At 71.0% G+C, this 43,393-nt stretch carries 38 protein-coding genes and 1 pseudogene; 22 read left to right on the top strand and 17 right to left on the bottom strand.

Annotated elements, in window-relative coordinates:
- From FNH04_RS06180 to FNH04_RS06170, 3 genes are all read right to left on the bottom strand, one after another.
- The coding region (locus FNH04_RS06180) for a transposase (RefSeq protein ID WP_322722647.1) at positions 1 to 327 on the bottom strand (327 nt) is incomplete at its 3' end.
- A gap of 110 nt (positions 328 to 437) precedes the next feature.
- On the bottom strand, positions 438 to 1,646 hold the full coding sequence (locus tag FNH04_RS06175) for an adenylate/guanylate cyclase domain-containing protein (RefSeq protein WP_386576179.1): 1,209 nt from the start codon (positions 1,644 to 1,646) through the stop codon (positions 438 to 440).
- Between the two features lie 235 nt (positions 1,647 to 1,881).
- On the bottom strand, positions 1,882 to 2,787 hold the full coding sequence (locus FNH04_RS06170; RefSeq protein WP_152781097.1) for a biotin--[acetyl-CoA-carboxylase] ligase: 906 nt from the start codon (positions 2,785 to 2,787) through the stop codon (positions 1,882 to 1,884).
- A 158-nt stretch (positions 2,788 to 2,945) separates the two neighbouring features.
- Between FNH04_RS06170 and FNH04_RS06165 the strand changes: the two genes are divergently transcribed.
- The 4 genes from FNH04_RS06165 (at position 2,946) to FNH04_RS06150 (ending at position 5,766) form a co-directional block, all read left to right on the top strand.
- Entirely contained in the window at positions 2,946 to 4,553 is a 1,608-nt protein-coding gene (locus FNH04_RS06165) for an acyl-CoA carboxylase subunit beta (protein ID WP_152781095.1), read from the top strand.
- A 75-nt stretch (positions 4,554 to 4,628) separates the two neighbouring features.
- A complete protein-coding gene (locus FNH04_RS06160) occupies positions 4,629 to 4,835 on the top strand; it encodes an acyl-CoA carboxylase epsilon subunit (RefSeq protein WP_152781092.1) in 207 nt (68 codons plus the stop codon).
- 104 nt (positions 4,836 to 4,939) lie between these two features.
- Entirely contained in the window at positions 4,940 to 5,068 is a 129-nt protein-coding gene (gene mmpB / locus FNH04_RS48565) for a morphogenic membrane protein MmpB (RefSeq protein WP_152781090.1), read from the top strand.
- Positions 5,069 to 5,145: 77 nt separating this feature from the next.
- Positions 5,146 to 5,766 carry a Maf family protein gene (locus FNH04_RS06150; protein WP_152781088.1) on the top strand — a complete coding sequence of 207 codons (621 nt, stop codon included), beginning with the start codon at positions 5,146 to 5,148 and terminating at the stop codon, positions 5,764 to 5,766.
- A gap of 13 nt (positions 5,767 to 5,779) precedes the next feature.
- On the opposite strand, the gene FNH04_RS06145 is transcribed toward FNH04_RS06150, so the two are convergent.
- Positions 5,780 to 6,307: a hypothetical protein gene (locus tag FNH04_RS06145; RefSeq protein ID WP_322722646.1), complete on the bottom strand. Its 528-nt coding sequence runs from the start codon at positions 6,305 to 6,307 to the stop codon at positions 5,780 to 5,782.
- A 387-nt stretch (positions 6,308 to 6,694) separates the two neighbouring features.
- Here FNH04_RS06145 and FNH04_RS06140 point away from each other — a divergent pair, with 387 nt between their 5' ends.
- On the top strand, positions 6,695 to 8,470 hold the full coding sequence (locus FNH04_RS06140; protein WP_322722645.1) for an acetyl/propionyl/methylcrotonyl-CoA carboxylase subunit alpha: 1,776 nt from the start codon (positions 6,695 to 6,697) through the stop codon (positions 8,468 to 8,470).
- A 156-nt stretch (positions 8,471 to 8,626) separates the two neighbouring features.
- A complete protein-coding gene (locus FNH04_RS06135; protein ID WP_152781084.1) occupies positions 8,627 to 9,010 on the top strand; it encodes a VOC family protein in 384 nt (127 codons plus the stop codon).
- A 15-nt stretch (positions 9,011 to 9,025) separates the two neighbouring features.
- Here FNH04_RS06135 and msrA (FNH04_RS06130) read toward each other — a convergent pair whose 3' ends face one another.
- Positions 9,026 to 9,652, bottom strand: coding sequence for a peptide-methionine (S)-S-oxide reductase MsrA (msrA, locus tag FNH04_RS06130; protein WP_228031179.1), 627 nt, complete (start codon positions 9,650 to 9,652; stop codon positions 9,026 to 9,028).
- A 173-nt stretch (positions 9,653 to 9,825) separates the two neighbouring features.
- Between msrA (FNH04_RS06130) and FNH04_RS06125 the strand changes: the two genes are divergently transcribed.
- The 3 genes from FNH04_RS06125 (at position 9,826) to FNH04_RS06115 (ending at position 13,258) form a co-directional block, all read left to right on the top strand.
- Positions 9,826 to 10,650: an MBL fold metallo-hydrolase gene (locus FNH04_RS06125; protein WP_152781080.1), complete on the top strand. Its 825-nt coding sequence runs from the start codon at positions 9,826 to 9,828 to the stop codon at positions 10,648 to 10,650.
- 307 nt (positions 10,651 to 10,957) lie between these two features.
- Positions 10,958 to 11,392: a hypothetical protein gene (locus FNH04_RS06120; protein ID WP_152781078.1), complete on the top strand. Its 435-nt coding sequence runs from the start codon at positions 10,958 to 10,960 to the stop codon at positions 11,390 to 11,392.
- Between the two features lie 132 nt (positions 11,393 to 11,524).
- Positions 11,525 to 13,258 (top strand): S8 family serine peptidase, encoded by a 1,734-nt coding sequence (locus FNH04_RS06115; RefSeq protein ID WP_152781076.1) that lies wholly within the window; start codon positions 11,525 to 11,527, stop codon positions 13,256 to 13,258.
- A 161-nt stretch (positions 13,259 to 13,419) separates the two neighbouring features.
- Here the strand turns inward: FNH04_RS06115 and msrA (FNH04_RS06110) are convergent, their stop codons facing one another.
- The 4 genes from msrA (FNH04_RS06110) to FNH04_RS06095 all read right to left on the bottom strand — a co-directional run bounded on the left by msrA (FNH04_RS06110) (position 13,420) and on the right by FNH04_RS06095 (position 18,512).
- Positions 13,420 to 14,085 (bottom strand): peptide-methionine (S)-S-oxide reductase MsrA, encoded by a 666-nt coding sequence (gene msrA / locus FNH04_RS06110; RefSeq protein ID WP_152781074.1) that lies wholly within the window; start codon positions 14,083 to 14,085, stop codon positions 13,420 to 13,422.
- 131 nt (positions 14,086 to 14,216) lie between these two features.
- Positions 14,217 to 15,314 (bottom strand): hypothetical protein, encoded by a 1,098-nt coding sequence (locus tag FNH04_RS06105; protein ID WP_152781072.1) that lies wholly within the window; start codon positions 15,312 to 15,314, stop codon positions 14,217 to 14,219.
- Positions 15,311 to 16,945 (bottom strand): M48 family metallopeptidase, encoded by a 1,635-nt coding sequence (locus FNH04_RS06100; protein ID WP_152781070.1) that lies wholly within the window; start codon positions 16,943 to 16,945, stop codon positions 15,311 to 15,313. The genes FNH04_RS06105 and FNH04_RS06100 overlap by 4 nt, the downstream gene beginning before the upstream one ends.
- A 448-nt stretch (positions 16,946 to 17,393) precedes the next feature.
- Entirely contained in the window at positions 17,394 to 18,512 is a 1,119-nt protein-coding gene (locus FNH04_RS06095; RefSeq protein ID WP_152781068.1) for a hypothetical protein, read from the bottom strand.
- Between the two features lie 99 nt (positions 18,513 to 18,611).
- Between FNH04_RS06095 and FNH04_RS06090 the strand changes: the two genes are divergently transcribed.
- Positions 18,612 to 19,766, top strand: coding sequence for a cystathionine gamma-synthase (locus FNH04_RS06090; RefSeq protein WP_152781066.1), 1,155 nt, complete (start codon positions 18,612 to 18,614; stop codon positions 19,764 to 19,766).
- Between the two features lie 18 nt (positions 19,767 to 19,784).
- On the opposite strand, the gene FNH04_RS06085 is transcribed toward FNH04_RS06090, so the two are convergent.
- From FNH04_RS06085 to FNH04_RS06075, 3 genes are all read right to left on the bottom strand, one after another.
- Positions 19,785 to 20,033, bottom strand: coding sequence for a hypothetical protein (locus FNH04_RS06085; RefSeq protein WP_322722644.1), 249 nt, complete (start codon positions 20,031 to 20,033; stop codon positions 19,785 to 19,787).
- Positions 20,034 to 20,082: 49 nt separating this feature from the next.
- Positions 20,083 to 20,571 (bottom strand): sigma factor-like helix-turn-helix DNA-binding protein, encoded by a 489-nt coding sequence (locus FNH04_RS06080; RefSeq protein WP_322722643.1) that lies wholly within the window; start codon positions 20,569 to 20,571, stop codon positions 20,083 to 20,085.
- A 257-nt stretch (positions 20,572 to 20,828) separates the two neighbouring features.
- On the bottom strand, positions 20,829 to 21,332 hold the full coding sequence (locus FNH04_RS06075; RefSeq protein ID WP_152781101.1) for a MarR family winged helix-turn-helix transcriptional regulator: 504 nt from the start codon (positions 21,330 to 21,332) through the stop codon (positions 20,829 to 20,831).
- A gap of 161 nt (positions 21,333 to 21,493) precedes the next feature.
- On the opposite strand from FNH04_RS06075, the gene ilvA reads away from it, so the two are divergent.
- The 3 genes from ilvA to FNH04_RS06060 all read left to right on the top strand — a co-directional run bounded on the left by ilvA (position 21,494) and on the right by FNH04_RS06060 (position 24,860).
- Positions 21,494 to 22,723 carry a threonine ammonia-lyase gene (gene ilvA / locus FNH04_RS06070; RefSeq protein WP_152781064.1) on the top strand — a complete coding sequence of 410 codons (1,230 nt, stop codon included), beginning with the start codon at positions 21,494 to 21,496 and terminating at the stop codon, positions 22,721 to 22,723.
- A 284-nt stretch (positions 22,724 to 23,007) separates the two neighbouring features.
- The gene (locus tag FNH04_RS06065) at positions 23,008 to 24,018 is read left to right on the top strand and encodes an ATP-binding cassette domain-containing protein (RefSeq protein ID WP_152781062.1); all 1,011 of its coding nucleotides are present in this window, start codon (positions 23,008 to 23,010) and stop codon (positions 24,016 to 24,018) included.
- Positions 24,015 to 24,860, top strand: coding sequence for an ABC transporter permease (locus FNH04_RS06060; RefSeq protein ID WP_322722642.1), 846 nt, complete (start codon positions 24,015 to 24,017; stop codon positions 24,858 to 24,860). The genes FNH04_RS06065 and FNH04_RS06060 overlap by 4 nt, the downstream gene beginning before the upstream one ends.
- A gap of 92 nt (positions 24,861 to 24,952) precedes the next feature.
- Here FNH04_RS06060 and greA read toward each other — a convergent pair whose 3' ends face one another.
- Together greA and FNH04_RS06050 are read right to left on the bottom strand one after the other, a co-directional pair.
- Positions 24,953 to 25,450: a transcription elongation factor GreA gene (gene greA / locus FNH04_RS06055; RefSeq protein WP_322722641.1), complete on the bottom strand. Its 498-nt coding sequence runs from the start codon at positions 25,448 to 25,450 to the stop codon at positions 24,953 to 24,955.
- Between the two features lie 198 nt (positions 25,451 to 25,648).
- The gene (locus FNH04_RS06050; RefSeq protein ID WP_152781059.1) at positions 25,649 to 26,047 is read right to left on the bottom strand and encodes a DUF4307 domain-containing protein; all 399 of its coding nucleotides are present in this window, start codon (positions 26,045 to 26,047) and stop codon (positions 25,649 to 25,651) included.
- 203 nt (positions 26,048 to 26,250) lie between these two features.
- Here FNH04_RS06050 and mca point away from each other — a divergent pair, with 203 nt between their 5' ends.
- From mca to FNH04_RS48560, 3 genes are all read left to right on the top strand, one after another.
- Positions 26,251 to 27,111 (top strand): mycothiol conjugate amidase Mca, encoded by an 861-nt coding sequence (gene mca / locus FNH04_RS06045; RefSeq protein WP_194236573.1) that lies wholly within the window; start codon positions 26,251 to 26,253, stop codon positions 27,109 to 27,111.
- A 1-nt stretch (position 27,112) separates the two neighbouring features.
- On the top strand, positions 27,113 to 27,346 hold the full coding sequence (locus tag FNH04_RS06040) for a hypothetical protein (RefSeq protein WP_152781054.1): 234 nt from the start codon (positions 27,113 to 27,115) through the stop codon (positions 27,344 to 27,346).
- Positions 27,347 to 27,483: 137 nt separating this feature from the next.
- Complete coding sequence (locus FNH04_RS48560) at positions 27,484 to 27,615, top strand: hypothetical protein (protein ID WP_265580007.1); 132 nt, start codon at positions 27,484 to 27,486, stop codon at positions 27,613 to 27,615.
- Between the two features lie 96 nt (positions 27,616 to 27,711).
- On the opposite strand, the gene FNH04_RS06035 is transcribed toward FNH04_RS48560, so the two are convergent.
- Entirely contained in the window at positions 27,712 to 30,969 is a 3,258-nt protein-coding gene (locus FNH04_RS06035; RefSeq protein ID WP_152781052.1) for a tetratricopeptide repeat protein, read from the bottom strand.
- 157 nt (positions 30,970 to 31,126) lie between these two features.
- Between FNH04_RS06035 and FNH04_RS06030 the strand changes: the two genes are divergently transcribed.
- From FNH04_RS06030 to FNH04_RS06005, 6 genes and pseudogenes are all read left to right on the top strand, one after another.
- Entirely contained in the window at positions 31,127 to 32,452 is a 1,326-nt protein-coding gene (locus tag FNH04_RS06030) for a recombinase family protein (RefSeq protein WP_152781050.1), read from the top strand.
- Between the two features lie 46 nt (positions 32,453 to 32,498).
- Complete coding sequence (locus FNH04_RS06025; RefSeq protein WP_152781048.1) at positions 32,499 to 34,529, top strand: thioredoxin domain-containing protein; 2,031 nt, start codon at positions 32,499 to 32,501, stop codon at positions 34,527 to 34,529.
- A gap of 230 nt (positions 34,530 to 34,759) precedes the next feature.
- Positions 34,760 to 36,022 (top strand): glycosyltransferase, encoded by a 1,263-nt coding sequence (locus tag FNH04_RS06020; protein ID WP_152781046.1) that lies wholly within the window; start codon positions 34,760 to 34,762, stop codon positions 36,020 to 36,022.
- Positions 36,019 to 37,662, top strand: coding sequence for an ArnT family glycosyltransferase (locus FNH04_RS06015; protein ID WP_322722640.1), 1,644 nt, complete (start codon positions 36,019 to 36,021; stop codon positions 37,660 to 37,662). Before FNH04_RS06020 ends, FNH04_RS06015 begins: the two co-directional genes overlap by 4 nt.
- A gap of 230 nt (positions 37,663 to 37,892) precedes the next feature.
- Positions 37,893 to 39,059 (top strand): annotated as a pseudogene (locus tag FNH04_RS06010) (glycosyltransferase); the annotation flags it as partial.
- Positions 39,056 to 41,497, top strand: coding sequence for a galactose oxidase-like domain-containing protein (locus FNH04_RS06005; RefSeq protein ID WP_152781042.1), 2,442 nt, complete (start codon positions 39,056 to 39,058; stop codon positions 41,495 to 41,497). The pseudogene FNH04_RS06010 and the gene FNH04_RS06005, both read left to right, overlap by 4 nt.
- A gap of 160 nt (positions 41,498 to 41,657) precedes the next feature.
- Here the strand turns inward: FNH04_RS06005 and FNH04_RS06000 are convergent, their stop codons facing one another.
- Complete coding sequence (locus FNH04_RS06000) at positions 41,658 to 42,389, bottom strand: Mut7-C RNAse domain-containing protein (protein WP_322722639.1); 732 nt, start codon at positions 42,387 to 42,389, stop codon at positions 41,658 to 41,660.
- A gap of 4 nt (positions 42,390 to 42,393) precedes the next feature.
- Positions 42,394 to 43,098: a TetR/AcrR family transcriptional regulator gene (locus FNH04_RS05995; protein WP_152781040.1), complete on the bottom strand. Its 705-nt coding sequence runs from the start codon at positions 43,096 to 43,098 to the stop codon at positions 42,394 to 42,396.
- Positions 43,099 to 43,393: the final 295 nt, after the last annotated feature.

The raw sequence follows: 43,393 nt of genomic DNA, 5'->3' as shown, positions 1-43,393 counted from the left end.
CACCAGCTTGATCAGCGTGGTCGGGTGCGGCACCGGGGCGGCCAGCGGGATACGGCAGAACCGGCGCCAGCTCAACGAGTCCGCGACCTCGCGGCACAGGGTCTCGTAACCGAGCTGGTAGCGGTGCTTGAGATACAACAGCCGCAATAGCGTCTCCACCGGCACCGACGGCCGCCCCAGCCGCTCGGCGAACACCGCCCGCCACGGGGCGATGAAGCGCTCGTCGTCCAAGAAAGCATCGACCCGAGCCAGCTCGGCGGGTAACTGCCGCGCCTGCTCCGGCAACATCTCCCACCAGGCGTCCTGCACTCCCGCGACGCGCAACACCGCCCCACCCCCGGCCGCAACGACTCGCCTCCACTGTCGCGGCCATGGCCCGGCCCTCACCAGCTCTGGCCAGAGGAGAGGCAGACCCGGACTTCTTCAGGGGCAAGTAGCTAGGGCAATCCCGACCGCCGCGTCAGCAGCCACGGCTCGACGACACCCAGGCCACGTACCGGCCGCTGCCACATCGGCTGGAGCGCGAAGCGGTAGGACGGCGGCTCCTCGCCCTCCTTCTCGGCGGCGGCCGCGGCCTCGGCGGCCTCCGCCTCCGAGGCGGGGGCGTCACCGGTGCGGACGACCTCCTCGGCGAACGCGGTGTCCACCAGCACCGCGTCCTTGGGGGCTATGGACGTCAGCCGGGAGGCCAGGTTCACGGTCGTACCGAAGACGTCGCCCATCCGCGTCGTCACCGTGCCGAAGGCGATCCCGACGCGCAGCTCGGGCATCGTCTCGTCGTTCGCCATGGTCTCGATCAGCCGGAGCGCGATCTCGGCGGCCGTGCCCGAGTCGTCCGCCGCGTACAGCACCTCGTCGCCCAGGGTCTTGATGAGCCGGCCGCCGTGCGCGGCCACCAGGTCGGCCGCCGTGGTCTCGAAGGCCTCGACGAGCTCGCCCAGCTCCTCCTCCTCCATACGCCGGGTCAGCCGTGTGAACCCGACCAGGTCGGCGAAGCCGACGGCCAGCCGCCGGTCGACCATCTCCTCGTCGTCGGCGGCCTGGACGACCCGGCCGGTCGCGGCGGCGAGCTGGCGCCGCCAGACGTAGACGAGGAACTCCTCCAGCTCAGGCAGCAGCAGCTCCACCAGGGGATAGGTGACCTCGGTGCGGGTCATGCCCGGCTCCGGCGGCTCGGTCAGGCCCTCCAGGAAGGAGTCGATCTGCCACTCGGCCAGCCGGGCCGTGGTCTGCCCTGTGGAACGGGCCACCTGCACCGCCATCGCCTCGCTGAGCAGCCCCGCCTCGACCAGACCGGCAAGCCGCCGCAGCGCGAGGACGTCGGCCTCGGTGAGCGCCTTGGCCTGGCCGATGTCCGCGAAGCCCATGGCCCGCCAGAACCGGGACGCCAGCTCCATGGACACACCCGCGCTGCGGGCCGCCTGGAACGGGGTGTAGCGGCGCTCGGCGCCGAGGATGAGCCCTTCGAGACGCAGTGCCAGCGGGTTCTCGGTGGGGGCGGGGTCCTGGCCGTCCACCCGCGTCCGCGCCTCGAACCGGTCGACCCGTGCGGCCGACGTGTCGCCCGCAGAACCGGCGGTACGGTTCGGGCCGCCGTCGGGAGCGGGGTGGGCACCCGTGCCGGAACCCGTGTCGTCGACGGTCACGCCTGCTGCCCTTCCGATCTGCCACGGTCATGTATCGACCGGCCTCAACTGTACGGCAGGTGTGCGCTGGCTCACTCCTTTGTCGTACGCCTCCGTCGTACGTCCTTTCTGTCGTACTTCGGTCGCCGGCGTTCCCATGCCGTCGGGTTCGGATCCGGGGATCACCCCCCGACTCGTACGACCTGATCGTCCCCACCGTTCACCGGCCCGCTCCGAGTACCCGTAGCCCCACGCGTCACTCGGGCCGCAGATGGACGATGTCGCCCGCCCCCACGGGCTCCTGTACGCCCTCCGCCGTGGCCAGCACCAGCCGCCCGTCGCTGTCCACCGCGACCGCCTCCCCGACGATCGAGCGGTCGCCGGGGAGTTCCGCGCGGACCCTGCGGCCCAGCGTCGCGCAGCCCGCCGCGTACGTCTCCTGGAGGCCGCTGAGGGCCGGGTCGCCGCCCGCCTCGCGCCATGTGCCGTACCACTGCTCCAGGGAGCGGAGGACGGCCCGCAGCAGCGGGTCGCGGTCCGTGTTCGTCGCACCCGCCAGGGACAGGGAGCCGGCCGTGGGGACGGGCAGCTCGTCCTCGCGGAGCGTGACGTTGACGCCGATGCCGACGACCACGCCGTCGGTGCCGGCGCGCTCGGCGAGGATGCCGCCCGCCTTGCGTTCCTCACCGCCCACCGTCACCAGCAGGTCGTTGGGCCATTTGAGTGCCGTGTTCACGCCGGCCGCGCGCGAGAGCCCGGTGGCCACGGCCACTCCCGTGAGCAGCGGCAGCCAGCCCCAGCGCTCCACGGGCACCTCGGCGGGCTTCAGGAGCACCGAGAAGAAGAGGCCGGAGCGCGCCGGGGCGGTCCAGACGCGGTCCAGCCGCCCGCGCCCCGCCTGCTGCTCCTCGGCGACGAGCACCGCGCCCTCGGCGGCCCTGCCCGCGTCGGCGAGGGCCGCGAGGTCGGAGTTGGTGGATCCGGTGCGCTGCACCACGTCCACCCCGGACCACAGCCCGCCCTCACGGACCAGGGCCCTGCGCAGGGCGGCCCCGTTGAGGGGAGGCCGGTCCAGATCGGACCACCGGCTGCCGCGGGGGCCGTCGCCCCGGCTGCCGCCCGGCTGGTCGTTCGCGTCTTCGGAGGGGTCTCTCGGCGTCATGAAACCCAGCGTAGGTGTGGTCAACGCCGCACTGCCGAACGGTAGGCACAGCACTACGCTACGGATGAGTAGCCGTCCCCCCTTTTGAGCGGGTCACCGAGCGTCACCGAGCATGTCCCCCTCACGTCCCCATTGAGCAGGCAGGGAGCCGTATCCCGATGTCCGAGCCGGAAGAGCGCCAGACGGTCGAAGAGATCGACATCCACACCACCGCGGGCAAGCTCGCGGATCTGAGGCGCCGCATCCATGAAGCGACGCACGCCGGCTCCGAGCGCGCGGTGGAGAAGCAGCACGCGAAGGGCAAGCTGACGGCCCGTGAGCGGATCGAACTGTTGCTCGACGAGGGCTCCTTCGTGGAGTTCGACGAGTTCGCCCAGCACCGGTCCACCGACTTCGGCCTGGAGAAGAACCGCCCATACGGGGACGGGGTCGTCACCGGGTACGGCGCGGTGGACGGCCGTCCGGTCGCCGTGTTCTCGCAGGACTTCACCGTCTTCGGCGGCGCCCTCGGCGAGGTCTTCGGCCAGAAGATCATGAAGGTGATGGACTTCGCCCTGAAGACGGGCTGTCCGGTCATCGGAATCAACGACTCCGGCGGCGCCCGCATCCAGGAGGGTGTCTCGGCCCTCGGCATGTACGGCGAGATCTTCCGCCGCAACACCCACGCCTCCGGGGTGATCCCGCAGATCAGCCTGGTCGTGGGCCCCTGCGCGGGCGGCGCGGTCTACTCCCCGGCGATCACCGACTTCACGGTCATGGTCGACCAGACCTCGCACATGTTCATCACAGGGCCGGACGTGATCAAGACCGTCACCGGCGAGGACGTCGGCTTCGAGGAACTGGGCGGCGCCCGCACCCACAACGCCACCTCGGGCGTGGCCCACCACATGGCGGGCGACGAGAAGGACGCCATCGAGTACGTCAAGCAGCTGCTGTCGTACCTGCCGTCCAACAACCTCAGCGAGCCCCCGGCGTTCCCGGAGGAGGCGGACCTCACCCTCACCGACGAGGACCGCGAGCTCGACGTCCTGGTCCCGGACAGCGCGAACCAGCCGTACGACATGCACACGGTGATCGAACACGTCCTGGACGACGCCGAGTTCTTCGAGACGCAGCCGCTGTTCGCACCGAACATCATCACCGGCTTCGGCCGCGTCGAGGGCCACCCGGTGGGCGTCGTCGCCAACCAGCCGATGCAGTTCGCCGGCTGCCTCGACATCGACGCGTCCGAGAAGGCGGCCCGCTTCGTCCGCACCTGCGACGCCTTCAACGTCCCGGTCATCACCTTCGTCGACGTACCCGGCTTCCTCCCCGGCGTCGACCAGGAGCACGACGGCATCATCCGCCGCGGCGCCAAGCTGATCTACGCGTACGCCGAGGCGACCGTCCCGCTGATCACGGTGATCACCCGCAAGGCGTTCGGCGGCGCGTACGACGTCATGGGCTCCAAGCACCTCGGCGCGGACCTCAACCTCGCCTGGCCGACCGCCCAGATCGCCGTCATGGGCGCCCAGGGCGCGGTCAACATCCTGCACCGGCGCACCATCGCCGCCGCCTCCGAGGAGGAGCGCGAGGAGGTCCGGGCGCGCCTGATCCAGGAGTACGAGGACGCGCTGCTCAACCCGTACACGGCGGCCGAGCGCGGCTACATCGACGCGGTGGTCATGCCGTCAGACACCCGCTCCCACATCGTGCGCGGCCTGCGTTCCCTGCGGACGAAGCGGGAGAGCCTGCCTCCGAAGAAGCACGGCAACATCCCCCTCTAGCCTCTGGACCTCTGGACCTCGTCTTCCAGACACGGACCTCGACCACCTCGACCCACCTCGACCTCTGGAGCCGTCATGACGATCAAGGTCGTACGGGGCAATCCGACCCCGGAGGAGCTGGCCGCCGCACTGGCGGTGGTCCGGGCGCGCGCCGCGGCGGCGGTCACCGAGCCGTCCGGCGCGCCCCGCCCCCGCGACTCCTGGGCCGACCCGTCGCGTATCGCCGCCCACCGTCTGCCCCAGCCGGGACCGACGGCGTGGGGCCGTACGTACTGGCCCTAGCAGACCCGTCCTGTGCGGTCCGGGAGGCCTAGTCATCCCGGACCGCGCAAGTTGAGTACGCGTACTCAGGCGCCAGGAGCCCCACGGGTCGCAGCATCGTTGACATGCTGTGGTCCGACCCCAAGAACGAGCCGCCCAAGGAACTGCGTGACACGCAGGACATGCTGCGGCGGCTTGGTGTTCTCATGGCACTGGCCATGGTGCTCGCGATGCTCGTCCTCGGCGTGAGGTGAGGAACTCCAAGAGCCCCGGCGTGAGGTGAGCAGGCGGCCCCGAACGGCGGCCAGGGCCGCGCCGATACCCTGGCCGCATGACTGATCAGCCGCGCCGCCGACTCGTGCTCGCTTCCCAGTCCCCCGCCCGCCTCGGGCTGCTCCGCCAGGCCGGGCTCGACCCCGAGGTGATCGTCAGCGGGGTCGACGAGGACGCCGTGACCGCCCCCACGCCCGCCGAGCTCGCGCTCGCCCTGGCCGAGGCGAAGGCCTCCGTCGTGGCGGCGAAGCCCGAGGTCAAGGGCGCCCTGGTGATCGGCTGCGACTCGGTGCTCGACCTGGACGGCGAGGCGCTCGGCAAGCCCGCTGACGCCGAGGAGGCCACGGCCCGCTGGAAGTCGATGCGCGGCCGGGCGGGCACGCTCCAGACCGGGCACTGCGTTTGGGACACCGCGAGCGGCCGCTACACCTCCGGTATCGCGTCCACCGTGGTCCGCTTCGGCGATCCGACCGACGAGGAGATCGCCGCGTACGTCGCCTCGGGTGAACCCCTTTACGTGGCCGGGGCGTTCACGCTCGACGGCCGCTCGGCACCGTTCATCGACGGGATCGACGGTGACCACGGCAACGTCATCGGGATCAGCCTTCCGCTGGTGCGGCGCCTGCTGTCCGAACTGGGCGTGGGCATCACGGAGTTGTGGGCGCCCAGGGAGAAGTGACCGGGCGACGCTCTCAGGAGGTGCTCGGCGCCGGAGGCGTGACCGGGGCCGGGCCGTCCTCGACCGGGGACCCGCCGTCGTCCTTGCCGCCCTCCGGGCCGCCGCCGGTGCCGTTGCCGTCGCCCCCGGACACCGCGTCAGCCGGCCCCACCTGGCGGTCGTACGTCATCAGGGTGAGCAGGACCAGCCCCAGGACGACCATCATGAACGCGAACGCGCCCCAGCCCACCAGGCCCACCACGAACGCGCCGAGCAGCCCGTGCACCACGGCCACGCTGATCAGCAGGATGCGCCAGACGCCCCTCGCGGGCCGGTCCCGCAGGGCGACCAGCAGCGCGGCGACGCCGCACAGGGCGAAGTAGAGGCCGAAGACCACGCCTCCGGCCTTCGACGAGACGGACATCGCGTGGGGGTCGAGTCCGGCCAGGGACATGTCCTGGCGGTCGACGACGATGCCGAGGAACCAGTTGAGCCAGGCGAGGCCCCCGCCCTCGGCGAAGAGCACGATCGCCGTGATCACCGCCACCGGTCTCCGGATCACCGATGCCACCCACTTTCGCTGCCGCTGTAGCCACTCCTGGTGCGCGGCACTCGTTACCCGTAGTACGACGCTGAAGACATCGCGAACGCTACTAACGGGTAAACCGGGGGACAAGAGGTCTCGCACGGGCAAAGATTCACTGGGTCGTTAGTAGGGATTCCACAAAGAAACCCGCCGGGCCGCAGCGTGGCCTCATAGAGACCTTGACCACATGTGAGGGCTAGGGTTTTCCGGTGGAGTCCTGCGTAGTGCCGTGCGACAAGGGATTTCGCTGCTCGAGCAAGCCTCCACTCACGCTCCGTGTGGGGAAGCTCACCATTGAGGACGGGTCGAATCGCCGTGTCGGCAGTCCCTAAACTCGGCTTGTTTCAAGGAGAGGGAGCCATCGTGCGCAAGGTGTTGATCGCCAACCGTGGCGAAATCGCTGTCCGCGTCGCCCGGGCCTGCCGGGACGCCGGGATCGCGAGCGTGGCCGTGTATGCCGACCCGGACCGGGACGCCCTGCACGTGCGTGCCGCGGACGAGGCGTTCGCCCTGGGCGGTGACACCCCGGCCACCAGTTACCTGGACATCGCCAAGGTGCTGCAGGCGGCCAAGGACTCCGGCGCGGACGCGATCCACCCCGGCTACGGGTTCCTCTCCGAGAACGCCGAGTTCGCGCAGGCGGTCCTGGACGCCGGGCTGATCTGGATCGGCCCGCCCCCGCAGGCGATCCGCGACCTGGGTGACAAGGTGGCGGCCCGTCATATCGCCCAGCGCGCCGGGGCCCCGCTGGTCGCCGGCACGCCCGACCCGGTCTCCGGTGCCGAGGAGGTCGTGGCGTTCGCCGAGGAGCACGGTCTGCCGATCGCCATCAAGGCGGCGTTCGGCGGCGGGGGGCGCGGCCTGAAGGTCGCCCGCACCCTGGAAGAGGTTCCCGAGCTGTACGAGTCCGCCGTGCGCGAGGCGGTGGCCGCGTTCGGCCGGGGCGAGTGCTTCGTGGAGCGCTACCTGGACAAGCCCCGGCACGTGGAGACCCAGTGCCTGGCCGACCGGTACGGCAACGTGGTCGTCGTCTCCACCCGTGACTGCTCCCTCCAGCGCCGCCACCAGAAGCTGGTCGAGGAGGCCCCGGCGCCCTTCCTCTCCGACGGGCAGGTCGCCGAGCTGTACAGCGCCTCCAAGGCGATCCTCAAGGAGGCCGGCTACGTCGGCGCCGGCACCGTGGAGTTCCTGGTCGGCCTCGACGGCACGATCTCCTTCCTGGAGGTCAACACCCGCCTCCAGGTGGAGCACCCGGTCACCGAGGAGGTCGCCGGTATCGACCTGGTGCGCGAGATGTTCCGTATCGCCGACGGCGAGGAGCTCGGGTACGACGACCCGCCGCTGCGCGGTCACTCCTTCGAGTTCCGTATCAACGGCGAGGACCCGGGCCGCAACTTCCTGCCGGCGCCCGGCACGGTCACGACGTTCGCCCCGCCGTCGGGTCCGGGCGTGCGCCTGGACGCGGGCGTCGAGTCCGGTTCGGTCATCGGCCCGGCCTGGGACTCCCTGCTCGCCAAGCTGATCGTCACCGGCGCCACCCGCGAGCAGGCGCTCCAGCGGGCCGCGCGCGCCCTGGCGGAGTTCCAGGTCGAGGGCATGGCGACCGCGATCCCCTTCCACCGCGCGGTGGTCAGGGACCCGGCGTTCGCGCCCGAACTGACCGGCTCCACCGACCCGTTCACGGTCCACACCCGCTGGATCGAGACCGAGTTCGTCAACGACATCGCACCCTTCGCCGTCCCCGCCGAGGCGGTCGAGGCCGAGGACGAGGCGGGCCGTGAGACGGTCGTCGTCGAGGTCGGCGGCAAGCGGCTCGAGGTCTCCCTGCCGGCTTCCCTGGGCATGTCGCTGGCCCGTACGGGACTCGCGGCGGGTGCCAAGCCCAAGCGGCGCGCGGCCAAGAAGTCCGGCCCCGTCGCCTCCGGCGACACCCTCGCCTCGCCGATGCAGGGCACCATCGTGAAGATCGCCGTCGAGGAGGGCCAGGAGGTCAAGGAGGGCGACCTGGTCGTCGTCCTGGAGGCGATGAAGATGGAGCAGCCCCTCAACGCCCACAAGGCCGGCACGATCAAGGGCCTGGCCGCCGAGGTCGGCGCGTCCGTCACCTCCGGCGCCGCGATCTGCGAGATCAAGGACTGAGCCGTACGGGACCGAGCCGTACGGAGGTCGTACGGCACCCCGGGGCGCCCGGTGGACCGGAGCAGTCGGTCCACCGGGCGCCCGGCTTTCTCCGGGAGGTCGTCCCAGCACGGGGACGGGCCTAGCGTGGGACATGTACGCGAAGGAGGCTTCGCCATGTCTGTCGAGCTGAACCACACGATCGTCGCCGCTCGGGACAAGGAGGCGTCGGCCCAGTTCCTCGCCGGCATCCTGGGCCTGGAAGTGAGTCCGCAGTACGGCCCGTTCATCCCCGTCGAGGTCCCCAACGGAGTGACCCTCGACTACATCGACACGACCGGGCCCGTCACACCCCAGCACTACGCCTTCCTGGTCTCGGAGGACGACTTCGACGAGATCTTCTCCCGCATCAGGGCGGCCGGACTGACGTACTGGGCGGACCCGTACCACCGCCGCGCGATGGAGATCAACACGAACGACGGTGGCCGCGGCACCTACTTCGACGACCCGAACGGCCACAACCTGGAGATCCTGACCCGGCCGTACGGCAGCGGAAGTTGACGGCTCGCCGGCCCTTCAGCCCGCCTTCGGACAGGAGACCCCCGTGCCACCGAGCCCGCAGTACCCGGCCGGATTCCTGGCCAGGTACTGCTGGTGCAGGGCGCTCGCCGGGTAGAACGGGTGCTCCTCGGCGGGGAGGATCTCCGTGGTGATCCCGCCGTACCCCGCCGCGGACAGAGCCCGCTGGTAGCGCGCCCTGCTCCCCTCGGCGGCCGCCCGCTGGGCGGGGGAGTGGGGGAAGAGCACCGACCGGACATGGGTGCCCACGTCGTTGCCCTGGCGGAAGCCCTGCGTGGGGTCGTGGGACTCCCAGAAGAGGGTGAGCAGATCGCCGTACGACACCCGGGCCGGATCGAACACCACGCGCACCGTTTCCGCGTGCCCCGTCAGTCCCGTACGCATCTCGTCGTCCACGGGATGGGGCGTGTAGCCCCCCTGGAAGCCGACCAGCGTCGTCCATACGCCGCCCGGCAGCTGCCAGTACCGCCGCTCGGCGCCCCAGAAGCAGCCGAGCGCGAAGTCCCCGACCTCGAAGCCCTCGGGATACGGCCCCCGCAGCGCGGTCCCGAGCACGGCATGCCGCTCGGGCACCACGTACGCGAGCGCGGCGCGCCCCGGCGGCGCCTCCTCGCGCGTGGGCATGCGCATCTCCCGATCCCGGCCGAACAGCACGACGTCCCCCTCGCTCCCGCAGGTGTCGCTCCCGTACGCGTCCGCCGCGCATTCTTTCCCGAATGCGTCACCCGTGCGAAGGGCTGAGGATGGAGTAGCAGGCCGCGGCACGATCGCCACCCCAGGGGGGCCAGAGGTGTGACATGCCCGTCCACAAGGTCCGCCCGGACACCAGCGTCCTGGCCGACAGCCTGGAGGTACCCGGGATCGGACATCTCCCGGTGAACGCCTACGTACTGTTCGCCCCCGAGCCCGTCGTCGTCGACACGGGCCTCGGGCTGCCCGACCGGAACTTCCTCGAGACGGTCGGCTCCGTACTGGATCCCGCCGATGTGCGATGGATCTGGCTCACGCACCCGGACCGCGACCACACGGGCGGGATCTTCGATCTGCTCGCGGCGGCGCCCGAGGCGCGTGTCGTGACGACGTTCCTGAGCGCCGGGATCATGTCCTGCGAACGGCCGCTGCCCCTCGACCGCGTGTATTTGCTCAACCCGGGCCAGGCCCTGGACGTCGGCGACCGTACGCTCACGGCGTTCAGGCCGCCGCTCTTCGACAACCCGGCCACGGTCGGCCTCCTCGACGACCGGTCGGGGGTGTGCTTCAGCTCCGACTGCTTCGGAGCGCCGCTGCCCACCGCCGACCTGGCGCAGGCCGAGGACGTCCGGGAGGTCGGCACGGAGGACCTGCGCGCCGCACAGCTCCTGTGGGCGACGGTCGACAGCCCCTGGGTGCAGAACGTGGACGTGGACAAGTACCTGGAGAGCTTCCGGCCGGTCCGGGACTGGGAGCCCGGCCTCGTCCTCTCCACCCATCTGCCCCCGGCCTCGGGGGTCACCGACTCGATGATCGACACCCTGGGCTCGGCCGCCGGCTCGCCCCCCTTCGTGGGCCCGGACCAGGCGGCCCTGCAGCAGATCCTGTCCTCCTTCGAACCCGACGACGAGACGCACGCGGTTCCGACGTGAGGTGAACTCACCCGGACGGCGGCACGGTTTTCAGCCGGGTGAAGCCCGGATCCCGGTCGGCCGGCCGACCGGCCGAAGGCCGCGCCGGCCTTGTGCGGCGGGCCCACGAGGGCCTGTGTCAGGCGCGTACGGGGCTGGTGGCGCTGGTGATCGGACCCCGGTCGCTCCCCATGGGCGGGCCCTCCGATTGCGGCCGGGTCGGCGCCGTCTTAGCTTCAGTTCGTCGGGAAATCCGACAAAGTCGACATAAACCTAATGTCGACTTCCATCAGGTGGCAACGAATCGAACGGAGCACCCATGTCGGTGATGACCGGTACGCAACCCATGCAGCAGACCGGCCTCGGCCAGCAGGCCGGCCCGCAGCAGATCGCCCAGGTGGTCCAGCAGGCGGTCCAGCAGGCCTGCCAGCAGGCGAGCCAGCAGGTTGCGCAGCGTGTGCAGCAGACGTTCCAGCAGATCCAGCAGATCCAGCAGCAGTTCCAGCAGCAGGGCCTCGCCCAGCAGGCGCACCCCTACCTGGCGCTGGCGCTGCACCGCTCGCTGCACGCGGGCATCCGGCAGGCCGTGGAGCAGTCCGTCCAGCAGGCCCTGCCGACCGCCATCGTGGCGCTGCTCCAGCAGAGCCAGCAGGGTCAGCAGCAGTGGGGCGGCCAGCAGTCCTTCGGCCAGCAGTACCAGCAGCCCTACCAGCAGTCGGGCTTCGGCTTCGGCCAGATGGGTCAGCCGTTCGGCATTGGCTGATCTGAGGGCGGCGTGAAGCGGTGTGCCCGGAGCGGTTCCCGGGCACACCGCGTCCCCGTGGAAACGCAGGCCGCCCCGTCTCCCGGTCAGAAGCACACATACGACGACGTAGGCGTGGTGAAGGTGGACGTAATGGTCAAGGAAAGGCCCGGAAACAACCGCGAGAGCGGGGCCGAGGGCGCGGGGGCGGGCCCCGGACCCGAGGGCAAGGAAGCGGCGCCACGCAAGAAGGGCGCGCAGTCGCCGCTCCAGGTGCAACCGCGCCGGGAGCGGTACATGGTGACACCGCTGCCACAGCATCTGCTTCCGCCAGGGGTGCCCGCGCTGAGCATGGACGCGGTGTGCGAGCGGCTGGACCGGATGCCCGAGGTCAAGGTGACCCGCAGGCTCCGGCCGTCCGAGAAGCTCGAATCGGCCGGGCTGCACCCCTCCTGCCCGGAGATCGCGGTCGTCGAGGCCGCCGAGACCCAGGTGCCGTCGATGCGCTCGCTGCACGTACACATCGAGCCGGACCTGCCGCTGTCGGGAACCGGACCCGCCGCCGCGCCGGCCGTGGGCCTCCTGCCGCTCCGCGATCCGGGGCTCGTCATGCCGCTGGAGCGGCCCCTTCGGATCTCGCTGCGCGTGTGCGGCCCGGACGGCGAGCCGCTGGCCGGGGCCGGGGTCTTCCTGATCGGAGCGTCATGGCCGGCCCAGGCCCTCACCGGGGAGGACGGGACGGTCACCGTCACGCTCGCCACGGAGACCGCGGAGTCCGTCCAGTCCCTCTACGTCCGGCCCGCGGGCGGCTATCTGGACCGCTGGATCCACCGCCCCGACCTCTCGGTGACCAGGGAGAACCTGGTCACGCTCACACCGCTGGGCAAGGTGTCCCCCGGACTGGAGGACCGCCAGCAGTACGGCTGGGGCCAGCAGGCCATGCGGCTCGACCGGCTGCCTCCCACGTTCCGTGCCTTCGGGGTCAGGGTCGCGGTCATCGGATCCGGTGTCGCCGCGGACCACCCCGACCTGAAGCAGCGGGTGCGCTCCGGGGTCGATCTCGTCCGAGGCACGGAAGAGGGCTGGGCCCAGGACCCGGTGGGCACCGGTACCCACGCGGCGGGCATCATCGCCGGGGCGGACACCGGCCGGGGCCTCATCGGTATCGCGGTCGACGCCGAGATCGAGGTCTGCCAGGTGCAGCCGGACGGCTGCTTCAGCGATCTGGTCGCCGCCCTGGACCACTGCATCGAACGCGAGATCGACATCGCCCACATCGGCGTGGCGGCCCCGTACTCCTCGGCCCTGGTCTCACGCAAACTGGCCGACGCCAACGCGGCGGGCATCGCCTGCGTCGCTCCCGCGGGCGACATGGCGGGACCGGTCGCCTTCCCGGGCTCGCTGCCCACCGTGTTCACCGTGGGCGCGCTGGGAGTCTTCGGCTCCTACCCGCCTGACACCTCCCAGGCCACCCACTCGGGCAAGCAGCTCACTCCTGAAGGCCTGTTCGCCGCGCCGTTCAGCTGCTACGGCCCCGCGGTCGACGCGGCCGCCCCCGGTGTGGCCGTCCTGTCGTGCTCCCCGCGCGGCGGATACGCGGCCCTCGACGGCACCGGCACGGCCTCGGCCCATGTGGCCGGTCTCGCCGCCCTCGTACTCGCCCACCACGAGGACTTCCACGGCCAGCTGCTGCCCCGCGGACCGGGCCGGGTGGAGCGGCTGTTCGAGATCATCGCCGCCAGCTGCCGTCCCCTGGCCGATCCGGGCACCCTGGAAGGGGCCCGCGTCGGACGCGGCCTCCCCGACGCCCTCGTCGCCCTCGGCCTGGCCCCCGGAATCCAGCTCGCTCCGGCCCTGTCCCCGTACGCGCCGTCCATGGTCGGTTAGCCCACGACCCGAGCACGACACCCCCCTTCACTGCAGGAACACCGAACGGCACCCGCCCTTGAGAGAGCGGGTGCCGTTCAGTTTGGCCGGGGCGGAGGGAGGGAGGTGCGTCCGGTGGTCGTACGTCGTACGTCGTACCAGGACCCCCGGGGGCGGGGGCGTCAGCCCTCGGCGGAGGCCACGCCGACCGGGCAGGCCACACCCGTGCCGCCGATACCGCAGTAACCTGCCGGGTTCTTGTCGAGGTACTGCTGGTGATACCCCTCGGCTGGGAAGAACTCGCGACCCTCGGCCGGGAGGATCTCCGTGGTGATCGTGCCGTGGCCGGAGGCCGTGAGGACCTTCTGGTAGGCCTCGCGGGAGGCCTCGGCCGCCGTGGCCTGGGCGGGGGTGTGGGTGTAGACGGCGGAGCGGTACTGCGTGCCGACGTCGTTGCCCTGGCGGAAGCCCTGGGTGGGGTCGTGGGACTCCCAGAAGACCTGGAGCAGGCGGTTGTACGAGATGACGGACGGGTCGTAGACCACGCGGACGACCTCCGTGTGGCCCGTCAGGCCCGAGCAGACCTCCTCGTACGTGGGGTTCTCGGTGTGGCCGCCCTGGTAGCCGACCAGGGTCGTGTGGACCCCGGCGGGAAGCTGCCAGAACTTGCGCTCGGCGCCCCAGAAGCAGCCCATGCCGAAGTCGGCGGTCTCCAGGCCCTCGGGGTAGGGGCCCAGCAGCGGGTTGCCGAGGACGGTGTGGCGGTCCGGGACCGTGAAGGCCCGTTCCGGGCGGCCGTTCAGCGCCTGCTCGGGTGTGGGCAGGACGGGCTTGCGGCCGAAGAGCATGGCGATCTCCTGACGACTTGGGACGGCTTTCGGTGTGCGGGCGGGGCCTCGGTGGGCGGGTCGGGCGGCACCACGCACAACGTTCCCGGTGCCGCCCGCATTCCGTCGGTACCCGACAGGCTCCCGCCGTCTCAGGCTGTCCCGGCGCTCGCCGCCTGTGCGCTCGCGTTCCTGATACGGCAGTAGTACGCGGCCATCGCCTCGCCGTCCCCCTCGTAGCGCCAGGGGAGCGCGTTCACGTACCCGTCGACCAGCTTGAACTGCTCGAGCGCCATCTCGTCCCGGTCCTGGAGCGACAGGTAGAACGCCAGCAGGTGCCGCAGCTCGGGCAGCCGCGGATGGGCCGGGTCGGCCGCGGCGGCGTCGGCGAGGCCGGCGTCCACCCGGGCCACCATCTCGGGGGTGATGTCGGCACTGGTGTCGTCCGACTTGTCGTGCTCGAAGTGGGCTATCAGGGGCAGCACGGTGAGCAGGCTGCCCAGCGGCGCTCTCGCCGCCGCACGCTCGGCGAACTCGGTCGCGAGGGCCTGCGAGCCCCGCCACTTCTCGCACCAGTACTGCAGGGCCGAGAAGTGCGCCTCGTAGTGGTGCGGGGAGCGTGCGGTGATCTCCGTCCACAGCTTGTCCATCTCGGAGTGCGGGTAGCCGAGTCCGAGCGCGACCCAGATCTCCGTGATGTACGGAGTGGGGTCGTCGGGGTTCAGCGCCGCCGCCCGTGCGATCTCCTCACGGGACGCCTGGAGCGTCCGGTGGAAGCCCGCGAACTGCTCACTCGTCGTGTAGTTGGCCCGCTTGGCGCCCCGCAGCTTCCAGGCGAGGATCACCGTGCTGCGCGCCCGGACCACGGCCGCGTCCGGGTCGTCGGCCAGGTCGGCCTCCCAGGCGAGCAGCCAGCCGTCCTCCTCGGCCGCCATCTCGGCCAGGAGGTACGCGGCCATGGACCGGCGCTCCCAGTCGCGGCCGATGTCCCGCAGCAGCGCGGCGGCGGCCTTCCAGTCACCGCCCCGCACGGCTGCGAACGCCGCCTCCCAGCCGGCGGGCAGCGGACCCGCGTGCTCCGCGTTCTGCCGTTCCGCGGGCAGCAGGCCGAGTTTCCCGGCGGTCTCCGCCGCATCGTCGGAGTCGTCGCTGGGCGAGAAGAGCTCCTTGACGAACACCCCGGCCAGATACAGGGCGAAGAGCACGAAGGGTGTGGCCAGGATGCCGAGGGTCCATAGCAGTACGGTCATGGCCGGGTGTCCGTTTCTCTTTCTCTGGGGGTGTGGGAGAGGAGGGCGCGCAGCGGCCCGGTGTCCGGGTGGTCGGCGACCGCCGCCTCGATCGCGGCGCCCAGGTCGGCCTCCTCGCCGTCGGGCGCGGGCGGCAGATGCACGGTGGCGGGCTGGGACCAGGAGAACTCCCAGCTCAGCAGGGAGCGGGCGCTGAGGTCGGCGAGCGCCATGCTGTTCAGCGACTCCCGCAGGGCGGGGCGGGCGAACTCGCGGAAGGCACGGCCCTTCGCCGCGGCTGCCTCGTCGGACAGCGGCAGCCGCCGGGCCAGCTGCCACAGCTGCCCGTCGTCGATCACCTGAAGCAGCGCGGGCAGCGTGGGCTGGTCCTTGGTGTAGAAGGCCAGTGCCCGGTGCAGCGGTGTGCTGAGCGAGCCGAGGCCCTCGGCCATCGCGCCGTCGAGCAGTTCCTGCCAGTCGCGGGTGCGCCGGAAGCGCCGTACCTCGTCCGTCAGGACCGCGTCCTCCAGGGCCGCCAGGGTGCGCTCCGGGTCGGCGAGGAGGGCGAGGGCCGCGCCCCTGGCCTCCTCCGCGCGCCCGTCGGCGGGCAGGGCCTCGACGTGCTGGACCCGGTCGGCGATGGGCGGGTGCGAGTCGTACGGCGAGGAGGGCTCCGTGGGCAGCTGGGTGCGCAGCTCGACCAGTTCGAGCTGGCGTGCGTTCAGCATCCGGCCGAAGCCGCCGAACACCTCGCCGCGGGGCGGAAGCAGCCCGGTCTCGGATCCGAGCGTCGCATAGCGCTCCATGTAGAACCCGAACGCCGCGTCCAGCGCCGGGATCTCGCGCAGCGCCGACGCGGTGGCGTCCCGTCCGGCGATCCGGGCGGCCGCGGCGTCGGCGGCGTACTCCTGACGGCGGGAGCCGGCGAGCGTGGCGCGGAAGTACAGCTTGGCGTAGCCGATGTAGATCCTCGCCATCGCGCGGTACGTGATGCCCGCGTGACCCGCCTCGGCTTCCTTCCCCTTCTTCCCCTTGGCCGCGGCCCTGGTGTTCCTCTTCTCCTGCCGAGCCCGTTCGCGTCCCGCGGTCCTGTCGGCCCGCTCCTCGAAGTGCGCGATGGTACGCAGCACCTGGGCGCGGCCGCGTACGGAGATGGCGGCGAGCCGGGTGTCGGAGTTCGCGTAGTGACCCAGCTCGTGGGCCAGGACCGCCCGCAGCTGGGCCTCGGTCAGGCCCTGCGCCAGGGGGATGCCCAGATAGAGGCTGCGGCGTCCGGGGAGCAGGCCGAGCAGCCGGGCGTCCTCACCGACGGCGGCGTTGACGTCGCCCGTGAGCACGATGCGCGAGGGCGCGCGGGTGCCGACCTGCTCGGCCAGCTCCCGCACGGTTCGCCAGAGCTCCGGTTCGTCGGCCTCCGTGACGGGCAGGCCCGCGATCTCCTCACCCTTCGGAGTGCGCAGCATGAACAGGCCGCGTACCAGCGGGATCGCCAGCAGTACGGAGACGAGGTACAGCTTGGCGGCGACCCCGGCCGGAGCGTGCAGATACAGCAGGTAGTCGCCGCCCGCGAGCGCCGCCAGCAGGAACACGCCGAGCAGATAGAAGCCGGCGAGCAGCACAAGAGCGCGCAGCGCACGCAGAGTCGCGCCCATCGGGCAGTGGCCCCCCACAGAGAAAACGGCACGAACACGCACGGGTACGGACGGTCGTGGACGTGCTCATGACCAAGAGATGAGGGCGGATTATCACCCAGGGCTCCGCTCGGTGGCAAGGCGTGACCGGCCTGTCCCGGCCACCCGCGCATGACCGGTCCGCCCTGGCCCTCCGGGCGCGACGGAGACGCCTTTCGCCGCCGGCACGTGGACCGGGCTGCCTGGGGCGCCCCGGCCACCCACGCCGTCACCGGGCTGCCCGGCCCGCCCTTCCGGCCACGACCGGCGCCGCCCCGGTTCTCCAGCCGTGATCGCGCCGCCCTGGTTCTCCAGCCACGACCGGCGCCGCCCTGGTTCTCCAGCCGTGATCGCGCTGCCTGCCCCCTGCGCACGACCCGGCCGCCCTGGACATACGACCCGGCCGCCGTGCCGCGGCGACGGCCTCGTCTCAGTGCAGCAGCGTCGCCGGGCTGCCGCCGTTCGCCTCGTAACCCGCCACCGCCAGCGCCCGGTATATCGCGTAGTCCGCGGCCGGGTCGGCGGTCAGGGTCCAGGGCAGCGCTCCCACATGGCCGTCGATGTGGACGAGCTGGGTCATCGCCTCCGCCCAGCGCTCACCACGGACCAGGAAGAACACCAGGAGATGGCGGACATGAGCCAGCATCGGGTCGTCCGGGCGGGCCGCGTGGACCGCGAAGAGCGCGCCGTGGACCGCCTTCGTCACGACCTCGCTCTGGTAGAAGCCGCTGACCAGGTTCACCTCGGGCAGGTGCTCGAAGACCGCGAAGAGAGGCATGGCCGCGAGGAGCGAACCCTGGGGCGCCCGGGCCGCGGCCGCCTCCGCGAACGCGTACGCCAGGTCACGCGAGCCGTGCCACTTCTCGCACCAGTAGTGCAACGCCGCCAGATGCGCGCCCATGTGCGTCGGCGCACGGTCCAGGATCTTCAGCCAGAGCTTCTCGAACTCCGGCTGGGGGTAGGCGAGTCCGCGCGCCACCGACAACTCGATGATGTACGGGATCGGATCGCCCGGGGCCAGCAGCGCCGCCTCGCCGCAGGCCGCCTTCGCCTCCTCCATGATGATCCGGAACTCGTCCGTGCCCGGCGTCGACGTCCGCCACGCCTGCTGCACCAGGAACTCGGCGTGCACCGCCGCGCCGCCCGCGTCCTTCGGCGCCTCGGCCCGCCACACCCGCAGCCACTGCCCGCCCGGCGACTCGCTGACCCCGCCGGGGCGCTGCTGCAGCTCCAGCGACGCGGCGCCCGCGAAGGCCTGCACCCGCTGCCAGCGCCGCTCGCTCTCCGGCTCGGTGCCGGCGAGCAGTTGCGAGGCGGCACGGTGGTTCTGCGTGCCCTGCACCACTTCCAGGACGTCCAGCAGGTCCTGGTCGGGGCCGGGCATGCGGATGTCCAGCTTCTCCTGCCGGACGAAGCCGTAGTTCGCCGGGTCCGCGGCGTCAGGGTCGCCGGGTGCCACCTGCTGGATTCCGGCACGCCTGCGCATCACGAAGGGGCCGATGACGAAGCTCATCATGACCAGCGCGATCAGGACCCAGAGAATCTCCATGGCTCAAGCGAACCAGACGGGTCCGACAATTGGCCAACCCGACCGGGTCACGACTTCGTCCGACGTCATCCGTCCGCCACGCCCACTACGCTCGGTCCCATGAGCGACAGGCACATCAGTCAGCATTTCGAGACCCTCGCGATCCACGCGGGCAACACCGCGGATCCCCTCACCGGCGCGGTCGTACCGCCGATCTACCAGGTCTCGACCTTCAAGCAGGACGGCGTGGGAGGTCTGCGCGGGGGCTACGAGTACAGCCGCAGCGCGAACCCGACCAGGACCGCCCTGGAGGAGAACCTCGCGGCTCTGGAGGGCGGCCACCGCGGTTTCGCGTTCGCGTCGGGACTGGCCGCCGAGGACTGCCTGTTGCGTACGCTGCTGAGCCCGGGCGACCACGTGGTCATCCCCAACGACGCGTACGGCGGGACGTTCCGTCTCTTCGCGAAGGTCGTCGCGCGGTGGGGGGTGGACTGGTCGGTCGCCGACACCAGTGACCCCGCCGCCGTACGGGCCGCGCTCACCCCGAAGACCAAGGCCGTGTGGGTGGAGACGCCCTCCAACCCGCTCCTCGGCATCACCGACATCGCCGCCGTCGCCCAGATCGCCCGCGAGGCCGGCGCCCGGCTGGTCGTCGACAACACCTTCGCCACGCCCTACCTCCAGCAGCCGCTCGCGCTCGGCGCGGACGTCATCGTGCACTCGCTGACCAAGTACATGGGCGGTCACTCGGACGTCGTCGGCGGTGCCCTCGTCGTCGACGACCCGGAACTGGGCGAGGAGCTGGCGTACCACCAGAACGCGATGGGTGCGGTCGCCGGGCCCTTCGACTCCTGGCTCGTGCTGCGCGGCGCGAAGACGCTCGCCGTGCGCATGGACCGGCACAGCGAGAACGCCACCACGGTCGCCGACATGCTGACCAGGCACCCGCGCGTGACGAGCGTGCTCTACCCCGGTCTCCCGGAGCACCCCGGCCACGAGGTCGCCGCCAAGCAGATGAAGGCGTTCGGCGGCATGGTGTCGTTCCGGGTCCAGGGCGGCGAGGAGGCGGCCGTCGAGGTCTGCAACCGAGCCAAGGTGTTCACGCTCGGCGAGTCCCTGGGCGGCGTCGAGTCCCTGATCGAGCACCCGGGGCGCATGACGCACGCGTCCGCGGCCGGCTCGGCGCTGGAGGTGCCCGCCGATCTCGTACGCCTCTCCGTCGGCATCGAGAACGTCGACGACCTCCTCGAGGACCTGCAGCAGGCTCTGGGGTGACCCCGGGGCAGCGGCAGGTCACCAGTTGGTCAGCGGAGGAGTCGTGTTCGACGGCGGCTCCACCCAGGGGCGGGCGGTCGACGCCCACACGACGAACGCGACCGCCGTGGCCAGCAGCACCAGCCACAGCAGACGGCGGGCCGCGGTCCGGCGCCGCAGCATGCGCCCGCCGCGCCGCAGCGCGTCCCCGTACAGCTCGGGCGGCACCGGGGGCGGCGTACGCTCCAGCATCCGCCGTACGGCCGCCTCCCGCTCGTTCAGATTCACGGGCCACCTCCACCGGACTCCGTCTTCGGGCGGGCTCCCGCGCGCGGCCTCATGACCGCGCCACCTCGGCGGCCGCGGGCGCGGGCCTCCTCGGCGGGTGGAGCAGCGCCGTCGTCGCGCGGGCACAGATCGCCCGTACACGCTCGACCGGCAGTCCGAGCAGTGCCGCCGCCTGCTCCTCGGCGACGCCCTCGTACAACCTGAGGACGACGATGAGCCGCTCCTGGGGGGTGAGTGCCGCCAGCGCGTTCCCCGGGGTGGCACGGGACCGGCCGTGCTGGTGCCATGCCCCGCGCGCGAAGCGGACCGCGAGCTGCTGACGGGCCCGGTCGTACGGGTCCTCGCCGCGCAGCCGGTCCCAGGACGCGTAGGTGTGGGCGAGAGCCAGTGTCAGCAGACGCCGCGCGCGCGGGTTGTCGTCCGGTGGTTCCGCGGTGAGCAGTGTGGCGGCATGCAGGAGCCGCCCAGCCGCGCCCGCGACGAACGCCTCGAACTCCCGGGCCCGGCGGGCGCCTTGGGACGCCTGCCGATCTCGCACCTCGCCTCCCCTTCAGGGTGCCCTGACGGAAGCCGGATCCCCTGCCGCGTACGGAGGACGGCGCCGCGTTCGACAAGGGCCCGGTCCCATATGAGGCCAGCGGCGGCCCCACGGTCAAGGGCCGCGCAGCACCGGAGCCGGGCGCCGGGGCGGCCGTACGCCGACCGGGGCACCGTCCACGCGTGCGCGTGGAGGACGATCGCCGACCGTCCGTCAACCGGTGCGCGGGGAACGGGAGGAGAGGCGGCGGGCGCCGCTCAGGAGGTCGCCGAGGGCTCCACGGAGACCCCTGTGACGGCCATGCGTGCGGAGAGCGCGCTGTTGAAGCGGGTGAGGAGGGTGCAGAAGGCCTCGCGCTCCTCGGGCGCCCACTCCTGGGTCAGCTCGGCCATCAACTGCCGCCTCGACGAACGGACTTCCTCCAGGCGGGACTGCCCCCGGGGCGACAGCTGGAGGACGACGGCGCGCCCGTCCTCGGGGTGCGAGGTGCGCTTGACGAGTCCGGTGTCGACGAGCGGGGCCACCTGACGGGTCACCGTGGACGAGTCGATCCCCATGCTCGCGGCGAGCGCCTTGACGCCCATCGGGCCTTCCTTGTCGAGGCGGTTGAGCAGCAGGTACGCGGCGCGGTCCATGGAGTTGCGCACCTGCCCGACGCCGCCGAGCCGGGTCTGTTCGGCACGGCGCGCGAACACCGCGACCTCGTGCTGCAGCGCGTCGAGAAGACCGGTGTCACCGATGGTCGTCATGTCCATCGACATTTCAGGTGTGGGCATGGCCAGGGGCTCACTTCATGCGTGGATGCTGGTTGGGGGACAGAGTACGCGGCGGGCGGGCACGTCGTACGGGCGCTGGGCAATCCGGGGCCCCGACGCGTGGCCGTGACCGCGGCGCCCCACTGTGAACTGCGAGACTGGTGGTCATGAGCTACAGCACGGCCGACTCCTCGCCACGGGTGACCCTCGACGACGTGCGGGGAGCCCAGAAGATGCTCACGGGCGTCGCGCGGGTCACCGCCATGGAGGGCAGCAGGCATCTGTCCCAGCTGGTCGGCGCGCCGGTCCACCTCAAGTGCGAGAACCTCCAGCGGACCGGGTCGTTCAAGCTGCGCGGGGCCTACGTGCGCATCGCGGGGCTGCTGCCCGAGGAGCGCGCCGCGGGAGTCGTCGCCGCGAGCGCGGGCAACCACGCGCAGGGTGTCGCCCTGGCCTCCGCGCTGCTGGGCGTGCGCGCCACGGTCTTCATGCCGAAGGGCGCCCCGCTGCCGAAGATCAGCGCGACGCGCGACTACGGGGCCGACGTGCGTCTGCACGGCGTGGTCGTCGACGAGACGCTGGCCGCCGCCCAGGAGTACGCGGCCGGGACGGGCGCCGTGTTCATCCATCCCTTCGACCACCCCGACATCATCACGGGCCAGGGCACGGTCGGTCTGGAGATCCTGGAACAGTGCCCCGAGGTCCGCACGATCGTCGTGGGGATCGGCGGCGGCGGCCTGGCCGCGGGCATCGCGATCGCCGTGAAGGCGCTGCGCCCGGACGTACGGATCGTGGGGGTGCAGGCGGAGGGCGCGGCCGCGTACCCGCCCTCGCTGGCTGCCGGGCGCCCCGTGGCGATCGAGAACCCGGCGACGATGGCGGACGGTATCAAGGTCGGGCGGCCGGGCGACGTGCCGTTCGGCATCATCGGCGAACTGGTCGACGAGGTCCGCACGGTCTCCGAGGACGCGCTGTCCACCGCGCTGCTGCTCTGCCTGGAGCGGGCCAAGCTGGTCGTCGAGCCCGCGGGTGCGAGCCCGGTGGCCGCGCTGCTGAGCGAGCCCGGGGCCTTCGAGGGGCCGCTGGTCGCGGTGCTGTCCGGTGGCAACGTCGATCCGGTGCTGATGCAGCGGGTCCTGCGCCACGGCATGGCCGCGCAGGGCCGCTACCTGGCCGTCCGGCTCCGCCTGACGGACCGGCCGGGCGCCCTCGCGACGCTTCTGGGGGTGTTGTCAGTGGTCGACGCTAACGTCCTCGATGTGAGTCACGTACGGACCGACCCACGGCTCGGGCTCACGGAGGCGGAGGTCGAGCTGCACCTGGAGACGAAGGGCCCGGAGCACTGCGCCGAGGTCGGCCGGGCGCTGCGCGAGGCGGGTTACACGGTCATCGACTGAGCGGCGACGACCGACCAGGACGCACGAAAGCACGACCCGCGACCGCACCACCCGTCCCGCACCACCCGTCCCGCATCGCCTGCCGCTGTCCGCAGCCGTCGGCCGAGGTCGGAGCCCCGTGTCACTCGTTCGGGAAAATGCGTTGAGAGACGCGATACATCGCGTTATGGTCTGTCGCGAACCTGCCTCACTCGCGTGGATCGAAGAACGCGAACCCAGTCCTTCCGCGCAGAACCCAGTCCTTCCGACTCAATCACGAAATCCCCAACGACGTGGAGACTCACATGCCAGGCGCCATCTATGCCGAAGGTCTCGTGAAGACCTTCGGCGACGTAAGGGCACTGGACGGCGTCGACCTCGATGTCCCCGAGGGCACGGTGCTGGGCCTTCTCGGGCCCAACGGAGCGGGCAAGACGACGACCGTCCGCTGCCTGACCACCCTGTTGAGGCCCGACAGCGGCACCGCCGTCGTCGCGGGCATCGACGTCCTCAAGCATCCCGACGCCGTACGACGCTCGGTCGGCCTGTCCGGCCAGTTCGCCGCGGTCGACGAGTATCTGACGGGCCGCGAGAACCTGCAGATGGTCGGCCAGCTCTACCAGATGAAGGCGAAGGCCGCGAAGGCCCGCGCGGACGAACTGCTGGAGCAGTTCAACCTGGCGGACGCCGCGGACCGCACCACCAAGACCTACTCCGGCGGTATGCGCCGCCGGCTCGACCTGGCGGCCGCGCTGGTCGTCTCGCCGCCGGTGATGTTCATGGACGAGCCGACGACCGGCCTCGACCCGCGCAACCGGCAGCAGCTGTGGGAGGTCATCAAGCAGCTGGTCTCCGGCGGTACGACCCTGCTGCTGACCACCCAGTACCTCGAGGAGGCCGACCACCTCGCGCACGACATCGCGGTGGTCGACCACGGCCGCGTCATCGCCCGCGGCACCTCCGACCAGCTCAAGGCGCGCACCGGCGGCGAGCGCGTCGAGGTCGTCGTGCACGAGCGCGAGCACATACGGGCCGCCGCCGAGGTGCTCCAGGGCTTCGGCAAGGGCGACACCACCATCGAGGACCACATGCGCAAGCTCACCGTCCCCGTGACCGGTGGCGCCAAGCTCCTCGCCGAGATCATCCGTGAGCTGGACTCCCGCGGCATCGAGATCGACGACATCGGGCTGCGCCGGCCCACCCTGGACGACGTCTTCCTCTCCCTGACCGGCCACCTCGCCGAGGCGAAGGACGAGGACACCGGCGAGACCCAGGACCCCAAGAATCGCAAGCGCGGAAAGGAGACCGCCAAGTGACCGCCGCCACCGACGCCGCGCCCGTAGCGGCACCCACGAACGCGATCAGCCAGTCCGTCCGCGACTCGCTGGTCGTCGCCAAACGGAACCTGATCAGAATGTCCAGGATCCCTGAGATGGTGATCTTCGGACTCATCCAGCCCATCATGTTCGTGGTGCTGTTCAGCTATGTGTTCGGCGGCTCCATGAACATCGGCGGGTCCACGGACCCGGACAAGTACCGCGAGTTCCTGATGGCCGGCATCTTCGCGCAGACCGTGACCTTCGCCACCGCCGGCGCCGGCGCGGGCATAGCCGACGACATGCACAAGGGGCTCATCGACCGCTTCCGCTCACTGCCCATGGCCCGCGGCGCGGTACTGACCGGGCGGACGCTCGCCGACCTCGTGCAGACCGCGCTCACCCTGTTCGTGCTCGCCGTGGTCGCCCTGCTGGTCGGCTGGCGCACCCACACGAGCTTCGGCGAGGTGCTCGCCGCCTTCGGGCTGCTGCTCCTGCTCGGGTACGCGTTCACCTGGATCGGCGCGCTGATCGGCCTCTCCGTGCGCACACCCGAGGCGGCCACCTCCGGCGGGCTGATATGGCTCTTCCCGGTCACGTTCGTCTCGAACGCGTTCGTGGACTCCAGCCAGATGACGCCCTGGCTTCGTCACATAGCCGACTGGAACCCCTTCAGCGCCACCGTCCAGGCCTGCCGTGAGCTCTTCGGCAACCCCGGGGTGTCGCCGTCGGACGCGTGGCCCATGCAGCACCCGGTCTGGGCCTCACTGATCTACTCGGTCCTGATCGTCGTCGTCTTCAGGACGCTCGCGGTGCGGAAGTACCGCTCGGCGACGGCGTGACCGCGCAGGTGCGGCGGGCATGACGATGCCCCCGGCGCCGAAGCGGCACCGGGGGCATCGCCGAAATCGTGGTCCGTGGGGGGAAGGCGGGATCAGCTCTGGTAGGGCTCGGCCTTGAGGATCTTCACCGAGGCCATCTTGCCGTTCGGCAGCTCGTACTCGGCGTCCTCGCCGACCTTCTTGCCGATCACGCCGGAGCCCAGCGGGGACTGCGGCGAGTACGTCTCGATGTCGGAGCTCGCGTACTCGCGGGAGGCGAGCAGGAACGTCAGCGTGTCGTCCTCGTCGCCGTCGAAAGCGATGGTCACGACCATGCCGGGCGCCACCGCACCGTCCGCCGCGGGGGCCTCCCCGACCTTGGCGGTCTCCAGAAGCTGGGTCAGCTGGCGCACACGGAGCTCCTGCTTGCCCTGCTCTTCCTTGGCCGCGTGGTACCCGCCGTTCTCACGCAGGTCCCCCTCCTCGCGCGCGGCCGCGATCTTGGCGGCGATCTCCGTGCGCGCAGGACCAGTAAGGTACTCAAGCTCGTTCTTGAGCTTGTTGTACGCCTCCTGGGTCAGCCAGGTGACGTTCTCGCTGGTCTGGGTCACAGGTGCTCCTCGTAGGTACTGGGAATACAAAGCATCGCCCTACCCAGAAGAATGTTCCTTCACGAGTGGGCGAAACCACGAGCCTAACAATTCCATGGCCGAAGGGGGAGGACATAAGCGACTAGATTTACGTCGACGCAGGTCAGCCGGGCAGGCGCCCGGGCTGCGTCAGTCGGTGCCAGTCAGTGTCAGTCGCTGTCAGTCGGCGTGACAGCCGAGCAGCTCGGCCGTGGTACCGCGGGAGATGGTACGGAGCGTGACGACCTCGTCGACCCGCGTGGCGTCCCCGTCGAAGGGGAAGTTCGCGCGACCGACCTCGGTGCCGTCCTCGGACTGCGAGCGCACCGTGCAGTAGCCGCTCACGCCCGCGTCCTTGTGGACCTCCAGGCGCACCTCGACCGCGCGGTCCGAGGCATTGAAGGAGATCACCTCGGCGCTGATCCTGTTGCCGCCGACATAGTGGTACGCGAACCAGCCGACGAGCACGAGCAGACCGGCGCCCAGCACGGCACCGAGGATCTTGAGCTTGCGGTCGGCGCGCTCGTCCACGGAGCGGCCGTACCGGCCCTCGGGCAGCTGCGTGCTCGCCGTACTCATGATCGTCCTCTCGGAAGCGGGCCCGGACGAGGTTCCTGCGAGGGACCTCCGGGGCCGGGCCCGGAATTTTTCGCCCCCCGATTCGGTCACTATAGAAGTCGCCCGACACCCGGGATCACGCCGGGGCGAGTCACACGAGTCACCGAGTTCAGTGCGGGCGCCGACTTACGAGGGAATGAGTCTTGACTGACCAGCTGCGACTGATGGCCGTGCACGCGCACCCCGACGACGAGTCGAGCAAGGGTGCGGCCACCATGGCGAAGTACGTGTCCGAGGGGGTGGACGTGCTGGTGGTGACCTGCACGGGCGGGGAGCGCGGCTCCATCCTCAATCCGAAGCTGCAGGGCGACAAGTACGTCGAGGAGCACATCCACGAGGTACGCAAGAAGGAGATGGACGAGGCGCGCGAGATCCTCGGCGTCAAGCAGGAGTGGCTCGGCTTCGTCGACTCCGGTCTGCCCGAGGGCGACCCGCTGCCCCCGCTCCCCGAGGGCTGTTTCGCCCTGGAGGACGTCGACAAGGCCTCCGGCGAACTGGTGCGGAAGATCCGCTCGTTCCGCCCGCAGGTGATCACGACGTATGACGAGAACGGCGGCTACCCGCACCCCGACCACATCATGACCCACAAGATCTCGATGGTGGCGTTCGAGGGCGCGGCGGACGCCGAGAAGTACCCGGAGGCGGAGTTCGGACCCGCGTACCAGCCGCAGAAGCTCTACTACAACCAGGGCTTCAACCGCCGGCGTACCGAGGCGCTGCACCACGCGATGCTGGAGCGCGGTCTGGAGTCGCCGTACGGGGAGTGGCTGAAGCGCTGGGACGAGTTCGAGCGCACGGAGCGCACGCTCACCACGCATGTCCCGTGCGCAGACTTCTTCGAGATCCGTGACAAGGCGCTGATCGCCCACGCCACGCAGATCGACCCCGACGGCGGCTGGTTCCGGGTGCCGATGGAGCTCCAGAAGGAGGTCTGGCCGACGGAGGAGTACGAGCTGGCGAAGTCGCTCGTGGACACCTCCCTCCCCGAGGACGACCTCTTCGCGGGCATCCGCGACAATGCCTGACATGAGCGCAAGCCTGGCAATGACCCACCTCGTCCCTCTCGCGAAGGAAATCGACGAGGACAAGGTGACCCCCGGCGTCCTCGGCTTCATCGTGTTCGCGGTGATGGCCCTGGCGGTGTGGGGTCTGATGAAGTCCATGAACCGGCACATGGGGAAGGTGGACTTCGAGGAGGCCCCGGAGACCGAGGCCGCCTCCGCGAAGTCCGCGGCCGAGCCCAAGGCCCAGCGGGGCTGACGCGCCCCCGGAGCCCGCCCACGGCGCCGCCCTCACCGGCAGGGCCCGCCGGGGGCAGCAGCTGGGCGGACTCCGGCCGCAGCCGGCTCCCGCGGGTGGCAGCGGGATCGCGGCGGCGACCGGAGCGGGTGCGGTGCGTGCGATGCGCCGAACCCGCCGCCACCCGCCTGCCGGTGAAGGCCGCGCAGGCCGCCGAGCGCACCTGCTTCCCCGGCCTGCTGGGTGGCCGGGGCGTATGGCCCGCCCTGCGCCCTGTCGTGCGGGGTTAGGGCCTGGGGCGGGAGCGGTGTTGTCCGCCGGACCGGCGGCGACAGACGCCGGAGGCCGGTGAAGGGTGAGGCGGTCGCGGAGCGCACCCCGGCGAGTCATTCGCCGAGCGTCCCCGCGGGCCGGGCGCGAGGTCGTTCCGCGTCCTCTCGTTGCGCCGCGTCCACCGGCACCCCCATCACCTCCCGGGCGTGCCGGTCCGGCACCATTCCCAGGGTCCAGGCGCGCCAGCCCGTGTCCAGGTCGATGCCCCGTTCCAGCAGCAGCTGGTACGTCTCCACGTACTCGTTGAGCTTGGTGTCGCGGAGAGGATGGGCGGTACCGGTGAACTGGGTCAGTTCCTCCTGGGCGACCGCCGTGCCGATCTCCACGCCGCCCGGGGCCGCGTAGGGCAGCAGCGTGCACCTCAGGAATCTCGCCCAGTCCTCGCCCCGGCGGTCGCCGTACGAGGCGAACAGCGACACCGCCTCGTCACAGAGTGACAGCGCCTGCTGGGTACGGGCGTTGCCGGCGTCCACCACAGCCAGTTCCAGACAGGTCCAGCCCTCGCCGTGGGCGACGCCGATGCGCTGGAAGTCGGCGCGGGCGTCGACCAGAAGCTGCCGGGCGAAGCCGGAGTTGCGGAGGGAGCCCGTCCTGGCGCCCCCCTGGTCGCGGGTCAGGCGGCCCGAGTGGTGGCGTGCACAGGCCAGGCCGTACACGTCGCGCATCCGGGAGAACATCGTGCGGGAGCGTTCCAGTTCGCGGACCGCCTGGTCCAGGGTGCCCGTCTCCTCCAGGGCCTGGCCCAGGTAGTAGACCGACCAGGCCACACCGCGGGCGTCCTCGTTGTCCTGGTGGCGGGCGGCCGCCTGGCGGAGGCCGTCGACCGCGGCGGAGGCGTCGCCGGCGACCATACGGGCACGGGCGAGCTGGGTCATGGCCCAGGCCTCGCCGCGGGCGTCGCGGGTGCGGCCGTAGAGGTCCAGGGCGACCCGCAGTTCCGCCTCGGCGTCCGGCACCTCGCCCATGCGCAGTTTCAGCTGGCCGAGCTGGTAGTGGGCCCAGGCCTCACCGTGCACCGACTCGCCCTCGCGGTGCAGCACCAGGGACCGGGTGAGGAGGTCCAGGGATTCCGCCGGTCTGGCCCGGTCCCGCTCCACCGCCGCCAGCGCGTGCATCGTCCAGGCGCGGTCCACGGACAGCTCCGGCGCCGCCTGGAGGTCGAGGGCCTCGCGGAGCTTGGCCGCCGCCTCGGTCAGGTTGCCCTGGTGGTGCAGGGTGATGCCGAGGGAGCAGAGCGCGCGGGCGGCGCCCGCGTCGTGGTTCGCCTCCAGGTAGAGGTCGACGACGGAGGACAGTGTCGTACGCGCCTTGTCGAGTTCGCCGAGCTGGCGGGCGGCGATACCCGTGCGCCACTGGACGGAACGGACCAGCAGGCCCTGGTCGACCGCCCGGGCCAGTTCGCTTATCTCGCCCAGGCGGTACAGGTCGCCGCGCAGCAGGCAGTAGTCGCAGAGGGCGCCCAGCAGGTTCAGTACGGCCGCCTGGTTCACGCCCTCCGTGTGCCGCAGCGCGGCGGTGATGAAGCTGGACTCGTCGTCCAGCCAGCGCAGGGCCTCGTCGAGTGAGGTGAAGCCGTGCGGGCCGAAGCGGTCCGAGCGGGTCGACATCTTGCCGTCGACCAGGCGGAGCACCGAGTCGGCCAGATCCGCGTACGTGACGATCAGGCGTTCATGGGCCGCCGTGCGCTCCGCCGGTTCCTCCTCGTCCAGCAGGCGGGCCTGGGCGAAGGCGCGGACCAGGTCGTGGAGGCGGTAGCGGCTGCCCCGTACGTGGTCGATCAGGCCGGCACGGGCGAGCGCGGTCAGGTGCCGGGTGGCCTCCGGCTCGTCCGTGGCCAGCAGGGAGGCCGCCGCGGCGGCGCCCAGGGACGCCCGGCCCGCCAGGGCCAGCCGCCGCAGCAGCCGCCGCGCCGGCTCCGGCTGATCGGTGTAGCGCAGCCAGAGGGCGCGTTCCACGGGTTCCACCGGCCCGTACGCGCTCAGGTCCGTGGCCAGCTGGCGGGGTGTGCGGGTGCCGAGGGACGAGCCCGCCACGCGCAGCGCCAGGGGGAGCCCGCCGCACAGCTCCCGTACGCGTTCCGAGGACTGGGCGTCGTACGGGGCCGGCGGGGCCTGTGCCGCCGCGTTCAGCAACTCCTCCGCGCCCGCCTCGTCGACGGGCTCGACCGGGAGCCGGTGCACCCAGGCGGGGACGTCGGCGGGCAGGTCGAGGGCTGTGCGGGCGGTGACCAGGACGAGGCTGTCGGAGCGGTCGGGGACGAGGGCGCGGACCTGGTCGGGGTCGGAGGCGTCGTCCAGGATGATCGTGACCGGCAGGCCCGTCAGATGCTGGTGGTACAGCTCGCTCAGCCGCTTGACCTGCTGGTCGGGGGAGGAGCGCTCACGGAAGAGAAGCTGTTCGCGTGGGGCGCCGAGACGATTCAGCAGATGGAGCAGGGCGTCGCGGGTGGACAGCGGGGGCTCTCCCGCGCTGTCGCCGCGCAGGTCCACGACGCACGCGCCGCGGAACTGGTCCTTCAGATCGTGGGCCGCGCGTACCGCGAGTGCCGAACGGCCCGAGCCGGGGGTGCCGTGCAGGACGACGACCGTGGAGCGGGTCTCGGTGCTGGCCCGGGCGGCCTGCACCCACTGCCGGATCCGTGCCATCTCCGTCCGACGGCCGGCGAACGGGCCGTCCACGTCGGGGAGTTGCTGGAACGACTGTTCCAGCACGCTTCTTCTCCGTGCCGCCGCGCTCTTGTCCGTACGGCGCAGCCGGGGTGCGGCCTTCTTCGCTGCGGCGGCGGTGCTCGCGCTCAGGACGCGCTGCTGGTCGAGGAACGGGCGGATGCCGCGTACCTCCAGGGCGGTGAGCCACTGGAGCCGCAGCTGTTCGGGGCCGCCGGGCTGGCCCAGGGCGCCTGCGCGGTGGTGGGCGGCGGGGACGTGGGAGGCGGTCACCTTCAGGACGGTGGCAGCGGCGCCGACCACGCCCGCCGTGACGCCGGCGCCCACGGCGGTGCCCGGGCCGGTGCCGAGGGCCAGGTCGGCCACGGCCGCGGCGACCGCGGCCACGGCCGCGACCAGGAGGGCTGTTCCGGCGCCTTCCTTCTGGTAGCGCTCGGCGAAGGTGAGCCGGCCGACGTCCGCCTCGTCGAGGGCGGAGGTGTAGGCCTGGTACTCCTCGGTGGCCGACTCCGCCATGGCGTCGAGGGCGGCGCGGGCCCGTGACAGGAGTACGGCGCCGTCGGTACGGCCGCCCGAGCGCCGGACTTCTTCCTCCACGGCCCTGGCCAGCAGCCGCTCGGCCTCCGTCCTGTGGCCGTCCCGCATGTCACGTCCCCCTCCTGAAGCAACTCCGTTGCCTATGAGTGTCCTTCGGGCGAGACGCGAGCGCGAGAGGGGGGACGACCAGCGGGACATGTCCCGTGACCTTGGGGCCACTCGATCGTTTTTACGGTTGTCGGGTTGAAGGTCGAATGGGGGCGCCGTGACTCACCTCGCCGTATACGAGCCGATTGGGCTGATCCCGGTCGTGTCATATGCGCGCACCTCGGAGGACGTCCGTCAACGCGATGGGCATGGAGTGCGCTACCAGCTGCGCATCAATGAACGGACCGCTCATGAGCATGCGTGCGAGATCGTCGCGACATACGTTGACAACGGGCGCAGTGCATCCAGGGCGGGCGTGGTGAGGCCTGGCTTCGACCGCTTGATCGCGGACCTGGCGCGCGGACTCACCGACAGCGGCCAGCCAGTCGAAGGGGTCGTGTGCACCGCGGACGACCGGCTGTATCGACGCGCGGAGGACCTTGCCCGGTTCCTGGCCGCACTGACCAGTCGACCAGGACGCATCTATGTCGATCCGCGGGGCGTCAGAGATCCGTACGCGCAGGAAGGGCTATTCCAAGCCGTCCGATCGCTGGAGGCGGCGGTCACAGAAACGCACGTCAGAAGTCAGCGGTTGACGGACTGGCACTGGGCCCGTGCTGTCGAAGGCGTACCACACAGCGGGCCGCGCCCTTTCGGCTGGCAGGAGGACAGGATCACACTTCGGCCCAATGAAGCGCAGCTCGTCGAGCGGGCGATCCTCGACCGCATCGGAGGAAAGGCGGTTCGGGCCATCGCGCGGGACTGGTGTGACCTCGGGGTCACAGGAACGCGTGGCGGCAGGCCCAACGCCCAGACCGTCACACAGATCATGACCGCACCAAGGGTGTGCGGCTATCGGGCCAACCGAGGTGAACTGCTCCTGGTCCCTGAGACGCGGCAGCCGGTGCTCGGCCAGTGGGAACCCGTCGTGCCGCCGACCCAGTGGCACGCGGTATGCGCGACGTTCTCGCCTGGCAGTCTCTACCTGCACCGGGGCAGCGGTGCTCCAAGACTCACCGGGAACAAGAAAACCGCCCCTCGTCACCTGGCCACCGGCTTTCTCCGGTGCGGGGCGGAGCGCCCCGACGGCAGTGCTTGTCGAGGTGCGTTGTGCGCCCAGAAGGGGAGAAGTAGGCAGAGCCCCTATGTTTACACCTGCCGCTCCTGCGGGCGATGCAGCATCAGCGGGCCCTTGGCGGACGAGGCCCTTGAACGGCTGCTCTTCTCCGAGACTCAGGGCCGTGCGAGGCTTTCCGGAGCCATGCGTCAACGCTGGCAGTCCGGTGAGATGGGACTCGAAGAGAAGCGAGAGATCATCGCATCGGCCTTCATCTGCTGCATCGTCCGACCCGGGTTGAAGGGAACTTGTTCCTGGGACCACGCGCGCGTGGAGCCGATGTGGCGTTGCGCGGATCGGACGGCACCGGCAGACGCGCCCGTCTGAGACACGCCCTCGTGTGGCAGGCGGAACAGTCAGGCACGATGGACACATGCCGAACCGACTGGCTCACGAGACGTCCCCGTACCTCCTCCAGCACGCCGACAACCCCGTCGACTGGTGGCCCTGGTCGGAAGAGGCCTTCGCGGAGGCGCGTCGGCGAGGTGTGCCAGTGCACCTGAGCGTCGGGTACTCGAGCTGCCATTGGTGCCATGTACTTGCCAAGGAGAGCTTCGAGGACGAAGCCGTCGCCGCCTTCATGAACGACCACTTCGTGAACGTCAAGGTCGACCGCGAGGAGCGGCCCGACGTCGACGCCGTGTACATGGAGGCGGTGCAGGCCGCCACCGGTCAGGGCGGCTGGCCCATGACCGTGTTCCTGACACCCGACGCCGAGCCCTTCTACTTCGGTACGTACTTCCCGCCCTCCCCCCGCTCCGGCATGCCCTCCTTCCGCCAGGTCCTGGAAGGCGTACGCGCCGCCTGGGCCGACCGGAGGGACGAGGTCGCCGAGGTCGCCGGGAAGATCGTGCGGGACCTGGCCGGGCGGGAGCTGAAGTACGGCGCCATGGACGCGCCGGGGGAGCAGGAGCTCGCCCAGGCACTGCTCGGGCTCACCCGGGAGTACGACGCCACGCGCGGCGGGTTCGGCGGGGCGCCCAAGTTCCCGCCCTCCATGGTCATCGAGTTCCTGCTGCGCCACCACGCCCGGACCGGGGCGGAGGGGGCGCTCCAGATGGCGGCGGACACCTGTGAGCGCATGGCGCGCGGGGGGATCTTCGACCAGCTCGGCGGCGGGTTCGCCCGGTACTCCGTCGACCGGGACTGGGTCGTGCCCCACTTCGAGAAGATGCTCTATGACAACGCGCTCCTGTGCCGCGCGTACGCCCACCTCTGGCGCGCCACCGGCTCCGAGCTCGCCCGCCGTGTCGCCCTGGAGACCGCCGACTTCATGGTGCGGGAGCTCAGGACGAGCGAGGGCGGGTTCGCCTCCGCACTCGATGCCGACAGTGATGACGGGACGGGCAAGCACGTCGAGGGCGCGTATTACGTGTGGACCCCGCAGCAGCTGGCCGACGTCCTCGGAGACGACGACGCGCAGCTCGCCGCGCAGTACTTCGGCGTCACCGACGAGGGCACCTTCGAGCACGGGCAGTCCGTCCTCCAGCTTCCCCAGCACGAGGGTGTCCTCGATGCCGAGCGGGTCGAGGCGATCAAGCGGCGTCTTCTCGACGCGCGCTCCGCACGCCCCGCCCCCGGCCGTGACGACAAGGTCGTCGCCGCCTGGAACGGGCTCGCCATCGCCGCGCTCGCCGAGACCGGCGCCTACTTCGAGCGCCCCGACCTGGTCGACGCGGCGCTCGGGGCCGCCGACCTCCTCGTGCGGCTGCATCTCGACGAGCGCGCCCGTCTCGCCCGGACCAGCAAGGACAGGCAAGTCGGCGCCAACGCGGGTGTGTTGGAGGACTACGCCGATGTCGCGGAAGGGTTCCTCGCTCTCGCCTCCGTCACGGGGGAGGGGGTGTGGCTGGAGTTCGCCGGGTTCCTGCTCGACCATGTGCTGACCCGGTTCACCGACACCGAGTCAGGTGCCCTGTACGACACGGCTGTTGACGCCGAGGCGTTGATCCGGCGGCCGCAGGATCCCACCGACAACGCCACTCCGTCGGGATGGAGCGCGGCTGCGGGGGCGTTGCTGGGATACGCGGCGCACACCGGTTCCGAGCCCCATCGCACCGCCGCCGAGCGGGCCTTGGGCGTGGTCAAAGCCCTCGGGCCGCGCGTGCCCCGCTTCCTCGGCTGGGGGCTCGCGACGGCCGAGGCGCAGCTCGACGGGCCGCGCGAGGTCGCCGTCGTGGGTCCGGCCGGCGATCCGGGCACAAAGGCGCTGCACCGTGCGGCGCTTCTGGGTACCGCTCCGGGTGCCGTGGTCGCCGTGGGGGCTCCGGGGAGCGAGGAGTTCCCGTTGCTGGCCGACCGGCCGCTCGTGGACGGTGAACCGGCCGGTTACGTTTGCCGAAACTTCACATGTCATGCTCCCACGACCGAAGTTGAGGCCCTCCGGGCCTCGCTGAGCCGCTGAGCCGCTGAAGCACTGGGGGAAAGCGGTTGCTAAAACGGCCCGAATAGGAACGTGTTCTGATTCTTCCCCCTTTCGATCGCGCTGCAACGGAAACGATCTATTTATCGGAAGTGCCTTCAGGCTTCACACTTCCCCCCTAGTCTCCTCACAGTGACGCGACCGGAGTGACGCGCCGTCATGGCGCGAACCCGTGTCGTGGCAGGGGGTATTGGGGATCCTGGGGGGATCTTTTGCTGACGTCTGTCTTCATAGCCGTCGTCTCGCTTGCCTTGTTCTGGATGGCGGCCTTCACTCTGTGGTGGCAGATGCACGCGTGGCGCACGCCCGAGGTGCTGGCCTCCACCCGGTTCAGCCGCCCGGACGGCGACGAGCACGTGTCCTTCTCGCTGCTGCTGCCCGCGAGGCACGAGCAGGCCGTGCTCGACCACACCATCCAGCGGCTGCTGGAGTCCACGCACACGGACTTCGAGATCATCGTCATCGTCGGGCACGACGACCCGGAGACCACCGAGGTGGCCCGGAAGGCGGCGGACCGCGACCCGCGCGTCCGCGTCGTCGTCGACACCCATGAGAAGAAGAACAAGCCGAAGGCCATGAACACGGCACTGCCGCACTGCCGCGGCGATGTCGTCGGGGTCTTCGACGCCGAGGACCAGGTCCACCCGGAGCTGCTCGCCCATGTCGACCACGCCTTCCGCGCCACCGGCGCGGACGTCGTCCAGGGCGGGGTACAGCTGATCAACTACCACTCCAGCTGGTACAGCCTGCGCAACTGCCTGGAGTACTTCTTCTGGTTCCGGTCGCGGCTGCACCTGCACGCCCAGAAGGGGTTCATCCCGCTCGGCGGCAACACCGTCTTCGTACGGACGAAGGTCCTGCGGGAGGCCGACGGGTGGGATCCCAACTGCCTGGCCGAGGACTGCGACCTGGGCGTACGGCTGTCCAGCGTCGGCAAGAAGGTCGTCGTCGCGTACGACTCCGACATGGTCACCCGGGAGGAGACCCCCGGCAGCCTGATGTCGCTGCTGAAACAGCGCACCCGCTGGAACCAGGGCTTCCTCCAGGTCTACCGGAAGCGCGACTGGAAGCAACTGCCCACCTTCGGGCAGCGGTTGCTCGCCCGCTACACCCTCATGACGCCGTATCTCCAGGCGGTCTCCGGGGTGATCATCCCGCTCAACGTGGCCATCGCGCTCTTCCTCGACGTGCCGGTCGGCGTCGCCTTCATCACCTTCCTGCCGGCCGTCACCGCCCTGGTGACCTTCGTCTTCGAGGTCGTCGGACTCCACGACTTCGGCAGGCAGTACGGCCTGCGTGTCCGCTTCGTCCACTACCTCAAGCTCATCGTGGGCGGGCCCTTCTATCAGGTGCTCCTCGCCGGGGCCGCCGTCCGCGCCGTATGGCGTGAGCAACGCGGCCGGAACGACTGGGAGTTGACCAGCCACGTCGGCGCACATCTCGCGCACGTGAACCGAGAGGACGTTCCTGCGTGACCTCCACCCTTCCCGCGGCGACCGGAGTCAAGGTCCCCGCGCAGCGGACAGCTGCGCCAAAAACCGGTTCGATACCCCGAACGACGCCTCCGAGACGCCTGCGCGGCTCCCGTTCCGATCTCGTCCTGTGCGTTGTCCTCCTCGCGGTGATCCTCGTGGTGCAGGGCTGGAACATCGCCGACTACCCGACCCTCAGCGACGACGAGGGCACCTACCTCGCCCAGGCCTGGGCCGTCCAGGAGGGCCGGGGCCTCGCCCACTACACGTACTGGTACGACCATCCGCCGCTCGGCTGGATCCAGCTGGCCGCGCTGACCTGGATCCCGGCGCAGCTCGCCCCCGAGTCGATGACCGTCGGCTCGATGCGGGCGGCGATGCTGGTGATCAGCGCGATCAGCGCCGTCCTCGTCTACGTCCTGGCGCGCCGCCTGTCGCTGCCGCGCTGGGCCGCCGGGCTCGGCATGCTCCTGTTCGGGCTCTCCCCGCTGTCGGTGGTCCTCCAGCGGGAGATCTTCCTCGACAACCTCGCGGTGATGTGGACGCTCCTCGCGTTCTGCCTGGCCGCCTCGCCGAGCCGGCACCTCTGGCACCACTTCGGCGCCGGGGTCGCGGCCGCGATGGCGGTCCTCACCAAGGAGACGATGCTCATCGTCCTGCCCGCCGTGCTGGTCACCATGTGGCGGCACAGCCACCGCGACACCAGGAAGTTCGCCGTCACCGGCGCGGTGACCGCCTGCGTGCTCATCGGTATCTCGTATCCCCTGCTCGCCCTGCTGAAGGGCGAGCTGTTCCCGGGCGCGGGCCATGTCTCGCTCTGGGACGGGATCGAGTACCAGATGACCCGCCCCGGCTCGGGCTTCATCCTCGAAGCGGGCACCGGCTCGTACGGGGTGCTCCAGTCGTGGCTGTACTACGACCGGGTGCTGCCCATCGGCGGACTCGCGGGCGCGCTGCTGCTCCTGGTCACCTGGCGCTGGTCGGTGACCGCGCGGGCGCTCGCCGGACCCGCGCTCGCCGTGGCGATCCTCGCCGCGATGGCCCTGCGGCCCGGCTACCTGCCCGCGATGTACGTCATCCAGGCGCTGCCGTTCCTCGCCCTCGTCCTCGCGGGCGGCACCGCGAGCGTCGCCCACGCGGTGCTGCGCCGGTGGCGGCGTACGGACGAGAAGCGGGCCCTCACCTGGACGCGGTACGCGGTCGCGGTGGCGCTCGTGGGCGCCTCCGCCGCGTACGTCGTCCCCCGCTGGTACGACGGCAACCGCACCGCGGTGACCGCCGACGCCAACGCCCCCTACCGGGCCGCCGCCGACTGGCTGGGCACGGAGGTGGAGAACCCCGGGAAGACCCGGGTACTCGTCGACGACGCGCTCTGGCTGGACCTCGTGCACGAGGGCTACCGGCCGGGGCTCGGCGTCATCTGGTTCTACAAGGCCGACCTCGACCCCGCGGTGACGAAGACGATGCCGCGCGGCTGGCGCGACCTCGACTACGTGGTCGCCTCCCCGACAGTACGGCGCGACGCGGTCGACCTGCCCAACGTCCGGGCCGCGATGGAGAACTCGACGCCGGTCGCCACCTTCGGCACCGGTGAGGACCGTATCGAGATCCGCAGGATCCAGGCCGCGGGAGGCGACCGATGAGCAGCTACGAGTCCATTCTTCCCGAGGGGAGCGGGCCCGAGGGGGCTCAAGCACGCCCCCACGCCGCCCGGCACGCACTCCCGCCGCACCGGCCAAAGGCCCAAGTAGCTCCTCCCCCACTCTCGGCTTCGCTCGAGCGGGGGGACCCCCATCGAGGACCTTCGCCCGGCACGCCGGGAGCACGCACCGAACGACGCGGGAACGCACCCGAGCCCCCTCGGGCCCGCTCCGGCGATCCGGCCGTACGCGCCGCCGAGGTCCCCGAGCCCGGTGCCGTCACCATCGTCGTCCCGACCTTCAACGAGTCCGACAACGTTCGGGAGTTGCTGGACCGGATCACCGAGTCGGTGTCCTCCCGGCTGCCCTGCGAGGTGGTGTTCGTCGACGACTCCACCGACGACACCCCCGAGGTGATCTCCGACGCGGCGCAGGACTGCCCGTTCCCCGTCACCCTGCTGCACCGGGACGAACCGGTGGGCGGGCTCGGCGGCGCGGTCGTCGAGGGCATGAAGGCCGCCACCTCCGACTGGATCGTCGTCATGGACGGCGACCTCCAGCACCCGCCGTCCCTGGTACCGGAGTTGGTGGCGACGGGTGAGCGGGCGTCCGCCGGACTCGTCGTCGCCTCCCGGTACATCAAGGGCGGCAGCCGTGCCGGGCTCGCGGGCAGCTACCGCGTCGCCGTCTCGCGCGGGGCGACCTGGCTCACCAAGTCGCTCTTCCCGCGCAGGCTGCACGGCATCAGCGACCCGATGAGCGGCTTCTTCGCCATCCGCCGCAGCGCGGTGACGGCCGAGGTCCTCCAGCCGCTCGGCTACAAGATCCTCCTCGAACTCGCCGTGCGCAGCCGCCCGCGCGAGGTCACCGAGGTGCCGTTCGTCTTCCAGGACCGGTTCGCGGGCGAGTCCAAGTCGACCGCGCAGGAGGGCCTGCGCTTCCTGCGCCATCTGGTGGGGCTGCGGACCGCCTCGCCGATGGCCCGCATGCTCGTCTTCGGGCTGATCGGCGTCACCGGCTTCGTACCGAACCTGGCCGGCCTGTACGCGCTGACGACGCTCGGCATGCACTACGTGCCCGCCGAGATCCTCGCCAACCAGCTCGGGGTCGTCTGGAACTTCCTCCTCATCGAACACCTGCTCTTCCGGGAGCGGCGTAGGCACCGCAGGGGGTGGGACCGCATCGGCCGGTTCGCGCTGCTCGCCAACGCCGACCTGGTGCTGCGCATCCCGCTGATCGCGCTGCTCGTCGGCGAGTTCGGGATGGGCGCGCTGCCCGCCACCGCGCTCGCGCTGGTGACGACGTTCGTCCTGCGCTTCGTCGGGACCGAAGCGCTGGTCTATCTGCCGCGCAGGGACAAGACCGGGCGCGGTGGCCGCACAGCAAGGAGTACCGCATGAGAGTTCGGGTCGGACCAACGCTCCGTACGAGACCAAGACGCAGGACATCACTGCTGGCGGTGGGCGCCCTGGCCGCCGGCCTGATGCTCGCAGCGCCCCAGCCCGCCTCCGCCGCCAACCTCATCAAGAACCCCGGCTTCGAGACCGCCGGTACCGACGACATGCCGTACTGCTGGAAGAAGTCCGGCTGGGGCGACAACGACTTCACCTTCACCACGGTCGCGGACGCCCACAGCGGCTCCAAGGCCATGAAGGTCGAGCTCACGCGCCGCGTCGAGGGCGACCGCAAGGCGCTGATCACCGAGTCCGCCGAGTGCGCGCCCGTCGTCACCGCCGGCAAGCAGTACGACCTCGGCCTCTGGTACAAGTCGACCACCCCGGACACCTCGATCACCCTGTTCCGGCACGACACGACGGCGGGCTGGCAGTACTGGACCGACCTCAAGACGCTGGAGGTGGCCGGCAGCTGGACCGAGGCCACCGTCCGCACCCCCGAGGTCCCGGTGGGGACCGACCGGATCGCCTGGGGCGTCTCCGTCTACGGCACCGGCTCCGTCACCACCGACGACTACACCATGGACCAGGTCGCCGACCCGGTGCCCACACCCACCTGCACGGGCACGGCCGAGGAGTGCGCGAACGGCCGGTGGGACGTCCTGCCCACGCAGAACCCGGTCCGCTCCATGCACTCCGTCGTCCTCAACAACGGCAAGGTGCTGCTGATCGCGGGCTCCGGCAACAGCGAGACGATGTTCGAGGCGGGCACGTTCACCAGCGCGGTCTACGACCCGCAGAACGGCACGTACAAGACGATCCCCACACCCAAGGACATGTTCTGCGCCGGCCATGTCCAGCTCGACGACGGGCGTGTGCTCGTGATGAGCGGCAACAAGGCGTACCCGGCGGCGGACGGCTCGCACGGCTACGAGGGCTTCAAGGACAGTTACGTCTTCGACCCGGTCACCGAGACCTACAGCAAGACCAACGACATGAACGACGGCCACTGGTACCCGTCGGCCACCGTGCTCGGCAACGGTGACGTCATCTCGTTCGGCGGTCTGCGCGAGGACTCGTCCGGTTCGGTGACGGCCGAGCTGTGGTCGGACGCCGAGCAGCAGTGGCAGCCGCTGTGGAAGGTCAACCAGACCTGGTCGTTCTGGGGCCTGTACCCGTCGATGATCCTGATGCAGGACGGGCGGCTCTTCTACTCGGGCAGCCATGTCTTCGGCAACGGCACACCCGGCACGGGCTCGGCGATCTACGACTACGACGCCAACACGGTCACCGCCATCCCCGGTCTGCAGAACAAGGACGAGCGCGACCAGTCCGCGAGCGTGCTGCTGCCCCCGGCCCAGGACCAGAAGGTCCTCACGATCGGCGGCGGCAACATCGACTCGAACCCCGACGCGGGCCGGCTGACGGACGTCATCGACCTGAAGGCCGCGAACCCGTCGTACGTCGCCGGACCGCCGCTCCCGCAGGGCACCGTCGACCTCGGCAACGGCCCGGTTCCGCAGACGGGCAACCAGGGCAAGATGTACGTCTCCGCCGTGCTCCTGCCGGACGGCAAGGTCCTGGAGACGGGCGGCGCTCTGCACAACCGGGCCAACCCGGTGTACGAGTCGTCGATCTACGACCCGGAGACCAACACCTTCGACCCGGTGGCCGCCGACCCCGAGGCCCGCGGCTACCACTCGTCCGCGTTCCTGCTGCCCGACGGCCGGGTGATGGCCACGGGTGACAACCCGGGCAACGGCACGTGGAACCACGACGTGTCGATCTACACGCCGCCGTACCTGCTGAAGGGCCCCCGCCCGACGATCACCTCGGTCATCGACACCGAGTGGACGTACGGCGACACGCAGCGGATCACGGTGGACCGGCCCATCGCCAAGGCGGAGCTGATCCGCCCGGCCGCGGTGACGCACTCCTCCGACCCGAACCAGCGTTTCGTGGACCTGCCGCTGTCGGTGGACGGCAACAACGTCGACCTGAACGTGACGAGCAACCCCGACCTGGCCCCGCCCGGCTGGTACATGCTCTTCGCGGTCGACGCGAACGGGGTGCCGTCGGTGGCGAAGTGGGTGCACCTCCAGGGTCCGTCGGCGCTGGCAGCCGCCTCGGAGGAGACCCCCTCGGCCCACGTCCACTCCTTCGCCGACGACCTGGAGGGCAAGGTCACGGGCCCCGGCGAGAAGCGGAAGTCCCAGAAGGTCGCCACCACGATCTCCGGCTGCGACCGCCACTACGGCTCCGCCAACGTCTGCGTGCCGACGGACTTCCCGTCGAAGGTCAAGGACACGACGCGGGCCCGCTGCACCTGGCTCAAGGAGCACGACTACGGGCGGCTGAAGGTCAACGGCAAGGACGACCCGCTGGGCCTCGACCGGAACAAGGACGGACTGGCGTGCGGAAAGGGGGACCTCACGCGCAGGTGAGGATCAGCGGGGCCGGCACCGCCTGAGCGGCCCACCGCACCATCACGGCCCCGAACCTGGCGAGCGTCCGCCGGGTTCGGGGCCACGCCGCTGCCATCGGCAGTTCCACCGTACGGAGGGCAGGGGCTGCCCCGACGGCCCCGGTGAACGGCTCGCGTACTCAACCCGTCCGGGTACGCATGCTCAGCGCCTGGCGCACGATCGCGTCCAGCTGCTCGTGGTGGGCGCCCCGCCAGTAGGCGCGGCCGCAGTCGCGGCACTGGGCGAAGACGTCGTACGACCGCCGCGTCCCGCCCTCCAGCTGGTCGGCCACGTCCTCCTTGGCCGCTTCCCTGAGGTGGCCGTTGCAGGCGGTGCACCGGGTCCACGGGCGCAGCTCGGGCGCGAAACGGTCGAGTACGTCGTGGAGCTGGTCCTCGGGGCGGGTGCTGTACACGAAGGCGCCGGCCCACAGTTCGCGGCGGCGCAGCAGCCCCCGGTCACGGCTGAGCATGACCCGGCGCTCGGCGGCCGAGCGGGAGGCGAGGGCGGGGTCGCCGATGTCGGTGGACTCGTAGGCCGTGTCGACGCCGAGGAGCCGCAGTCGGCGGGCGAGCGTGCCGAGATGGACGTCGAGGAGGAAGCGGAGCGGGGCGCCGGGTACCTTCTGCGGGCGCGCGACCGGCCGTACCGCCACGGTCTCGCCCGCCACAGGGATGTGGGAGACCGGCACCTCACGGCCGTCGGCTGTCAGCGTGCCGACCTCCGTCAGCGGGACGCCCAGCGACTCGACGACATGACCGAGCGTCGAGGCGCCGTCGGTGACGACCTTCGTGGTGCCCGTACGCCGCCCGTGCGGGACGAACAGGCTCAGCTCGGGGGCGAACTCGACGTGGATCTCCGGACCGTTCACCGGCTCAGGATGTCACGGGGGACGATCGGCGGCCCGGGGTTTTCCGGGGGGTGAGCCCGTGTTCCAGCGTGCCGAGGACGCGTGCGGCGAGGTCCGCGAGGTCGTCCTGGTGGCCGTGCTCGGCCCAGTAGAGGGTGACCTCCATGAGGGCGCCGACGACGGCCATGGAGTACGCCCGCACCTCCAGCTCGCCGGGGTCGCGGCCGGTGCGGTCGGCGGCCACCTGGCACAGCAGCCGGCCCGTGACGGACATGCTCTCCATCAGCCGGGAGCGGACGGCGGGGACCTCGACGATCAGCCGCGAGCGCAGCCGCTGGTCCTCGGCGGACTCGGAGCGGTCGGAGAAGAGGAGCTCGATGCCCTTGCTCAGCACGTGCCGCAGCGACTCCACCAGGGGCTCGTCGGAGGGCCGGGCCCGCAGCTCGGCCTCCATGCACGCGTCGTACTCGTCCGTGAGGACGATGTCCTCCTTGGCCGGGAAGTAGCGGAAGACCGTGGAGGGGGAGACCTCGGCCGCCTCCGCGATCTGCTCGACGGTCGTCGCGTCATAGCCCTGCTCGCGGATCAGCCGGTAGGTCGCACCGCGGATCGCCGTCCGGGTCTTGATCTTCTTGCGTTCGCGGAGTCCCGGACGGGGTTCGGCGGGAGGGGCCGAGCCGCCCGCGGGGGAGACGGCGGAGCCGGTGGAGCGGTGTGCGGTGGGGGCCATGGTGGCCATTCTCGGACATCCGGAGCCCGGGCGGGCTATCGGCGAGGGGCACTGTCAGTGCCTCATGTCACTCTGAGGTGATGTCTCATCACTGGTCGTGACGTGAGGAGGAAGAACGTGTCCGTGAACGTGCTGGCGCTGGTGGCGGGGGTGCTGTGCGTCGCCGGCTATGTGGCCGGTGGCGCGGCCCTCGTGCTCGGGGTGGTCGTGGCCGGCGTGGCCGTCCTGGCATACGCAGTGGCCGCGGCGTCGAGGCCGCGGCCACTGCGGAGGGGCTCACCGGGAGGGGCGGGAG

It is taken from the genome of Streptomyces phyllanthi (genome assembly GCF_009377205.1).
GTDB lineage: Bacteria > Actinomycetota > Actinomycetes > Streptomycetales > Streptomycetaceae > Streptomyces > Streptomyces phyllanthi.
The sequence above is the reverse complement of the archived record's forward strand: the minus strand, read 5'-3'. Positions and strand labels throughout refer to the sequence as shown.

Bases quoted from the DNA above. Each gene is read 5' to 3' on its own strand.
- FNH04_RS06160 (WP_152781092.1), top strand. From the start codon at position 4,629: ATGACGATCAAGGTCGTACGGGGCAATCCGACCCCGGAGGAGCTGGCC.
- FNH04_RS06125 (WP_152781080.1), top strand. From the start codon at position 9,826: ATGCCCGTCCACAAGGTCCGCCCGGACACCAGCGTCCTGGCCGACAGC.
- FNH04_RS06150 (WP_152781088.1), top strand. From the start codon at position 5,146: ATGACTGATCAGCCGCGCCGCCGACTCGTGCTCGCTTCCCAGTCCCCC.
- FNH04_RS06035 (WP_152781052.1), bottom strand. From the start codon at position 30,969: ATGCGGGACGGCCACAGGACGGAGGCCGAGCGGCTGCTGGCCAGGGCC.
- FNH04_RS06050 (WP_152781059.1), bottom strand. From the start codon at position 26,047: ATGAGTACGGCGAGCACGCAGCTGCCCGAGGGCCGGTACGGCCGCTCC.
- mca (WP_194236573.1), top strand. From the start codon at position 26,251: ATGGCCGTGCACGCGCACCCCGACGACGAGTCGAGCAAGGGTGCGGCC.
- FNH04_RS06075 (WP_152781101.1), bottom strand. From the start codon at position 21,332: ATGTCGATGGACATGACGACCATCGGTGACACCGGTCTTCTCGACGCG.
- FNH04_RS06135 (WP_152781084.1), top strand. From the start codon at position 8,627: ATGTCTGTCGAGCTGAACCACACGATCGTCGCCGCTCGGGACAAGGAG.
- msrA (WP_152781074.1), bottom strand. From the start codon at position 14,085: ATGCTCTTCGGCCGCAAGCCCGTCCTGCCCACACCCGAGCAGGCGCTG.
- ilvA (WP_152781064.1), top strand. From the start codon at position 21,494: ATGAGCTACAGCACGGCCGACTCCTCGCCACGGGTGACCCTCGACGAC.
- FNH04_RS06170 (WP_152781097.1), bottom strand. From the start codon at position 2,787: ATGACGCCGAGAGACCCCTCCGAAGACGCGAACGACCAGCCGGGCGGC.
- FNH04_RS06065 (WP_152781062.1), top strand. From the start codon at position 23,008: ATGCCAGGCGCCATCTATGCCGAAGGTCTCGTGAAGACCTTCGGCGAC.
- FNH04_RS06100 (WP_152781070.1), bottom strand. From the start codon at position 16,945: ATGGGCGCGACTCTGCGTGCGCTGCGCGCTCTTGTGCTGCTCGCCGGC.
- msrA (WP_228031179.1), bottom strand. From the start codon at position 9,652: ATGCCCACGCGCGAGGAGGCGCCGCCGGGGCGCGCCGCGCTCGCGTAC.
- mmpB (WP_152781090.1), top strand. From the start codon at position 4,940: ATGCTGTGGTCCGACCCCAAGAACGAGCCGCCCAAGGAACTGCGTGAC.
- FNH04_RS06095 (WP_152781068.1), bottom strand. From the start codon at position 18,512: ATGGAGATTCTCTGGGTCCTGATCGCGCTGGTCATGATGAGCTTCGTC.
- FNH04_RS06120 (WP_152781078.1), top strand. From the start codon at position 10,958: ATGACCGGTACGCAACCCATGCAGCAGACCGGCCTCGGCCAGCAGGCC.
- FNH04_RS06005 (WP_152781042.1), top strand. From the start codon at position 39,056: ATGAGAGTTCGGGTCGGACCAACGCTCCGTACGAGACCAAGACGCAGG.
- FNH04_RS05995 (WP_152781040.1), bottom strand. From the start codon at position 43,098: ATGGCCCCCACCGCACACCGCTCCACCGGCTCCGCCGTCTCCCCCGCG.
- FNH04_RS06105 (WP_152781072.1), bottom strand. From the start codon at position 15,314: ATGACCGTACTGCTATGGACCCTCGGCATCCTGGCCACACCCTTCGTG.
- FNH04_RS06040 (WP_152781054.1), top strand. From the start codon at position 27,113: ATGAGCGCAAGCCTGGCAATGACCCACCTCGTCCCTCTCGCGAAGGAA.
- FNH04_RS06115 (WP_152781076.1), top strand. From the start codon at position 11,525: ATGGTCAAGGAAAGGCCCGGAAACAACCGCGAGAGCGGGGCCGAGGGC.
- FNH04_RS06025 (WP_152781048.1), top strand. From the start codon at position 32,499: ATGCCGAACCGACTGGCTCACGAGACGTCCCCGTACCTCCTCCAGCAC.
- FNH04_RS06090 (WP_152781066.1), top strand. From the start codon at position 18,612: ATGAGCGACAGGCACATCAGTCAGCATTTCGAGACCCTCGCGATCCAC.
- FNH04_RS06165 (WP_152781095.1), top strand. From the start codon at position 2,946: ATGTCCGAGCCGGAAGAGCGCCAGACGGTCGAAGAGATCGACATCCAC.